The following is a 57671-nucleotide window of genomic DNA, read 5'->3' as shown; positions in this document are numbered from 1 at the left end:
GTTCACTTTGGATATACGGGTCACACCTATGAGTCATTTCGGTTCTTACATGGCAGTCACATACCAAGAGAGCCAAACCCCTGAGAAAAATGGGCTTTATATAAATTCAGTAAGGGGAAAGTCCAAACATCATCAAAATGCTCTTAAAGTCATCCCAACAATTAATGGGACTCCTGTTGAATACACCTATGAAGCTGATGAATGTAAGATTGTCCTGACATTTGATGGAGGAAACATCTATTTATGCTTTGAAGATGCTGAAAGGATTTTTATACAAGGTCGTGGGGAAAATGTTGGTCTAACACTAGACACTCAACCAATTTTCAACTTTGAATATAACTATCTCCTAGGGAATGCTGGTGAAGAGTATTGCATTGTTAACAGCTACAAAAATCTGACTAAATACATGATCTTTGCACCACAAGGATCCGTTTTCCTTCAACAAAACGTATTTATGGATACGACAGGAAGCACAAACAAAGCCGATAACATATCAAGCATTCAAATCACATCAACCAAAGAGTCAAATGAATTCTTATGTGTCATTGAAGACATTGCTACGAACGGAGCAGTTCCTGAAATAAGAGAGTATAAATTTGAAGATGCACTAAACAAGAGTACAAATCATTTTTTGAGATTCTTATCTAAGCACCCTATTGTTCCAGAGAGATATCAACAAACACTAAGAGAAGCTGCTTATTTAAACTGGACATGTATCGTGAATGAACAAGGGTTGTTGAAAAGAAAAGCCATGTATATGTCAAATGCAAATTTCCCAGGTGTTTGGAGTTGGGATAATGCCTTCAATGCATTAGCACTCGCTGGTGTCGATGATGGACTTGCATGGGATCAAATTCAAGTCTTATTCGATTATCAGGACGACAAAGGCCAAATTCCAGGTTCTATAAGCGACTCGACCATCCGCTGGAATTTCTCCAAGCCTCCTGTACAAGGATTATTTGTGCTAAAGATGATGGAAAAAATGACGTTGACTACTGAACAATTAGAAACGATATTTACTCAAATCCAAAGACATGTGGAATTTTATCTACAATACAAAGATTTCAATGGCGACGGAATTTGTGAATACCATCACGGTAATGATTCTGGACAGGACAACAGTACAGTGTTCAGAAATGCAAACATCATTGACTCACCAGACCTAACTGCTTTTTTGATTAAATCAATGGATATGCTAGCTGTTGTAGCTGAAAAACTTGATAGAGACCAAGATAAGAAATATTGGGAAGAACAATCCGCACAATATACACAGAAGTTTTGTGACTATTTCCTTGTTGAGGACCTGCCAATAGCTCGATTTACAAGAGACGGTAAAATAATTGACAGTCAAGGAATCTTGCCTTTAATTTCAATCATCTTGGCAAACAAACTTCCTGAAGCGGCTAAAAAGAACATCATCAATGTTCTAAAGAGTGAAAGGTATTTAACAAAGTGGGGAATCGCGTCAGAAGCCATAGACAGTCCTTTTTATGAGGAAGATGCCTACTGGAGAGGACCGATTTGGGCTCCTACCACTCTCCTCTTTGTAGAGGCATTTGAAGAGTGTGGGGAACAAGAATTAGCAAATGAAATAACAGAGAAGTTTCTTGAACTATGTAAAAATGGGGGATTTGCAGAGAACTTCCATGCTGAAACAGGAAGAGGTTTACGAGACCTTGCTCATACGTGGACGTCTAGCGTATTTATTCACTTAGCATCAAAACTGGCTAAATAACAAAAAGTGTGCGAGAGCTTCATCTCGTACACTTTTTTTACTTTCGTTGTGTTTGGTCAAAGAATACAAAGTTACTTGGAGTATGCCTTGATAAAGTAAATTCAAACATCACACCATCTGCATTAAAAATATGACTAGTAACAACGACGACACTATTAAATCCATCTAATTTTAAATATTTCTCATCCATGTCGTTTGTTCTTTCTACCACCATTTTTCGCTGGGCAGTGACCGCTCGTTGGTCCAGCTCTTTATCTAGGAATTCGTAAATTGAATCCTCTGCTATCTCCAACGTTAATCCTTTTGCAATATCTTTCCTAAAATAATTGTAGTCCATAATGACCGGATTTCCTTCTAAATAACGGACACGCTTTAGGTGAAACACTTCAACCCCAATTGGAAACCTCGTATGCTCGTGAAGGTTTTGATCTACCACCAATTCCTCAAAGACGATGACCTCGGTCCGATGCTTCTTATTGTTTCGAGTCGCAAACTCCTTAAATGTTTCCGTCTCACCAAACATATATTCATTCTTTCTAAAGTCCTGATAAATAACGCGCACACCTTTCCCATGTTTGGTTTGCACATACCCATCGTCCACAAGATTTCCGATTGCTCTTCGTAAGGTATTCCTTGAACAGTCATATATTTTAACTAATGTATTCTCTGAAGGAATGAATTGTTGATACTGGTAAACATTCTGCTCAATTTTCTTTTTTAAATCTTCATATATTTTTTCGTACTTTGTATTTGACATGCCAGCCTCCTATGCCCAACATAGTTTCTATAGAAAATAAAAACATAGGTTTTAAGTCACTTTTCTTTATGGTCCCCTTCAATACTTACATTGCCTGAGCATTCAACTTCAACTATCATACTATCTTCTCATTTATCCGCATTTCAAGTATATCATTAAAACTTATACATCCGTTTTCTTTCCCCAAAAATTTCATTATTTCATTTTTTGGCAAACAAAAACAGGCTATCTCATCATGGATGAAATAGCCTGTAATTTTATTACTAAGATTAACGTTTTGAGAACTGAGGTGCACGACGAGCGCCTTTAAGACCGTATTTTTTACGTTCTTTCATACGAGGATCACGAGTTAATAGTCCAGCTGATTTTAAAGTTGGACGGAACTCAGGATCAGCTTGTAGTAAAGCACGAGCGATACCATGACGGATAGCGCCAGCTTGACCAGTGTATCCTCCGCCATTAACGTTAACAAGAACGTCATAATTACCTAAAGTTTCAGTCGCATTTAGAGGTTGTTTTACAACTTCTCTTAATGCTTCGAATGGAATATAGTCTGCAATGTCACGACCGTTGATTACAATGCGTCCGTCGCCAGGAACTAAACGTACACGTGCAACAGAGCTTTTACGACGACCAGTGCCATAATATTGTACCTGTGCCAAATTAATACCCTCCTTAATAATTAACCGCGAAGTTCGTAAACTTCAGGTTGTTGTGCTTGATGTGGATGTTCGCTTCCAGCGTAAACGTGCAATTTCTTGATCATTTGACGACCAAGTGAACCTTTTGGAAGCATTCCTTTAACTGCAAGTTCAAGCATTTTTGTTGGATAGTTTGTGCGCATTTCTAATGCAGTTCTAGACTTTAATCCGCCTGGGAATTGACTATGACGGTAGTAAATCTTATCGTTTAATTTATTACCTGTTAATTCGATTTTTTCAGCGTTGATAATGATAACATTGTCACCAGTGTCAACATGTGGTGTAAAAGTTGGTTTGTGTTTTCCACGAAGTAATGTTGCAACTTCAGTTGATAAACGACCTAAAGTTTTGCCCGCAGCATCTACAACATACCATTTGCGTTCTATATTACTAGCATTAGCCATAAATGTTGTACGCATGAGTTTCCCTCCTAATTTCACTAACGTTTCATATTGTATTTAATCACGATTAAAGTTCCGGGGCTTTAACGTGGGGTTTAAATATCATACCTAAAATATAATATAACTTTCAGGGTGTAATGTCAAGGAAATGTTACACCAGGATTAGTTGTTATAATAATTTTTATCCTTCCATTCCTCATAAAACACCTGCCATAGGCACAAACCCTGGCCTGGCGCGGTCTTTCCTGCTAATGATCTATCCTTCCCAGACAGGATATTCTCAATCATCCTAGCCTCTCTTTGGCCGCTTCCAACTTCTAGTAAAGTCCCTACTAAAATTCGCACCATATTATATAAAAATCCATTTCCAACAAACGAAAAAATCAGCTCATCTTCATGTTTTTCAATTTTTATTTGGTAAATAGTACGAACCTTATCTTGCACTTCGGTCTTTGAAGCACAAAAACTTGTAAAATCATAGGTACCTATCAGATAGTCTGAAGCTTCCCTCATTGCAGCAAGATTAAGTGGATATGGATAATAATACGTATAATGACGCTTAAAAACGCAAGGTTCTTTGCTGACTAATAACCGATATCGGTACTCTTTCGCCTTTACATCGAAACGCGCGTGAAAGTCTAGAGCAACCATTTCTACCGAACGAACGGAAATGTCATTCGGGAGCAGTGAATTTAAGGCCCGTTTCCAACCCTCAACAGGAATAGATATTCGGGAATCAAAATGGATGACCTGTCCGAGTGCATGAACTTTTGCATCCGTTCGACCTGATGCAACAATACTCACTGGTTCCCCTTTATGCATTTTCTGTAAAGCAGTCTCAAATTCCGATTGTACTGTTCGTTTATTCGGTTGTACCTGATACCCTGAAAAATGAGTACCATCATACGAAATAATGCATTTATAGCGATTCATTTTTTACCTCATTATCCACGTAATAAAAATAATACAGCTGCGGTTACAAAGAGTAGTACAAGCATAAGTGTATCAATGGCACGCCACTGTAAAACACGAAGCTTGGTCCGCCCTTCTCCACCTCGGTATCCTCTTGCTTCCATAGCAATTGCAAGCTCCTCAGCACGTTTAAACGAGCTTATAAACAAAGGAATTAATAAAGGAACGACCGCTTTCATACGGTCCTTAATCGGGCCACTCGTAAATTCGACCCCCCGGGCAGCCTGTGCCTTCATGATTTTCTCTGTTTCTTGCATCAATGTCGGGATAAATCGAAGTGAAATTGACATCATTAGTGCAAGCTCATGTGTAGGTAGACCCATTTTTTTAAATGGTGCTAATAAACTCTCCATGCCATCTGTAATTTCAATTGGTGTACTTGTTAATGTTAATATTGTCGTCATAATTATTAAATATAATAGCCGCAATGATATAAAAATCCCTTGTGTTACGCCACCCTCATAAATTTGAAGCCAACCAAAGTCAACTAATAGGTTACCTTCTTTCGTCAGAAAGATATGAAGGATAAATGTGAAAAGTATGACCCATAGAATGGGTTTTAGTCCCGAAAGAATGTAGCGTAATTGAACCTTTGTTAGGAATACAATCACTAAAGTGTAGATTCCTAATAATGCATAGGTTAGAACAGAGTTTGCTAAAAAAACAATAAAAACATAACAGAAAATTAAAAGCAATTTTGCTCTTGGGTCCATTTTATGAATCGGAGAGTTCCCTGGGATATAACGTCCGATAATGATGTTCATAACCCGACCCCCTCACCTTTAAGGGCATTTCCTACATACTTCACAATTTCATCTACTGATAAACTAGCAGAACGAGGAATCTTAATTCCTAACTTTCTTTCGAGCAACCCTTTTAATCTAACAGCCTCAGGAACATCTAGCCCTAAATGGAGAACCTGTTCAGGGTTAGAAAAAATCTCAACTGGATCACCTTGAAATTTAATTGTCCCTTTTTCCATAACGAGAATTTGATCTGCATATCGGGAGGCATCCTCCATACTATGAGTTACAAGAATTGTTGTAAGTCCTCGTTCTTTATGAAGTTTATAGAACATCTCCATAATTTCAAAACGTCCCCTTGGATCCAAACCTGCAGTAGGCTCGTCCAAAACTAATACGTTTGGATTCATTGCCAAGATTCCAGCAATCGCAACCCGTCTCATTTGACCTCCACTTAAATCAAAAGGAGATTTCGATAAATATTCTTCTGAAAGGCCAACCATGCTAATAGCCTGTCTGGCTCTTTCCTTTGCTTCTTCCAATGAAACACCAAAATTCAATGGTCCAAAACATATATCTTTCTCAACTGTCTCTTCAAACAATTGGTGCTCTGGAAATTGAAAGACAACCCCTACATTCTTTCGGAGTGGCTTTAGATTTTTTTGCTTTTGTTTTGAGCTAATTGTACGATCTCCAATGGTAATGGAACCTGAGGTTGGCTGTAGGAGACCATTTAAATGCTGTAGAATTGTTGATTTTCCAGAACCGGTATGTCCAATAATAGCAGTGTAAGAACCAGATTTTATTTTTGCATTGACGTCAAATAAGGCAAGCCTTTCAAATGGAGAACGAATTTGGTAGCGGTGCTCTAGTTTTTCGATTGTAATGTCCATAACTCATCCACCAAACCTTCTTCTGTTATATGATTCTTTGAAAGAGGAACCCCGATTGCTCGTAGTTTTTTAGATACTTTTACAGAAAAAGGTAAATCCAAACCAATTTCTACAAGCTTTTCATCTAAAGCAAAGATTTCTTCAGGTTTTCCTTCCGCAAATAATTGTCCCTGATTCATCACAATGATTCGATCTGCCCTTGCTGCTTCCTCTAAATCATGTGTAATTGACATCACCGTGATTTGACTCTCATTCTTGATTTCCCTTATCGTTTCTAAGACCTCTGTGCGCCCTATAGGGTCCAACATCGAGGTTGCCTCATCTAGTATGATTAAATCAGGCTGTACGGCTAAAACACCTGCAATTGCAACTCTCTGCTTTTGCCCACCAGAAAGTTGATGTGGTTCATACTCAAGAAAGTCCTTCATTTTTACCATATCGATGACTCTATCAATCCTAGATACCATCGTTTCCCGAGGAATGCCGTTGTTTTCCATTCCAAAGGCAATATCGTCCTTAACAGTCGTACCTACAAATTGATTATCTGGATTCTGAAACACCATACCAATTTTCCTACGAATGTCCCATATCGAATTTTCATTTAGTTGGATACCTTCAATGGTTACGGTTCCTGTTTGAGGCAATAGTAAACCGTTTAGTATTTTAGCTAACGTAGATTTTCCTGAGCCATTATGTCCTACAATTGCTAGCCATTCTCCTTTTTGAACAGAGAATGAAAGATTTTCTAAAGCAAACCTTGTATTTTCCGTGTATTTATAACTTATCTGATCAACGACTAAAAGGGCTTCACTCATTCTCATTCCCCCCACTAATTACGTTATTTCCATAGAAATAATACTATTCTCGTCTCAACTTAATCAAATACGTACTGACGTATTTGCCGCCTAGATTTTTTTCGAGTTCGCTCGAAAAGTTTCATTTTAAAATCCACGACGCTCTCCGAAGGTATTAACCTTATACAGCAGGTTAATACCAAATTATTCGTTCCTTCCTCATCTGTCAAGGGAATAAGAACGGCTCATTCAACAATCAGGAGTGGTGTTATTACAATGTGTGTTTTCTAATAGGAGAGTAAAAAATTATTTATCGATAATTCTATCTTTTTTGAAAGATAATAAATGTAAAATAAAAAGGGCTTAGACCAGTTTATAAAACTGTCCCGCCCTTATTAATGAAAAATTATACTAATTCAATGATAACCATTGGTGCACCGTCACCACGACGAGGTCCAAGTTTCATGATACGAGTGTATCCACCTTGACGCTCTTCATAACGAGTAGCGATGTCACTGAATAATTTTTGAAGCGCATCTTGACCAGACTCTTCGTTTGCTACTTCATTACGGATGTATGCAGCAGCTTGACGACGAGCATGTAAGTCACCACGCTTACCTAATGTAATCATTTTTTCTACAACTGATTTTAATTCCTTCGCACGAGCTTCAGTTGTTTCAATACGCTCGTTGATGATTAAGTCAGTAGTAAGGTCACGTAATAACGCCTTACGTTGCGCGCTTGTACGTCCTAATTTTTGGTATGACATGAGGTATTCCCTCCTTTGTTGAATTATTATGAAAGACAAAGCATTAGATAACTAGGCTCTTGTAACAAGTATGACTGTACGTGTTGTGAAAGATGCCTCTAATTCGCATAATTCAAAATGAGTCAGTCATCTTTACGTAAGCCTAAACCAAGCTCTTCTAGTTTAGCCTTAACTTCTTCTAAAGATTTACGACCAAGGTTTCGTACCTTCATCATATCTTCTTCAGTCTTATGAGCAAGCTCTTGAACCGTATTGATTCCTGCTCTCTTTAAGCAGTTATATGAACGAACAGAGAGATCCAATTCTTCAATTGTCATCTCGAGGACTTTCTCTTTTTGATCCTCTTCTTTTTCAACCATAATTTCTGCATTTTGAGCTTCATCTGTTAATCCCACAAAAATATTTAAATGTTCTGTTAGGATTTTCGCACCCAGTGCAATCGCTTCTTTTGGACCAGTACTGCCGTCTGTCCAAACATCCAAAGTCAGTTTGTCAAAGTTCGCGACCTGTCCAACACGTGTTTTTTCCACTTGGTAATTAACACGTGAAACTGGTGTATAGATGGAGTCAATCGGAATTACACCGATTGGTCGATCTTCACGCTTGTTTGCATCAGCTGGAGTATATCCTCGTCCGCGCTTTGCAGTTAATCTCACACGAAAATGTGCATCCTTAGCAAGTGTTGCAATGTGTAAATCTGGATTTAAGATTTCAACATCACTGTCATGTGTAATGTCGGAAGCTTTTACCGGACCTTCACCTTGAACATCAATCTCAAGCGTCTTCTCTTCATCAGAGTAGATTTTGAGAGCTAGTTTCTTCACATTTAAGATAATAGATGTTACATCTTCGACGACGCCTTCGATTGTTGAGAACTCATGCAGTACCCCATCTATTTGAATAGACGTAACAGCGGCACCAGGGAGAGAAGATAATAGGATACGACGTAAGGAGTTACCCAAAGTAGTTCCATATCCACGCTCAAGTGGCTCGACGACGAATTTACCATATTTGGCATCTTCGCTGATTTCAACCGTTTCGATTTTTGGTTTTTCAATTTCGATCATTTATAAACCCTCCTTCAAAACGTCGAAACCTCGGCTAGACCATGATCAACTACGTCTAACCGAAATTCCCAATAGTTAAGTTCCCTATCTGTGCACAACAACTCGATTCATTCTGTAAAGAACTTATAAAGAAAACATGGCATTTTGTAAGTATTACCTCACTCACGCCTTTGTTACACTTATAAGATAAGAAAGCAAACTTTCTTACACAGTAAAAAAGTTTAACAAAACCCATTAATCCATTATAGCCATGGATAAAAAATCTTATACAGAAAAAGATCAAATACGTCTTGTCGTATTTAAACGTATGTTACACACGACGACGTTTTGGTGGGCGACAACCGTTATGTGGTACTGGAGTAACATCTTTAATAGCTGTAACTTCAAGACCAGCAGCTTGAAGAGCACGAATTGCAGCTTCACGTCCTGCACCAGGGCCTTTTACAGTTACTTCAAGAGTTCTCATACCATGTTCCATTGATGCCTTAGCAGCTGTTTCTGCAGCCATTTGTGCAGCAAATGGAGTAGATTTACGTGAACCTCTGAATCCAAGCGCACCAGCACTTGACCAAGAAATAGCATTTCCGTGTGCATCTGTAATTGTTACGATCGTATTGTTGAATGTTGAACGGATGTGTGCAACACCAGATTCAATATTCTTTTTTACACGACGTTTACGAGTATTCGTTTTACGTGCCATTTATCCATTACCTCCCTTACTATTTCTTTTTGTTTGCTACAGTACGACGAGGTCCTTTACGTGTACGAGCATTATTTTTAGTATTTTGACCTCTTACAGGTAATCCACGACGATGACGTAGACCACGGTAAGAACCAATTTCGATTAAACGTTTGATGTTAAGTGAAACTTCACGACGAAGGTCACCTTCTACTTTATAACGGTCAACGATATCACGAATTTTATTTAGTTCGTCTTCAGTAAGATCACGAACTCGTGTATCTTCAGAAACACCAGCTTCTGCTAAGATTTTTTGTGCAGTTGGACGTCCGATTCCAAAAATATATGTTAATGATATCACTACACGTTTTTCACGCGGAATATCAACACCAGCAATACGTGCCATTTAGACGTACACCTCCTTATTAATTAGCCTTGTTTTTGTTTATGTTTTGGGTTTTCACAAATTACCATTACTTTACCTTTTCTACGAATTACTTTGCACTTTTCGCAGATAGGTTTTACTGATGGTCTCACTTTCATTTTTCAAACCTCCTTGATAGTTCGGAGCGCATTTATTTAAAACGGTACGTAATCCTACCGCGAGTCAAGTCATAAGGTGATAATTCAACCGTAACCTTGTCTCCAGGTAAAATACGAATAAAGTGCATGCGAATTTTACCAGAAACATGGGCCAAAACAGTATGACCATTCTCTAATTCAACTTTAAACATTGCATTAGGTAATGTTTCAGCAACAGTACCTTCAACTTCAATTACATCGTCTTTCGCCATTGGAATGTTCTCCCTTCTTCAAATCAGTAACTTGCTCATTGACAAACTTCGATACAAATTCAGGACTAAGTCTCGTTTGCCATGGACCAGTTTCTTAATACTGCTCTGAACTTCCGGAGATACGTAATCAAAAATTAGATGAATGTTATTCTAATGAATAGGGTTTGTGCCTTACAATTTTGTTAAGATCTCATACCCTGTTTCTGTAATAGCAATCGTATGTTCAAAATGCGCACACGTTTTGCCATCGACTGTTACAACAGTCCAGTTATCTGCTAACGTCTTCACGTATCGACTACCTGCATTTACCATCGGTTCAACGGCAAGTACCATTCCTGGTTTTAAACGTGGTCCTTTATCAGGCGGACCAAAATGTGGAATTTGCGGATCCTCATGTAATTCTTTGCCTACACCGTGACCAACATATTCCCGAACGATCGAGAAACCATTTGTCTCGACATAAACTTGGATTGCATGAGAGATATTTGAAAGACGCACACCAGGCTTTGCTTCTTTTAATCCTTCATAAAGGGATTTTTCAGTCACTTCAAGAAGGCTTTGATTTTCTTCATGCATTGTACCTACCGGATAAGTCCATGCTGAATCACCATGATAGCCATTATACTTAGCACCAATATCAATGCTTATAATATCTCCATCTTGTAAGACACGATTACCTGGCATACCATGTACCAGCTCTTCATTAACAGAAGTACAGATACTACCGCGAAAACCATTATACCCTTTAAAAGAAGGAATTGCATCATATCCACGAATAAACTTTTCAGCAATTGTATCCAGTTCTTTCGTTGAAATCCCTGGATTAATATATTTTTGTAATTCTTGGTGTGTCAACGCAACGATTTTGCCAGCCTCGCGCATAACTTCAATCTCTCTTGGTGTCTTGCAAATGATCATTTACTTTAATCCCCCAAGGAGCTCCTCTACATCACCAAAAACTTTGTTAATTTCTTGTTGTCCATCAATATTGCGAAGATAGCCCTTTTCTTGATAAAAGTCAAGAAGAGGTTTAGATTGCTCGATATTAACCTGAAGACGAGTTCCAACAGTTTCCGCATTATCATCCGCACGTTGATATAATTCTCCACCACACTTATCGCATGTCCCTTCCTGACTAGGTGGGTTAAATACTAAGTGGTAAGTAGAACCACAGTCCTTACAAATTCGACGACCTGTTAATCTTTCGAGTAAGATTTCAGAATCAACTTCAATGTTAATTACATAGTCGATTTTTTTACCGAGATCAGTAAGGATTGCTTCAAGTGCTTCTGCTTGTGGAACGGTACGTGGAAATCCATCAAGTAAAAATCCTTTGTTGCAATCATTCTTGCTTAATCGTTCACGGACAATTCCGATCGTAACTTCATCAGGAACAAGCTCACCTTTATCCATAAAAGATTTCGCCTGAAGTCCTAGTTCTGTTCCATCTTTAATTGCAGCACGGAACATATCTCCTGTAGAGATATGAGGGATATTGTACTTTTCTACGATTTTTTCAGCTTGAGTACCTTTACCAGCACCCGGAAGCCCCATTAATACTAAGTTCAAGTGATTTGCCCCCTCAGCCTCTTATCTAGAGGTACTGGGAAATCAAATTCCCAGACCTATTTGATAAATCCTTTATAATGACGTTTTACAAGCTGACTTTCAAGTTGCTTCATTGTCTCAAGTGCAACACCGACAACGATAAGCAAACTAGTTCCACCAATTTGTGCAGACTGCGGTAAATTCGCAAACTTTATAAAGAATACAGGAAGAACTGAAATAGCTGCTAAGAAAAGAGAACCAACAAAAGTTAATCGATACAGAATTTTTGTTACATATTCTTGCGTATTTCTTCCTGGGCGAATCCCTGGAATGTAGCCGCCTTGCTTCTTCAAATTATCTGCCATTTGCTCAGGATTAACTTGAACAAATGTATAGAAATATGTGAACGCAATGATTAGCGCGATATAAATGATCATCCCAACCGGTTGAGTATAATCAAAATATTTTTGTATCCATTCAGTTACCGCATTAGGACCAAAAAACGATGCAATCGTTGGTGGTGTGATAATGAAGGAAACCGCAAAAATTACAGGAATAACACCAGCCGCATTTACTTTTAATGGTAAATGAGTGGAGTGACCTCCAACCGGGCTATTAGCAGCTAACCGCTTTGCATATTGAATTGGAATTTTACGTAAAGCTTGTTGTATAAAAATTACACCTACGACAACAGCTATTACAGCAACTAGCAGTAAAACAACAGTAATGATGCGTAAGAATAATTGTTCTCCCACATCTTCAAATTGTTGAATATAGATTTGATTTACAGCTGTAGGAATACCGGCAACAATACCAGCGAAAATGATAATTGATATTCCATTTCCAACGCCTTTCGCTGTAATCTGTTCACCTAACCACATTAGGAATGCAGTACCAGCAGTTAACACAACAGCGATTAATAAATACGTTCCGATGCTTGGATTCTCAATCAACATTCCGTTTGACATATTGTTAAAACCGTATGACATACCTAATGCCTGGATAAAGCCAAGTACAATCGTTCCATAGCGAGTAAATTGTGCTAACTTACGACGTCCAACTTCTCCTTGCTTGGACCATTCCGTAAATTTAGGAACAACGTCCATTTGCAACAATTGAATGATAATTGAAGCAGTAATATAAGGCATGATTCCCATCGCAAGTATGGAGAAGTTAAACAAAGCCCCACCACCAAATGTATTTAAAAGGCCGAACGCGGTATTGCTATCTGTCGCTTTTAAAACGTCGGCATTTACATTTGGTACTGGAATAAAGGTGCCGATTCGAAATACTACTAACATAAGTAAGGTGAATATAATTTTGTTTCTTATATCACCAACGCGCATAAAATTGGAGATTGTTTGAAACATTAAATCACCTCAGTTTTTCCGCCAGCAGCTTCAATCGCTTGTTGTGCAGTAGAGGAGAATTTGTGAGCTTTAACTGTTAGCTTTTTGTCAAGAGTACCTTTACCAAGGATCTTAACTCCAGCATTAAGTTTACTTACAACACCAGTTTCAATTAAAAGTTCTGGTGTTACTTCTGTTCCGTCTTCAAAACGATTCAATGTCTCAAGGTTAACAATTGCAAAATCTTTGCGATTGATGTTTGTGAAACCACGTTTTGGTAAACGTTGGAATAAAGGCATTTGACCACCTTCAAATCCAGGACGAACACCGCCACCAGAACGTGAATTTTGACCTTTATGACCTCTACCAGCAGTTTTACCATTACCTGAACCAGTTCCACGTCCTACACGATTACGAGTTTTACGTGATCCTTCAGTCGCTTGTAATTCATGAAGTTTCATTTGGGCACCTCCTTATTTCAAAAAAAAGTTCAATTATTGTTCTTTAACCGTAACTAGGTGAGCAACTTTATTAATCATACCGCGAATCGCAGCATTATCATCATGAACAACAGTTTGATGTAATTTTTTCAATCCAAGAGTACGAACAGTTACACGTTGGTCTTCAGGACGTCCAATGACACTGCGAGTGAGGGTGATTTCTAATTTCTTTGACATATTGTTTTCCCTCCTATCCTAACAGTTCTTCTACTGATTTACCACGTAACTTAGCTACTTCTTCAGCACGCTTTAATTGACTTAAACCTTCGATTGTAGCACGTATCATATTTACTGGAGTGTTCGTTCCTAATGATTTAGAAAGGATATCACCGATACCAGCAAGTTCTAATACCGCACGAACAGGTCCACCAGCGATAACTCCAGTACCTTCAGATGCAGGTTTTAGTAAAACTTCACCTGCTCCAAATTGACCAATTACTTGGTGTGGAATGGATGTTCCAACCATCGGTACAGAAATAAGGTTCTTTTTAGCATCTTCAATTGCTTTACGAATTGCATCTGGAACTTCTTGTGCTTTACCAGTTCCAAATCCAACATGTCCGTTCTTATCACCAACTACTACTAATGCTGCAAAGCGGAAACGACGTCCACCTTTTACAACCTTAGCAACACGGTTAACGGTAACTACGCGTTCTTCAAGTTCTAATTTATTTGGATCAATGCGACGCATCTATAATGTCCCTCCTTTTTTATTAAAATTGTAATCCAGCTTCACGAGCAGCCTCTGCTAGTGCTTTAACACGTCCGTGATATAAGTAACCTCCGCGGTCAAATACAACCTCTTTGATTCCTTTTTCGATTCCACGTTTTGCAACTAGTTCGCCAACTTTTGTTGCTGCATCTACGTTACCAGAACCTTCAACAGAAAGCTCTTTATCTAATGTAGAAGCACTTGCGATTGTTACAGAGTTTACATCATCGATTAATTGAGCGTAAATGTGTTTGTTTGAACGGAACACATTTAGGCGAGGACGAGTAGCAGTTCCTGAAACACGAGAACGAACACGAGCATGTCTTTTTCTACGAACTGCATTTTTATCCTGTTTCGTAATCATTTACGTCTCTCCTTTCTTTTACCTAAAAAGGCTTACTTCGCAGTTTTACCTTCCTTACGACGAACAAATTCACCTTCGTAGCGAATACCTTTTCCTTTATAAGGCTCAGGCGGACGTACACCACGAATATTAGCAGCTAATGCCCCAACACGTTCTTTGTCGATGCCTTTTACAACAATCTTAGTGTTAGATGGTACATCGATTTCAACGCCAGTTTCTGGAACGATTTCTACTGGATGAGAATATCCAACGTTTAATACAAGTTTGTTTCCAGCTTTTTGAGCACGGTAACCGACCCCGATTAGCTCTAAGCCTCTTTCAAAACCTTTGGATACACCTTCAACCATGTTTCCAAGTAAACTACGAGTTGTACCGTGAAGAGCACGGTGATCTTTATTATCAGTTGGACGAGCAACGTTAATCACGTTCTCTTCAACATTGATTTGCATATCAGGATGGAAAGTACGAGTTAATTCGCCTTTTGGTCCTTTTACAGTAACAGTATTACCGTTAAAAGTTACAGTAACACCAGATGGTATTTCGATTGGTTTTTTACCAATACGTGACATGTACTACACCTCCATTCTTATCAAGCTATTACCAAACGTAAGCTAATACTTCTCCGCCGGCTTGCTTTTGACGAGCTTCTTTATCAGTTAATACACCTTGTGAAGTTGAAACGATCGCGATTCCTAGACCGTTTAATACACGAGGTACTTCATTAGATTTTGCATATACGCGTAGACCAGGCTTACTAATACGCTTAAGACCTGTAATAACACGTTCATTGTTTGCACCGTATTTTAAGAAGATACGGATAATACCTTGTTTGTCATCCTCAATAAATTCTACGTCACGAACGAAACCTTCACGCTTTAAAATTTCAGCGATTTCCCTTTTGATATTAGATGCAGGGATTTCAAGTTTTTCATGACGTACCATGTTCGCATTACGGATGCGAGTAAGCATATCTGCAATTGGATCTGTCATCACCATAGTATTTTTACCTCCTTCCCAATTCGGGGTTTACCAACTTGCTTTTTTTACACCAGGAATTTGACCCTTATAAGCTAGTTCACGGAAACAAATACGGCATAATTTGAATTTACGTAATACAGAGTGTGGACGGCCACAACGTTCGCAACGTGTGTACTCTTGTACTTTAAATTTTTGTGTGCGTTTTTGTTTCGCAATCATTGATTTTTTAGCCACGATTTCGCCTCCTTTACTTTTGGAACGGCATACCGAACGCTGTTAATAACTCACGAGCTTCTTCGTCAGTATTTGCAGTAGTTACGATAACGATATCCATACCACGAACTTTACTTACTTTATCGTAATCAATTTCAGGGAAAATTAATTGTTCTTTTACACCTAAAGTGTAGTTACCACGGCCATCAAATGATTTCTTTGATACCCCACGGAAGTCACGTACACGTGGTAGTGAAATAGAAACAAGCTTATCTAAGAATTGATACATACGCTCGCCGCGTAAAGTAACTTTCGCCCCAATAGGCATTCCTTCACGAAGACGGAATCCAGCGATTGATTTCTTAGCTCTAGTTACAACTGGCTTTTGACCACTAAGAGCAGCTAATTCCTCTACTGCGTTGTCTAATACTTTAGAGTTTTGAACTGCGTCACCAACACCCATGTTGATCACGATTTTTTCTACTTGTGGAACCTGCATAACAGACTTATAGTTAAACTTGCTCATTAGAGCAGGTGTAATTTCGTTTTGAAATTTTTCTTTTAGGCGGTTCATGTAAGTACCTCCTTTCTTTATTTACTATTTATCTAAAACTTCACCAGATTTTTTTGCTACACGTACCTTTTTGCCATTTTCTTCTTTGTAACCAACACGTGTTGGAGTACCAGATTTAGGATCTAATGGCATTACATTTGATACATGAATAGGTGCCTCTTGGCTAATGATTCCACCTTGTGGATTCGCTTGAGACGGTTTTGAGTGTTTCTTAACGATATTAACGCCTTCGACAAGAACACGGTCTTTCTTAGGATAGCTCTCAAGGATTACACCTTGTTTACCTTTATCTTTACCTGAAATAACCTGTACCTTGTCACCTTTTTTTACATGCATCTATTTCGCACCTCCTTAAAGGCCAATCGATTTCGAATTATAATACTTCTGGAGCTAATGAAACAATTTTCATAAAGTTATTATCACGTAATTCACGTGCTACAGGTCCGAAGATACGAGTTCCACGTGGACTCTTGTCATCACGGATAATAACGCAGGCATTTTCATCAAAGCGGATGTAAGTTCCGTCATTACGACGAACACCACGCTTCGTACGTACTACAACAGCTTTAACAACATCACCTTTTTTAACAACGCCACCAGGTGTTGCGTTTTTCACTGTACATACGATAACATCACCGATATTTGCTGTTTTACGACCAGAGCCACCTAAAACTTTAATAGTTAGCACTTCACGTGCTCCAGAGTTGTCAGCAACTTTCAAACGAGTTTCTTGTTGAATCATTCATGAAACCTCCCTTCGGATTATTGATTGATCCGAACAAAATATAATTAGATAATAACCGCTTTTTCTACTACTTCAACAAGACGGAAGCGTTTTGTAGCAGATAATGGGCGAGTCTCCATAATTTTAACGATGTCGCCAGTTTTTGCAACATTGTTTTCGTCATGCGCTTTAAATTTCTTTGAATACTTTACGCGTTTCCCGTAAAGAGAATGTTTCTTATAGGTTTCTACAAGAACAGTGACTGTTTTATCCATTTTGTCAGATACAACACGTCCAGTGTAGACTTTGCGTTGGTTGCGTTCACTCACTATCGTAGACCTCCTTCCTGGTTATCGATTATTTACGACCGATTTCTCTTTCGCGGACTACTGTTTTCATACGAGCGATTGATTTACGAACTTCACGAATACGTGCAGTATTCTCAAGTTGACCAGTAGCTAATTGAAAGCGAAGGTTAAATAATTCTTCTTTTAATGATTTTACTTTTTGTTCAATTTCGGCAGTGGTAAGGTCACGGATTTCATTAGCTTTCATTTGATTCACCACCAATTTCTTCACGTTTTACGAACTTAGTTTTAACTGGTAGTTTATGTGATGCTAGGCGTAGAGCTTCACGAGCGATCTCTTCTGATACACCAGCGATTTCAAACATAACTTTTCCAGGTTTAACAACAGCTACCCATCCTTCAGGAGCACCTTTACCGGAACCCATACGTACCTCTAAAGGTTTTGCTGTATATGGCTTAGATGGGAAAATTTTAATCCAAACTTTACCGCCACGTTTCATATAACGTGTCATAGCAATACGAGCAGCCTCGATTTGACGGTTAGTAATCCATGAAGCTTCTTGAGCTTGTAAACCGTACTCACCGAAGTGTACTTCAGTACCACCTTTTGCTTGACCACGCATTTTTCCACGGTGTTCTCTGCGGTATTTCACACGTTTTGGTAATAACATATTATTTTCCTCCTTCCTCAGTTTTCTTCTTCGTAGGAAGGACCTCTCCACGATAGATCCAAACTTTTACACCAATTTTTCCGTAAGTTGTGTCAGCTTCAGCAGTACCGTAATCGATATCTGCACGAAGTGTGTGAAGTGGAACTGTTCCTTCACTATAGTGTTCTGCACGAGCAATATCAGCTCCGCCTAAACGACCAGAAGTTTGTGTTTTAATACCTTGAGCACCTGCACGCATTGCACGTTGGATAGCTTGCTTTTGTGCACGACGGAATGAAACACGGTTTTCTAATTGACGAGCAATATTTTCGGCTACTAGAGTTGCATCGATATCAGCTCTTTTGATTTCAAGGATATTGATGTGTACTCTCTTACCTGTTAATTGGTTTAAAGCTTTACGAAGTGCTTCAACTTCTGTACCACCTTTACCAATTACCATACCTGGTTTAGCAGTATGGACAGTAACGTTAATACGGTTAGCCGCACGTTCAATCTCAACTTTAGATACAGAAGCATCACTTAAACGTTTTGCGATGTATTCGCGAACTTTAAGGTCTTCGTGTAATAAATCTGCATAGTCTTTACCTGCGTACCATTTTGATTCCCAATCACGGATAATCCCAACTCGCAGTCCGACTGGATTAACTTTTTGACCCACTACTTATCCCTCCTTCTTTTCTGATACCACGATTGTAATGTGGCTAGTGCGCTTGTTAATTTGGCTTGCACGTCCCATAGCTCTTGGACGGAATCTCTTTAATGTTGGACCTTCATTTACATATGCTTCAGTAATAACTAGGTTATTTGCGTCCATTTCGTAGTTATGCTCTGCATTCGCAATCGCAGAATTTAATACTTTTTCTACAACTGGAGAAGCAGCTTTAGGTGTATGACGTAGGATTGCGATTGCTTCACCTACTTGCTTGCCTCGAATTAAATCTGCTACTAATCGAACTTTACGAGGAGCAATACGAACTGTTCTCGCAACAGCTTTAGCTTGCATAGATAATCCTCCTCTCATTAACGTCTTGTTTTCTTATCGTCACTTGCGTGGCCTTTGTAAGTACGTGTTGGTGCAAATTCACCAAGTTTGTGACCTACCATATCTTCAGTAACATAGACTGGTACATGTTTACGACCATCATATACCGCAATTGTATGACCGATGAACTGAGGGAAAATCGTAGAACGACGAGACCAAGTTTTGATTACTTGTTTCTTCTCTGATCCATTTTGATTTTCAACCTTTTTCAATAAGTGGTCATCTACAAAAGGTCCTTTTTTTAAGCTACGTCCCATGAGTGAACCTCCCTTCGTGATTGACCTACGGTTCCGATGAACCGTAGCACAATCCCGTTATTTTTTACGACGACGTACGATAAATTTATCTGATTTATTTTTCTTCTTACGTGTTTTAGCACCAAGAGTTGGTTTGCCCCATGGAGTCATTGGAGACTTACGTCCGATAGGAGCTTTACCTTCACCACCACCATGTGGGTGATCATTAGGGTTCATTACAGATCCACGAACTGTTGGGCGCTTGCCTAACCAACGTGAACGACCTGCTTTACCGATGTTAACTAGTTCATGTTGCTCATTACCTACTTGACCAACAGTAGCACGGCAAGTAGCAAGAATCATACGAACCTCACCAGAGTTTAAACGAACTAGAACATATTTTCCTTCTTTACCAAGTACTTGAGCAGAAGTACCAGCTGAACGAATTAATTGTCCACCTTTACCAGGCTTTAATTCAATGTTGTGTACTACTGTACCTACTGGAATATTTACTAATGGAAGTGCGTTACCTACTTTAATATCGGCTTCAGGTCCTGAAAATACCTCCATACCTACTTTAAGGTTTTTCGGAGCAAGAATGTAACGTTTCTCTCCATCTGCATAGTTAATTAATGCAATGTTTGCTGAACGGTTTGGATCATACTCGATTGTAGCAACGCGTCCTGGTATACCATCTTTATCACGTTTAAAGTCGATTACACGGTATTGACGCTTGTGACCGCCACCTTGATGACGTACAGTTAATTTACCTTGGTTATTACGACCACCTTTTTTGTGTATAGGCGCTAGTAATGATTTTTCTGGTCTGTCAGTAGTGATTTCAGCGAAATCTAAAGTTGTCATACCACGACGACCATTAGAGGTTGGTTTGTAATGTTTAATCGCCATCTCTATTTCCCTCCTTCTCTATAAAATTAAACTTCAAAGAATTCGATTTCTTTGCTATCTGCAGTTAGTTTTACGATTGCTTTTCTGCGACGATTTGTATATCCACTGTAACGTCCTACACGCTTGAACTTACCTTTGTAGTTCATGATGTTAACTTTTTCAACCTTCACACCGAAAATCTGCTCAATAGCATCCTTAACTTCAGTTTTATTAGATTTCACGTCAACTTCAAATGTGTATTTTTTTTCAGCCATTAGGTCTGATGAACGTTCAGTAATAACAGGGCTCTTAATAATATCACGAGGATCTTTCATTATGCGAGCACCTCCTCTACTTTTTCCACCGCAGCTTTAGTAATCACAAGCTTATCATGGTTAAGAACATCAAGAACACTTACTCCATTAGCAGCAACGACTGTTACTCCAGGAATATTACGAGCTGAAAGTTCAACTGCTTCATTTATGTCGGCAGTTACGATTAACGCTTTGCGATCTACGTTTAATCCTTTCAGTACCGCAACCATATCTTTTGTTTTAGGAGTTTCTAATACTAGATTGTCTAATACTAGAATGTTTTCTTCTAATACCTTAGTAGATAATGCTGATTTGATTGCTAAACGGCGTACTTTTTTAGGTAATTTATAGCTATAGCTTCTTGGAGTTGGACCAAATACTGTTCCACCGCCACGCCATTGTGGTGAACGAATAGAACCTTGACGAGCACGACCAGTACCCTTTTGACGCCATGGTTTACGTCCTCCGCCTGCTACTTCAGAACGAATTTTTGTTTTGTGAGTTCCTTGACGTAAGGAAGCTCTTTGCATGATTACTGCATCGAATAATACTTGTTGGTTTGGTTCAATACCGAAAACAGAATCGTTTAATTCGATTTCTCCAACAGATGAACCTGTTTGGTTATACAATGATACTTTAGGCATTCAAATGTCCTCCTTTCCTAGTAAATTATTTCGCTTTAACAGCACTTTTTACTGTAACAACAGATTTTCTCGCACCAGGTACATTACCTTTTACTAGAAGAAGATTACGTTCTGTATCTACTTTTACGATTTCTAAGTTTTGTACTGTGATACGCTCTCCACCCATACGACCAGGTAGAAGTTTGTTTTTAAATACGCGGTTTGGAGCTACAGGTCCCATAGAACCAGGACGTCGGTGATAACGAGAACCGTGAGCCATAGGTCCGCGAGATTGTCCGTGGCGCTTAATTGCACCTTGGAATCCTTTACCTTTTGAAATTCCTGTTACATCTACAATATCTCCCTCAGCGAAGATATCAACTTTGACTTCCTGACCAACTTCAAACTCATCTAAGTTAACTTCGCGTAATTCGCGAACGAAGCGCTTAGGTGCAGTGTTTGCTTTTGCAGCATGACCCTTTTCAGGTTTGTTTGATAGCTTTTCTCTCTTGTCTTCAAAACCAATTTGAACAGCTTCATATCCATCAGTTTCAACTGATTTCTTCTGAAGAACTACGTTCGCACCAGCTTCAATTACAGTTACAGGAATAAGCTCACCGTTACCTACGAATACTTGAGTCATACCAATTTTTCTTCCTAAGATTCCTTTGGTCATTAGTCACACCTCCTATTATATTTACAATTTATTTCATTTTAAAATTAAAGTTTGATTTCAATGTCAACACCAGATGGTAAGTCTAAACGCATTAAAGAATCAACGGTTTGTGGTGTTGGATTAATGATGTCGATTAAGCGTTTATGCGTACGCATTTCGAATTGTTCACGAGAGTCTTTATACTTGTGAACAGCACGAAGAATCGTATAAACAGACTTCTCAGTTGGAAGTGGAATTGGACCAGATACTGCTGCCCCAGATCTTTTAGCTGTCTCAACGATTTTCTCTGCAGATTGATCAAGAATTCTGTGATCATATGCTTTTAAACGAATACGAATTTTTTGTTTTGCCATTATTTTCCCTCCTTTTTCGCCTACTTTTAAAATAGACTCTCTCCGTGGAAATTTCCTTACACTCGCCATGGCAAAGCGGCCGGGTGTATCAGCAACCTTCCACATCATCGCAGTCAAAGACCAACATTGTCTATTATATAGAAAACAAATACGAAATGCAACATAATTCTTCGTATTATGCATGTCTTTCGCACTTTTTTCATTATACACACCATTAATAGACATTTCAACAAAAGACCCAAACTATTTTTACGTTAGATTTTGGAAATCGGTGAATGCAAACATTCTTTCAGTTGCTTCTATTATCGATTGAAAGTATTTGTAAAAAAAACAGGCGGGAATACCCCACCTGTTTTTAAAACATATTGTTGTAATTACTCAGTAATTGTAGCAACAACGCCAGCGCCTACTGTACGTCCACCTTCACGAATTGAGAACTTAGTTCCGTCTTCGATCGCAACTGGAGCGATTAGTTCAACAGTCATTTCGATGTTGTCACCAGGCATAACCATTTCAACACCTTCAGGAAGTTGAATGATTCCAGTTACATCAGTTGTACGGAAGTAGAACTGTGGGCGGTAGTTTGAGAAGAATGGAGTGTGACGTCCACCTTCTTCTTTTGATAATACGTAAACTTCAGCTTTGAACTTTGTGTGTGGCTTGATTGTACCTGGCTTAGCAAGTACTTGTCCACGTTGTACTTCTTCACGAGAAACCCCACGAAGAAGTGCACCGATGTTGTCACCAGCTTCAGCATAGTCAAGAAGCTTACGGAACATTTCAACACCTGTTACAGTTGTTGATTTTGGCTCTTCAGTTAAACCGATGATTTCAATTACGTCACCAACTTTAACTTGTCCACGCTCAACACGACCTGTAGCAACTGTACCACGACCAGTGATTGAGAATACATCCTCAACTGGCATCATGAATGGCTTTTCAGTGTCACGTTCTGGAGTTGGAACGTACTCATCAACAGCAGCCATTAATTCAAGAATTTTTTCTTCCCACTCAGCTTCACCTTCTAAAGCTTTAAGAGCAGAACCTTTGATTACAGGAATATCGTCACCAGGGAAATCATATTCAGATAGAAGGTCACGTACTTCCATTTCTACTAATTCAAGTAATTCTTCATCGTCTACCATGTCACATTTGTTCATGAATACAACTAGGTAAGGTACACCTACTTGACGAGAAAGAAGAATGTGCTCACGAGTTTGTGGCATTGGGCCATCAGCAGCGGATACCACTAGGATACCACCATCCATTTGAGCAGCACCAGTGATCATGTTCTTAACGTAGTCAGCGTGTCCTGGGCAGTCAACGTGTGCATAGTGACGGTTGTCTGTTTCATATTCAACGTGTGCAGTTGAAATTGTAATTCCACGCTCACGCTCTTCTGGAGCACCATCGATTTGGTCATAAGCCATTGCAGTACCTTTTCCGCTTCTTTTAGCAAGAACAGAAGTGATAGCAGCTGTTAAAGTAGTTTTACCATGGTCAACGTGTCCAATTGTACCAATATTAGCATGTGGTTTCGAACGGTCAAATTTCTCTTTTCCCATTTGAAAAGCCTCCTTAAGTATTTGTTATTTTTATAGTAAGTATGATATCCCAAAAGTGGAGATGTCCCCACTTTCAAGGCCTACATAAGTAGTTATACTTGATGTAAAGGTGAAAATCAATTATTCACCTTTATTTTTTTTGATAATTTCTTCAGAAATTGATTTTGGTACTTCTTCGTAGTGATCAAAGTGCATTGTGAATACTCCACGACCTTGAGTGTTAGAACGTAATGAAGTAGCATAACCAAACATTTCTGATAGTGGAACCATCGCACGTACTACTTGCGCATTACCACGAGCTTCCATACCTTCAACTCGTCCACGACGAGAAGTAATACCACCCATAATGTCACCCATGTATTCTTCAGGAATAACAACTTCAACCTTCATTACAGGCTCAAGGATAACTGGTTGACATTTTGATGCAGCGTTCTTAAGTGCCATAGAAGCAGCAATTTTAAACGCCATTTCACTTGAGTCAACATCATGGTAAGAACCATCATAAAGCTTAGCTTTAATGTCAACTAACGGGAATCCAGCTAGAACCCCTCTATCAAGAGCATCTTCTAGACCACTTTGTACTGCAGGGATATATTCACGTGGAACTACCCCACCAACAATTGCGTTTTCAAATTCGAAACCTTTACCTTCTTCGTTTGGTGAGAATTCAATCCAAACGTGTCCGTATTGTCCGCGTCCACCAGATTGTCGAGCAAACTTACCTTCAACCTGTGCAGATTGACGGAATGTTTCACGGTAAGCAACTTGTGGAGCACCAACATTTGCTTCTACTTTGAATTCACGCTTCATGCGGTCTACTAGAATGTCTAAGTGTAACTCACCCATACCAGCAATGATAACTTGACCTGTTTCTTGGTCAGTATGCGCTCTGAATGTTGGGTCTTCTTCTTGTAGCTTTTGTAAAGCTGTAGTCATTTTATCTTGGTCAGCTTTTGACTTCGGCTCAACTGAAAGTTGAATAACCGGCTCTGGGAATGTCATGGATTCAAGAATTACTAGGTCTTTTTCATCACATAATGTATCACCAGTTGTTGTATCTTTTAATCCTACAGCAGCTGCGATGTCACCTGCATAAACCGTTGAGATTTCTTCACGGTGGTTCGCGTGCATTTGAAGGATACGTCCGATACGTTCGCGCTTTCCTTTAGTTGAGTTCTGTACGTAAGAACCAGAATTTAAAGTACCTGAATATACACGGAAGAATGTTAATTTACCAACATAAGGATCAGTCATTACTTTAAACGCAAGAGCTGAGAATGGCTCGCTATCGTCGGAATGACGTTCAACTTCTTCTCCTGTATCAGGAAGATGACCTTGAATTGACGCAACGTCTGTTGGCGCTGGAAGATAATCGATTACAGCATCTAGCATCTTTTGAACACCTTTGTTCTTAAATGCTGTACCACACATTACTGGGTAGAATTCTACATTAAGTGTTGCAGTACGAATTGCCTTTTTCAATTCCTCGTTGGAGATTTCTTCTCCACCAAGGTATCTTTCCATCAAATCTTCGTCTAATTCCGCTACAGCTTCAACAAGCTTTTCACGGTATTCATTTGCTTGGTCTTGAAATTCTTCAGGAATTTCTCCAACTTCGATTTCAGTACCTAAGTCATTACCATAGAATGTAGCGTTCATTTCAACAAGGTCAATAATACCTCTGAACTGATCTTCTGCACCGATTGGTAATTGAATTGGGTGTGCATTCGCTTGTAGACGATCGTGAAGTGTCTTAACAGAATATAAGAAGTCCGCACCGATCTTGTCCATTTTGTTTACGAATACAGCACGTGGTACACCGTAAGTTGTAGCTTGTCGCCAAACTGTTTCAGTTTGTGGCTCAACACCTGATTGTGCGTCAAGAACTGTTACAGCACCATCAAGTACACGGAGTGAACGCTCAACCTCTACTGTGAAGTCTACGTGTCCTGGAGTGTCGATGATGTTAACGCGGTGACCCTTCCATTGCGCAGTAGTTGCAGCAGATGTAATTGTGATACCACGCTCTTGTTCTTGCTCCATCCAGTCCATTTGAGATGCACCTTCGTGAGTTTCACCGATTTTATGAATTTTACCAGTGTAATAAAGGATACGCTCGGTAGTTGTTGTTTTACCAGCATCGATGTGGGCCATGATACCAATATTACGAGTCTTTTCTAAGGAGAACTCTCTTGCCATTTGGGTCTTTCTCCTTCCTATGTTAAGTATAATTTTTATTGTAGTAAATGCTCTGTTAATCTACTTAACAGAGCTGTTTAATTTTATAGCAATACCGTAAACCATAACTTAATTCAGCAAAAAGCTGAATCAAGTTATTACCAACGATAGTGAGCAAACGCTTTGTTTGCTTCTGCCATTTTGTGTGTATCTTCACGTTTCTTAACTGATGCACCAGAGTTGTTAGCTGCATCAAGGATTTCGTTAGCTAAACGCTCTTCCATTGTTTTTTCACCACGAAGACGAGCGTAATTTACTAACCAACGTAAACCTAGAGTAGTACGACGGTCAGGGCGAACTTCTACAGGAACTTGATAGTTTGCACCACCTACACGACGTGCTCTTACTTCTAGGACAGGCATGATGTTTTTAAGTGCTTGTTCGAACACTTCCATTGCATCCTTACCTGAACGTTGTTGAACTAAATCAAACGCATTATATAGAATTGCTTGTGACTTACCTCTTTTTCCATCAACCATCATTTTGTTGATTAAACGAGTTACAAGCTTTGAATTATAAATTGGATCTGGTAATACATCTCTTTTAGCAACAGGTCCTTTACGAGGCATTGATATTTCCTCCTTTCAGTCTTAAATATGTTAGTCTATTATTTCTTAGCTGCTTTTGGTCTCTTAGTACCATATTTAGAACGACCTTGCATACGATTATTAACACCGGCAGTATCTAATGCACCGCGCACGATGTGATAACGTACCCCTGGTAAGTCCTTAACACGTCCACCACGAATTAGTACAACACTGTGCTCTTGTAAGTTGTGACCAATTCCTGGGATGTAAGCAGTAACCTCAATTCCGTTTGTTAAACGTACACGAGCATACTTACGTAGTGCTGAGTTCGGCTTCTTCGGAGTCATTGTACCAACACGAGTACAAACACCACGCTTTTGAGGTGAAGTAGTGTTAGTTTGTGACTTTTTGAAGCTGTTATAACCTTTATTTAACGCAGGAGAGTCTGATTTTTGAACTTTAGTTTCGCGACCCTTACGAATTAATTGGTTAATTGTAGGCATTATTTGTTTCCTCCCTTCTACTTTCGTCAAGACCACATATCCAGGTGGTTCATTTTTTTACAAAAAACAAAGTCTTTGTAGAATCTTTTCTCCACAAAAACAGTTTTCAATTAATTATCGCTACAGTAGAAGCTCCTACTTCAATTCCGCAAGCTTTGCCAAGCTTCTTCATTGAGTCCACCTTTGATATTGGAATTTTGCGTTCTTCAGCTAAATGTAACACTTTGTTGATTACACGCCGATCGGCATCTGATGCCACAACTACTTCCAATACTATATCGGTTTGTATAGCCTTTACCGTTTGCTTTGTACCTATAATAATCTTCTTTGCCTGTGATACTTTTTCATAAGACATATAAAATATCCTCCAAAGTAACAGGTTTAAGGAGCACCTTAGATATATTAACACCCTAAGAGAAGGATGTCAACTACGCTAAATAAAATTATTTGCTCGTAGTAGACATCCAATATCTTAGATTTGCTCTTCTAACCTTTATTCAACACCAACTGTATCTTCTTGTTGCTCTACAACTACCGGTTCTGCTCGACGGTAACGAGTCATACCTGTACCAGCAGGAACAAGCTTACCAATAATTACATTTTCTTTTAATCCTAGTAACTCATCACGTTTTCCTTTAATTGCAGCATCTGTAAGGACACGTGTAGTTTCCTGGAATGATGCAGCAGATAGGAATGAATCAGTTTCAAGTGATGCTTTCGTAATTCCTAGAAGAACTGGTCTACCAGTAGCAGGTGCTTTACCTTCTAGTAAAACCTTCGTGTTTGCGTCAGTGAACTGATGTATATCAAGTAGTGAACCTGGTAATACATCTGTTTCACCTGCATCGGTTACTCTCACTTTACGAAGCATTTGTCTAACCATTACTTCAACGTGTTTATCACCGATTTCAACACCCTGCATACGATATACTTTTTGTACTTCTTTCAAGAGGTATTCTTGAACAGCAGTAGTATTTGTTACCTTTAATAATTCTTTTGGATCAACAGAACCTTCTGTTAATACCTGACCACTTTCAACCTGTTGGCCCTCAGCAACCTTCAAACGAGCACCGTATGGCGCGGTATAAGAACGAGATTCTACTTCGCCCTGGATCACAATTTCTTGCTGTCTATCTTTTACCTCATTGATTGATGTTACAACACCATTGATTTCAGTAATGACGGCTTGACCTTTTGGATTTCTCGCTTCAAATAGCTCTTGAATACGAGGTAAACCTTGCGTGATGTCGTCTCCTGCAACCCCACCAGTATGGAACGTACGCATTGTAAGCTGTGTTCCCGGTTCACCGATTGATTGAGCAGCAATGATACCAACCGCTTCTCCAACTTCAACCTCTGATCCTGTTGCAAGGTTTCGGCCATAACATTTTTTACATACGCCATGGCGTGTATTACATGTAAACGCAGAACGAATTGTAACCTCTTCTACACCTGCGTTGACAATAGTGTTTGCGATATCTTCAGTAATTAATTCGTTTTCCCCTACTAACACTTCGTTTGTTTCAGGGTGTACAACTTTCTTTCTTGCGTAACGGCCATTTAAACGCTCTTCAAGAGGTTCAATAATTTCAGTTCCCTCTCTCAATGAGCTTACAAGCAAGCCGCGATCTGTACCACAGTCATCTTCACGTACAATTACGTCTTGGGCAACATCAACTAGACGTCTTGTTAAGTAACCAGAGTCAGCTGTCTTAAGCGCCGTATCCGCAAGACCTTTACGTGCACCGTGAGTTGAAATAAAGTACTCTAATACTGTTAAACCTTCACGGAAACTTGATTTAATCGGAAGTTCAATAATACGACCTGCCGGGTTCGCCATAAGTCCACGCATACCAGCTAACTGTGTAAAGTTAGATGCGTTACCACGGGCACCAGAGTCACTCATCATGAAGATTGGGTTACGCTTATCAAGTGAAGCCATTAGCTTACCTTGAATTGTGTCCTTCGCAGCACTCCAAATGGAGATAACACGGTCATAACGCTCATCTTCCGTAATTAAACCACGTCTAAATTGTTTTAAAACATTGTCAACCTTTGCTTGTGCTTGCGCTAAAATCTCTTCTTTTTCGGCTAATACCACAATGTCAGCTACACCAACAGTAATACCAGCTTTTGTTGAATGTTTAAATCCAAGATCTTTCATGCGGTCAAGCATTTTTGAGGTTTCTGTAATTTTAAAACGTTTGAAAACCTCAGCAATAATGTTACCGAGTATTTTCTTCTTGAACGGATCTATTTGTTCTTGACTTTGAATAATTTCTTTTACGTTCGCACCCTTAGGTATGAAATACTTTTCAGGTGTTTTCTCTTCTAGGTTTGTTTTTGTAGGTTCATTAATAAATGGGAATGATTTAGGAAGAATCTCATTAAAAATTAACTTACCTACTGTTGTCATTAGCAACATATTGTTTTGTTCTTCTGTAAATGTTGGGTTCTTTAATGAACCAGCATCCACAGCAACCCTTGTATGAAGGTGTACATATCCATTTTGATAAGCAAGAACCGCTTCGTTTGTATCCTTAAATACCATTCCTTCACCGACTGCTCCAGGACGTTCCATAGTTAGGTAATAGTTACCTAATACCATATCCTGAGATGGTGTAACAACTGGTTTACCATCTTTCGGGTTAAGAATGTTTTGTGCCGCCAACATCAATAGTCTTGCTTCAGCTTGTGCTTCTGAAGAAAGTGGTACGTGGACCGCCATTTGGTCACCGTCGAAGTCTGCGTTATACGCAGTACAAACAAGTGGGTGTAAGCGGATTGCACGACCTTCAACCAATGTTGGTTCAAACGCTTGGATTCCTAAACGGTGCAATGTAGGGGCACGGTTTAAGAGAACCGGATGCTCTTTAATAACAGACTCGAGCACATCCCAAACCTCTGGTTGTACACGTTCAATTTTACGTTTAGCACTCTTTATGTTATGAGCAAGTCCTTTTTCTACTAGCTCCTTCATAACAAAAGGCTTGAATAATTCCAATGCCATTTCCTTTGGTAAACCACATTGGTACATCTTAAGGTTTGGACCTACTACGATAACGGAACGACCGGAGTAGTCAACACGTTTACCTAATAGGTTTTGACGGAAACGACCTTGTTTACCTTTTAGCATATGTGAAAGTGATTTTAATGGACGGTTACCAGGACCTGTTACCGGTCTTCCACGGCGACCATTATCAATCAACGCATCAACTGCTTCTTGGAGCATACGTTTTTCGTTTTGTACGATAATACTTGGAGCTCCTAAGTCTAAAAGTCGTTTTAAACGATTGTTACGGTTGATTACACGACGATATAAATCGTTTAAATCGGAAGTTGCAAAACGACCACCATCAAGCTGCACCATTGGACGTAGTTCAGGAGGAATGACTGGAAGTACGTCAAGAATCATCCATGAAGGCTCGTTGCCTGAATTACGGAACGCTTCCAGTACCTCAAGTCGCTTAATTGCACGAGTTCTTCTTTGTCCTTGAGAAGTTTTTAATTCTTCTTTAAGGCCATCCACTTCTTTTTCAAGATCAATGTCAAGCAGAAGCTTTTTAATTGCTTCAGCCCCCATTGCTGCATGGAATGTATTGCCGTATTTTTCACGGTATGCACGATATTCTTTTTCAGAAAGCAATTGTTTTTTATCTAAAGGAGTATCTCCAGTTTCTGTTACAACATAAGAAGCAAAATAAATAACTTCTTCAAGTGCCCTAGGTGACATGTCTAAAACAAGTCCCATTCGGCTTGGAATTCCTTTAAAGTACCAAATATGTGATACAGGTGCTGCAAGTTCGATGTGTCCCATACGCTCACGACGAACTTTTGCACGAGTAACCTCAACGCCGCATCGGTCACAAACGACACCTTTGTAGCGAACACGTTTGTATTTTCCACAGTGACATTCCCAGTCCTTCTGAGGACCGAAGATTCGTTCACAGAATAACCCATCTTTTTCTGGTTTTAATGTACGATAGTTGATTGTTTCTGGCTTTTTTACTTCACCGAAAGACCATGAACGAATCTTGTCGGGTGAAGCGAGACCAATGCTCATGTATTCAAAATTATTAACATCTAGCAAGGGGCCTACCTCCCTTTTGATCTACAGGATTACCCTAATTGACCTTTGCTTTTTATGACTGTTAATTGATCAAATGCGCCATGGCGTATTTGTGCCCGTTTTTTTCGAGCAAGTTCAAAAAATTTCCTTTGAAAAATCGTGGCATCCGCCGGAGCTTAACCTTATTCAGTAAGAATACTCTTTTTGCATTCACCTCCACTTATAAAAGTTGGAGGTGAATGCTGAATAAAGTTATTCCTTTACAACTGCGTTCTTTTCTAGTTCTGAATCTAATGGTTGGTCAGCATCAAGAGATATTCCCTCTGATTGACTTGCTTCTTCCTCATCTTCTAGATCACGCATTTCAATCTCTTCTTCATCACCAGAAAGAATTTTCACATCTAACCCTAATGATTGAAGCTCTTTTATCAATACTTTAAATGATTCAGGGACACCTGGTTCAGGTACATTTTCACCCTTCACAATTGCCTCATATGTCTTCACACGACCAACAACATCGTCTGATTTAACCGTAAGGATTTCTTGTAGCGTATATGCAGCACCATAAGCTTCAAGCGCCCAAACTTCCATCTCACCAAAGCGTTGCCCACCAAACTGAGCTTTACCACCAAGTGGTTGCTGAGTAACAAGAGAGTAAGGACCAGTTGAACGAGCATGAAGTTTATCGTCAACCATATGAGCTAACTTAATCATATACATGACACCAACAGATACGCGATTATCAAACGGCTCACCCGTTCTTCCATCGTATAATACTGTTTTTGCGTCACGAGCCATACCGGCTTCTTCTATCGTATCCCAAACATCATTTTCTGTTGCTCCATCGAATACTGGTGTTGCAACATGAATGCCAAGTTGTCTAGCAGCCATACCTAAGTGTAGCTCTAACACCTGACCGATGTTCATACGAGAAGGCACCCCAAGTGGGTTTAACATAATATCAATTGGTGTTCCATCTGGAAGGAATGGCATATCTTCTTCCGGAAGAATTCTTGAAATTACCCCTTTGTTTCCGTGACGACCCGCCATCTTATCGCCTTCGTGAATTTTACGTTTTTGAACGAGATAAACACGAACTAGCTGATTTACACCCGGTGGTAATTCATCTCCGTCTTCGCGGTTAAATACCTTCACATCAAGAACAATTCCTTCTCCACCATGTGGTACACGAAGAGAAGTATCACGAACTTCACGTGCCTTTTCACCAAAGATTGCATGTAAAAGACGTTCTTCTGCCGTTAGCTCGGTTACCCCTTTAGGTGTTACCTTACCAACTAGTAGATCACCATCTTTTACCTCTGCACCGATACGGATAATTCCACGTTCGTCAAGATTACGTAACGCATCTTCCCCGACGTTTGGAATATCACGCGTGATTTCTTCAGGTCCTAATTTTGTATCACGAGATTCTGATTCATATTCTTCAATATGAATTGAAGTGTACACATCATCTTTTACAAGTCTTTCACTCATGATAATGGCATCTTCATAGTTGTACCCATCCCAAGTCATGAAACCAACAAGGACGTTACGTCCTAATGCTAGTTCACCCTTTTCCATAGATGGACCGTCTGCAAGAATTTCTCCTTTTACAACTTCGTCGCCTTCTGTAACAATCGGGCGTTGGTTATAGCATGTTCCTTGGTTAGAACGAACAAATTTAAGAAGACGGTATTTGTCAAGGTCACCTTTCACCTTTTGACCATCTACTTCTGCGTATCGTCGTACCCAGATTTGTTTTGCTTCAACACGCTCAACAATACCAGGGTGCTTACAGATTACAGCAGCACCTGAGTCCTTACCAGAGACATATTCCATACCTGTACCAACGAGCGGCGCTTCCGGTTGCATTAGCGGAACAGCTTGACGTTGCATGTTCGCACCCATTAACGCGCGGTTTGAGTCGTCATTTTCTAAGAACGGAATACATGCTGTTGCTGCAGATACAACTTGTTTTGGCGATACGTCCATGTAGTCAATTCGATCACGGTGAACAACTGTGTTTTCACCCTTGAAACGAGCAACTACATCTTCATCTATAAATGCACCTTCATCACTTAAACGAGAATTCGCCTGAGCGGTAACATAGTTATCCTCTTCGTCCGCTGTTAAATAATCGATACGGTCTGTTACTTTACCGGTCTCAGGATCAACTCTTCGATATGGAGTTTCAATAAACCCAAATCGATTCACTTTTGCATAGGATGATAACGAGTTGATTAGTCCGATATTTGGACCTTCCGGAGTTTCAATCGGACACATACGACCATAGTGAGAATAGTGAACGTCACGCACTTCAAATCCAGCACGTTCCCGTGTTAGTCCACCAGGCCCTAATGCTGATAGTCTTCGTTTATGTGTTAATTCTGCTAATGGATTTGTTTGGTCCATGAACTGTGAAAGCTGTGAGCTACCAAAGAACTCTTTAATAGACGCAATCACTGGACGAATATTGATAAGTTGCTGTGGAGTAATGGTATTCGTATCTTGAATTGACATTCTCTCACGAACAACACGTTCCATTCTAGACAATCCTATACGGAATTGGTTTTGCAAAAGCTCACCAACAGAACGTAAACGACGGTTACCTAAATGGTCAATATCATCTGTATCTCCAACCTGATGTAATAAGTTAAAGAAATAGCTAATTGAAGAAAGAATATCTGCTTGAGTAATATTCTTAACACCTTCTTCAATATAAGCATTACCTATGACATTGATAATTTGTTCACCATCTGGATCATTTGGAGCGTAAATTTTAATAGATTGAAGTGTAATTTCTTCATCTATTACACCGCTTGTTGGTTGAAGCGTTTTAAAACCGATACCATTCTCTAAATATGGAATGATACGATCTAGCGTTCTACGGTCAAGAAGAGTATCTTTTTCAACGATAATCTCACCTGTTTCAGGATCAACAAGCGTCTCCGCTAAACGCTGATTAAACAAACGGTTTTTAATATGAAGTTTTTTGTTAATCTTGTAGCGACCTACACTAGCTAGGTCGTAACGCTTTGGATCAAAAAAGCGTGATTCTAATAAACTTTTTGCATTTTCTACTGTCGGTGGTTCACCCGGACGTAGACGCTCATATATTTCTAGTAATGCTTTTTCAGTGCTTTCTGTATTGTCCTTCTCAAGAGTGTTACGTAAATATTCGTTTTCACCAAATAAATCGATGATTTCTTGATCAGAGCCAAACCCAAGCGCGCGCAAAAGAACCGTTACCGGTAATTTACGCGTACGATCGATACGAACGTACACAACATCCTTCGCATCTGTTTCATACTCTAACCATGCACCACGGTTTGGTATTACCGTTGCAGTAAAGCCGCGTTTTCCATTCTTATCAACTTTACCACTGAAATAGACACTTGGCGAACGAACCAACTGAGAAACAATAACACGTTCTGCACCATTAATTACGAACGTACCTGTTTCTGTCATGAGCGGGAAGTCACCCATGAATACATCTTGATCTTTTACTTCACCAGTTTCTTTATTGATCAAACGCACTTTTACTCGAAGTGGCGCTGAATAAGTAACGTCTCTCTCTTTTGATTCCTCAACAGAATACTTTGGCTCACCTAAACTGTAATCAATGAACTCTAGAGATAGGTTACCTGTAAAATCTTCGATCGGGGAAATATCTTGGAACATCTCCCTTAGACCCTCATCAAGAAACCACTGATAAGAAGAGGTTTGAATCTCAATAAGATTTGGTAATTCTAAAACTTCACTAATACGAGCATAACTTCTTCGTTGGCGGTGTCGTCCATACTGAACTAGTTGACCTATCAACTCATTCACCCCTCATATCCAGCGTTATTAATCTTGCTAATTTATAAAGACTTACTAATTATTAAAGTATACTCTTACAACTTCAATAACAAGTAAGGATGTAAACCGCAAATCAAAATGATAGGACACATAATGCAGCCTATCAATTTCTCAATTCTACGACTTATTTAGCCTACCATTCACCCGTTTACGTTGTCTTTTGATGTGCTTTTTGAGCTTTTCGCAAAAGCTATAAACCATCATTTTTATAGACAAAAAGAAAAAGGGTTTCTACTAAGAAAACCACAATTTCCAATAAACGAACTATTGATTTTATTAGTTTTTCCATACATACTATATTTATACATATATTTAATTTTTTAGTTATACATGGAAAAATTACATATCGGCATTATATAATGCTACCACACAGAAAAAGGCCAGTCAAGATATTTTTCATTTTGTCAAGTCATATTTTATGTGAACTACAAACTCCGGATAGCTCTAATGATATGGTATCCTTTTTTTCTTTCGACGATTTCGACTTCTTCAAATACTTTTTCAAGCTTCTCGATTGCAGATGGAGCTCCCTGTTTCTTTTGGATCACAACCCAAAGCTCTCCACCAGGTAACAAATAACGATAACTTTCTTCTAAAATATGATGAACAACTTTTTTTCCAGCACGAATTGGTGGATTAGAAAGAATTGCAGCAAATCCTTGTTTCTTTACATTTGTAAACAAATCACTTTGATGAATTTCTACATTTGTAATTTTATTTGTTTCTGCGTTTTTTTTCGCGAGTTCAACCGCTCGCTCATTCACATCAATCATTTCCACAAAACGTTCATTATGTATTTTTGCTAGCGCAAGTCCAATCGGCCCATAACCACAGCCAACATCTAAAAACGGGCCAGCCACTTCTGGAGCCTTAAACTCCTCCACCAGTAAGCGCGTTCCAAAATCAACTTCGTTTTTTGAAAAAACTCCACTATCACTTGTAAAGGAAAATGAATTCCCTTTTAATACAAACGACCATATTTTTTGATTACTTGCCACAGTGGGTTTACTAGTATAATAATGTTCGGCCATTTATATATCTCCCAACATAAGAGTATATGAACAGTATACCCGTTTCATTCCATATTGATAAAAAAAAGCTCGCTATTAAGCGAGCTTTTTTTACGTTAATCAATTATTACTTAACTTCTACGCCAGCTCCAACTTCTTCAAGTTTAGCTTTAACTTCTTCAGCTTCCTCTTTAGAAACGCCTTCTTTGATTGCTTTTGGAGTGTTGTCAACAAGTTCTTTAGCTTCTTTTAAGCCAAGACCAGTGATTTCACGTACAACTTTGATAACTTTGATTTTTTGTGCACCAGCGTCTGCTAATACAACATCAAATTCAGTTTGCTCAGCAGCAGCTTCAGCAGCGCCACCAGCAGCTACAGCTACAGGAGCAGCAGCAGTTACACCAAATTCTTCTTCAATTGCTTTTACTAGGTCATTTAGTTCTAAAACAGTCATATTTTTAACTGCTTCAATGATTTGTTCTTTAGTCATTAGAAAATCCTCCTTAAATAATTATCCTATTTGTAATTCGAATTGTAACATTGTCTTACGATTAAGCGCCTTGCTCTTCTTTTTGCTCTGCAACTGCTTTAGTAGCAAGTGCAAGATTACGAATTGGAGCTTGAAGTACGCTAAGCAACATAGAAAGTAAACCTTCGCGTGATGGTAGATCAGCAAGAGCTTTAACTTCCTCAAGAGTTGCGATGTTTCCTTCGATAACGCCTGCTTTGATTTCTAATGCTTCATGCTTTTTCGCAAAGTCATTAAGAATTTTAGCAGGAGCAACTACATCTTCATTACTGAAAGCAATTGCGTTTGGTCCTGTTAATGCATCATTTAAACCAGCAAGCTCAGCTTGTTCTGCAGCACGGCGAGTTAATGTGTTTTTATACACTTTAAAATCAATGCCTGCCTCACGAAGCTGCTTACGTAGTTCTGTTACTTCTGCAACAGATAGACCGCGATAGTCTACAACTACAGTTGATTTACTTGCACGGAATTTGTCTGCAATTTCAGTTACGATTTGTTTCTTTTGTTCTACTGCATGACTCATTCTTCTACACCTCCTGTGAGTAATTTCAGACACTTGAAACCGTTCGGTGTTAGAGTGCGTTCGAAATGAACACTGTCTAGATTAAAAAACCTCTATGTCTTGTAGACATAGAGGTAGTATGATCAAGTTTATATACTACACCTCGGTAGGAAATTAAGCTAATAATAGCACCTACTGTCTACGGTACAAATGCTATTCATTTGTTAACAACAAAACTTATTATATGAAATGCTTTCGCAAAAGTCAATATCCACTATTTTCTAATTAGAAGCTAGAAGCGTCAACTTTTACGCCAGGTCCCATTGTAGATGAAACAGCAACGTTCTTCATGTAAGTACCTTTTGCTGCAGATGGCTTAACCTTTAGCATAGTTTCATAAATTGTAGTAAAGTTCTCAATTAGTTTTTCATCATCAAATGAAATTTTACCAATTGGAACATGGATGTTTGAAGACTTATCAATGCGGTATTCAACTTTACCAGCTTTGATTTCGTTGATTGCTTTCGTTACATCAAAAGTAACAGTTCCTGTTTTAGGGTTTGGCATTAAACCTTTAGGCCCTAACACACGACCAAGTTTACCAACTTCACCCATCATGTCAGGAGTAGCTACGATTACATCAAAATCAAACCAACCTTGGTTGATTTTGTTGATATATTCGCTATCACCAACAAAGTCAGCTCCAGCAGCTTCTGCTTCTTTTGCTTTTTCGCCTTTAGCGAAAACTAATACACGTTGAGTTTTACCAGTACCATTTGGTAGAACAACTGCACCACGGATTTGTTGGTCAGCTTTCTTAGGGTCAACTCCTAAACGGAATGCAACTTCAACAGTAGCATCAAATTTAGCTGTGTTTGTTTTCTTTACTAGTTCAATTGCTTCTGCAACTGAGTAAGCTTTTGTACGATCTACTAACTTAGCAGCTTCAACGTACTTTTTACCTCTTTTTGCCATTATAATTTCCTCCTCAATTGTGGTTTTAACGGAATAACCTCCCACGCCAAGCGAAACAGCACGTTTTTTACGTGCTGACGCTAGACAGAACAAAGGTTGCGAACGAAAGAAATGAGATGTTCCATCCGCAACCCCTTGAAACTTGTAACATAAGATTAGTCTTCGATAACAATTCCCATGCTACGAGCAGTACCTTCAACCATACGCATTGCAGATTCAACATTTGCTGCATTTAAATCAGGCATTTTTGTTTCTGCAATCTCGCGTACTTTATCACGCTTAACTGTTGCAACTTTATTACGGTTTGGTTCACCAGAACCAGACTCAATACCAGCTGCTTTCTTTAAAAGAACTGCAGCAGGAGGAGTTTTTGTAATAAATGTAAATGAACGATCTTCATAAACTGTGATTACAACAGGAATAATTAAACCAGCTTGTTCTGCTGTACGAGCATTGAACTCCTTACAGAATCCCATGATATTAACACCTGCTTGACCTAATGCCGGTCCAACTGGTGGTGCTGGGTTTGCTTTACCCGCTGGAATTTGTAATTTAACCTCTTTAATTACTTTTTTAGCCACGAGACACACCTCCTTAAAGTCCGTGATGTGGTAATAGGGGTTCACCCTCCCACTCATCTATTCTTTATAAATCAATAAAGAACGTTTTAGCATAGCTAGTCTCTAATTATAGAGACATACTGACCTATGCAATATTACCACTTTTCAATTGCAATATCAAGTTTTTCTTAAACTTTTTTGTCTGGCCCTAGCTCCTAGCCTTTCGAGGTCATAAGACAACCCACTCCAGAAATCAAGATTTCCTGCGCGATTCGTCTTATGCTTGTTAGGGCTGTGCAGGAGCTTTTAGCATTTCACTCTAGATTTTTTCAATTTGTGTAAAGTCTAACTCCACTGGGGTTTCACGACCAAACATATTGACAAGAACTTTGACCTTTTGCTTATCCACATCAAGATCTTCAATGGCACCTGTAAAGTTTGTAAACGGACCTTCTTTCACACGAACTGTTTCTTTTAATTCAAAGTCAACTTCCATTGGTCTTTGATCCATTCCCATTCTCTTAAGGATGAATGTTACTTCTTCTGGTAATAGAGGCGTTGGTTTTGAACCCGAGCCAGATGAGCCAACAAAACCTGTTACTCCAGGTGTGTTGCGTACTACATACCAAGAATCGTCAGTCATAATTAATTCAACCAAAACATAACCAGGGAATACTTTCTTCTTAATAATTTTCTTTTTCCCGTTCTTAATATCTGTTTCTTCATCTTCTGGTACGACCACGCGGAAGATTTTATCTTGCATGCCCATTGTTTCAACACGCTTTTCTAAATTTGTTTTTACTTTATTTTCATACCCTGAATACGTATGAACAACATACCAATTCTTTTCCATAAGTTAGGACTACTTGTCCTTCCCTCCCTTTGCGAGATCATTTACCTTACTACTAGTTTGTAGAGGCTGCCAATTATTTATGTTGGTTAACTCGGCTTGACGTTATTTTTTTGCAATTAAAAAAACCCGTACCCGGGCTTTTTCGTAAACTTCATTTATTCTCTATCCATCATTATACCATGAGAGTACAGTGTTTATTCAAGTACCAAACGAATTAATTCCGAAATTCCTAAGTCAACAACTGCAAAAAATACGGATACAAAGATTACTGTTGTTAATGTAACAATTGTATAGCGAGTTAGTTCCTTTTTCTTCGGCCAGCTTGTTTTCTTCATTTCTCGAGCTACTTCACGAAAAAACTTGGTTATGCGTTTCATCCATGTAACCTCCAACTTTATCAAAGACAATCTGCGATCTATTTCGTTTCACGATGGTTCGTGTGGGAATTGCAAGTTTTACAAAACTTCTTCATTTCAAGTCGTTCAGCTGAAGTACTATTCTTCATGGTGGAATAATTTCGACTACCACATTCCACACAGGCTAAAATTACCTTTTTTCGCATTTTGTCACCTACCAGGTAAAATGCTGCTTGCATCTTTATTTATAAAAAGTCTCAATTTCCTTAAAAATGTAACACAAGCTTGATTTATATGTCAATACTAGCTACCAACTGTAAATAATGGGTTAAAGTGGTTTCGTTATAATTTAATCTCCTGAATTTCAAGATACCGTTCCAATTTTCGCTTCACTCGCTGGAGGGCATTATCAATTGATTTCACATGTCGGTTTAAATCCTCAGAAATCTCTTGATAGGACCTTCCGTCTAAATATAAGGATAATACCTTTCGTTCCAAATCACTCAGGAGTTCTGCCATCTTTAATTCAATGTCATCAAACTTTTCCCGATTGATGATTAATTCTTCAGGATCCAATATCTTCGCTCCTGAAATAACATCCATTAATGTACGGTCAGATTCCTCATCATATATCGGCTTGTCCAACGAAACATAAGAGTTTAAAGGAATGTGTTTTTGTCGCGTTGCCGTTTTAATCGCAGTAATAATTTGACGTGTAATACAAAGTTCTGCAAACGCTTTAAAAGAGGAAAGCTTGTCCTCTTTAAAATCACGAATTGCCTTGTATAGTCCAATCATACCTTCTTGAACAATATCTTCACGGTCTGCACCGATTAGAAAATAAGATCTGGCTTTTGCACGCACAAAATTTCTATACTTATTGATTAAATAGTCCAATGCCTCACTTTCGCCAGCATGGACCAATTCCACGACTTCCTCATCCTCTAGTCGGTCATAATATAACCTGTTGCCATAATCATCGAAGCTTGAACTCACACCGATCCCTCCGACCTACCTTAGAAGTTGTTTATCACCAAAACTTGCCATCACAAATAAATAGATAATGTTCATAAAATTCTTTATCTAGAAATATTATACAGGAGTACTTTTCCAAGCGTCAACCGCTCATCGCTGTCCCCTGCGCCATTTTTCAAATATTTCTGCAATTTCGTCAGAAAGTGGAATTCTTGATACACTCTTTTCTTGATAAGTTGACTTGACATCTTTTTGAATTCCCGACTCAACCACTTCCATCTCAGTTAATAATTCTCTGGCAGATTTTCGTAAGGCTCCTTGTCCGAAAATCTGCCACTGCTCGGTAAAATCTGATGTTGCAACATGGATTTGTGTTTTAATATTATTTAACTGTTGTGCTAGCTTTTCAATTCGTTCATCAGCCGTTTCATTTTCACGTGTAAAAATGACTTCGACCTTTCGATTCTTCGTTTTAGATTCAATTCCCGGTACGAGGTGCGCATCAAATACGACAATTACTTTATATCCTGTATACGCCTGATATTCAGCCATCTTTTCGATCAATAAATCACGCGCTGCCGAAAAGTCATTTGTCTTTAGATGACGTAGTTCTGGCCAAGCACCTATAATGTTGTAGCCATCTACCAGCAGGATATCCATTTGTTTTACTCTCCTAACGGATTCCGCTTACGGTAAACCTCATACATAAGTAGACTAGCGGCAACAGAAGCATTCAAGGAGGTTACTTTCCCTTTCATTGGTAGACGTAGAAGAAAATCGCATTTTTCCTTGACAAGGCGCCCCATACCTTTTCCCTCACTACCAATTACTAAACCTATTGGCATTTTACCATCGATGTTTCGATAATCCTCTTTTCCCTTCGCGTCTGTTCCAACAATCCAAACGCCACGGTCCTTTAATTCATCAATTGTTCTCGCCAGGTTTGTTACCCGTGCAACTGGTATATATTCAATCGCTCCTGTAGAAGCCTTTGCTACAGTTGCTGTTAAACCAACTGCTCTTCGCTTTGGAATAATAACCCCATGTGCCCCAACTGCATCAGCTGTACGAAGAATCGAACCAAGATTGTGTGGGTCCTCTAATTCATCTAATAGGATGATAAACGGCGCTTCCTCTCGCTTTTGTGCTACCGCAAAAATATCATCAACCTCTGCATACTCATAGGCTGCTACTTGAGCTACTACTCCTTGGTGGTTCCCTTCAACCATTTGGTCAATTTTCTTTTTCGGAACAAATTGGACCAATACATTGCCTTCTTTTGCAAGAGACGTTATCTGGTTCATCTGTCCTTTGTTAGAACCTTCTGCAATCCAAATTTTATTTACATCCCGCTCTGATTTTAATGCTTCAATAACGGGGTTCTTTCCAATAATATAATCACTAGCCATTTACTTTTCCTCCTTTCTTAGGATTCGATAATTCGAAATACCTCTTCAATAATTGAATGGATTCTGTCTGTATTATTTTGTAAAAAATGAAAGCCAAGTAAAGCTTCAAACGCAGTACTATATCGGTATGTCTGGACATCTGTATTTTTAGGAACTGTTCCACTTTTTGCATTACGTCCCCGTCTAATTACCGCTTGTTCTTCTTCTGTAAAAAACTCTTCATCTAGCATCTGATGAATGACAGCGGACTGTGCTTTCGCAGAAACATAGTGTTTGGCTTGATTATGGAGTTGATTTGGTCTAACACTCCCCTTTTGCAACAGGTAATGCCGTACATACATTTCGTACACGGCATCACCCATATAGGCAAGTGCAAGACTATTTAATTGATGGCTATCAATTTGTTTGTCAGTTAAAAACTTCATCGATTATCCTCTTTTCCATCTAGTACCTTGAGGAGTATCTTCAAGAATAATATTCATTGCTTTTAATTGGTCACGAATTTGATCAGATAAAGCAAAGTCACGATTTTTTCGAGCCTGGTTACGTTTTGCAATTAGATCTTCGATTTCCTCATCTAGTAATTGTTCATCCTCAAGTCTAAGTCCAAGCGTACTAAATAACACTTCAAATTCTTGTAAAAAGGCTTCAATCACTTTTTCTGACGTATTTTTTTCCTGAAGATAATAGTTCGCTTGTTTAGATAACTCGAACAAGACAGAAATAGCATTTGCTGTATTAAAATCATCGTCCATTGCTTCAATAAAATCATTTCGAAAAGCTGTTATTTTTTCTAGCCAAGCACTGTCGTCGTTTGTTAAATTCGTACTGCTTTGAAGACGATGCTTCAAGTTCGAATAGGAAGTACGTAATCGTTCTAAAGCATTTTTTGTACTTTCAAGTAGCTCAAGGCTATAGTTAATTGGATGACGATAATGAACAGATAGCATGAAAAAGCGTAATACCTGTGGATCAACGTCTTTCATGATATCGTGGACTAATACAAAGTTTCCAAGAGATTTCGACATTTTTTCATTGTCGATATTAATATAGCCATTGTGCATCCAGTAGTTTGCGAATGTCTTACCATTTACAGCCTCTGATTGAGCAATTTCATTTTCATGGTGTGGGAATGCTAAGTCTTGACCACCTGCATGAATATCAATTGTATCGCCCAAGTATCTTTTCGCCATCGCGGAGCACTCAATATGCCAACCAGGGCGACCTTCGCCCCATGGACTTTCCCAATAAATCTCACCGGGCTTTGCACTCTTCCATAGTACGAAGTCTAGAGCATCCTGTTTCTTATCCCCTACTTCAATTCTCGCACCCACACGAAGTTCATCTATGGATTGGTGTGATAGCTTTCCATATTCCTTGAATTCTCTTGTTCGATAATAAACATCACCTTCAGATTCATAAGCAAACCCTTTATCAATAAGAGCTTGAATAAAATCAATGATTATCTCCATGTTTTCTGTAACCCTTGGGTGAACATCTGCTTTTTTGCAGCCTAATGCAGATACGTCCTCAAAATAGGCATTAATAAAACGATCTGCAATAGTTGGTACATCTTCTCCAAGTTCATTTGCTGCTTTAATTAATTTATCATCTACATCTGTAAAGTTAGAAACATAATTGACGTCATAGCCTCTAAATTCAAAGTAGCGACGGACTGTGTCAAACACAATCGCAGGTCGTGCATTTCCAATATGGATATAGTTATACACGGTCGGACCGCACACATACATTTTTACTTTATTTTCTTCAAGTGGTATAAACTCTTCCTTCTTACGAGTCAATGTATTATAAATGTGAATGGGCATTTTCCTTTGCTCCTTCCTTTAGTTGAATTTCCTCTTTTAAGCTCTTGATTTCTTCCTCTAATTCTTTAATTTTATCTAAAATCGGATCCGGCAAATCCCGGTGATTTAAATCTTTACTATTTCTAATTTTAACACCATCTTGAATGACGACTCTACCAGGAATCCCAACAACGGTTGAATTTGGAGGAACATCTTGCAAAACAACTGAACCCGCTCCTACCTTTGAATTTTCTCCAATTGTTATTGATCCTAAAACTTTTGCTCCCGTTGCAATAAGGGCATTGTCCTTAATTGTAGGATGTCGCTTTCCTTTTTCCTTTCCTGTTCCACCGAGTGTAACGCCTTGGAACACTGTCACATTATCTCCTATTTCACACGTCTCGCCGATTACAACACCCATTCCATGATCTATAAAAAAACGACGGCCAATCTGAGCCCCTGGGTGTATTTCAATCCCCGTAAAAAAACGACTTAGTTGGGAAATGACTCTAGCTAAGAAAAATAGCTTTCGTCTATATAGAAAATGTGCAAAACGGTGAGCCCAAATTGCATGTAATCCTGAAGAGGTAATCATCACCTCAAAATGGTTTCGGGCTGCAGGGTCCTGTTCAAACACAACTTCGATATCCTCTTTCATTCGCTTAAACATCAACAACCCTCCTTGTAAAAAGCGACATAAAAAAAGCGCCCCTGTGTATTAAACACAGAGACGCTTTACTGGCGCGGTTCCACTCTGTTTAGGTAATATAGCTTCCATTACCCCAACTTGACCTCGTAACGGTGAGACGCCGCATCTATCTACTACAGAATTAAGAACTGGTTCGATAAAAGACTCAAAGGTGCATTTCAATAAGCATTTCCCATAAACCACTTTCAGCCGGTGATGGTTCTCTCTGTTTGGATTTGCTTTAAAAGCAAATCCGTTAATGTAAATTACTTATTTACTCTCCTTATCAACACTTTTTCATATATATTTTATTATCATTACTATATTACATTTTCAGCAAGATGTTAACTAATTAAACTGTTTAAGCGAGAAATAATTTTTTCTTTCCCTAATAAATGAATCGCCTGTGGCAAATCAGGACCATGAAGTTGACCTGTTGCGGCCGCACGAATTGGCATGAAAAGATTTTTCCCTTTTTGGCCAGTTCCTTTTTGAACAGCTTTAATGGCAGCTTTAATTTCATCTGCTTCAAATGTTTCAAGGTTTTCAACTTCTTGTAAAAATGCCTTTAATACCTCTGGCACCGTTTCACCAGCAAGTACTTCCTTCGCATCCTCTTCAAGTTCTAATTCATCCTTAAAGAATAACCCTGTAAGTTCCACAATCTCTGCACCATAGCTCATCTTTTCCTGATGAAGTGCAATCAGGTCCTGTGCCCATTGCTTGTCAGACTCACTTAATGGCTCACTCAATTTACCTGCTTTCACTAAGTGTGGCAATGAGAGTTGAACTAAGCGATCAATATCAACATTTTTCATATATTGATTGTTCATCCACGTAAGTTTTTGAGTATCAAATACAGCCGGTGATTTTGAAAGACGTGCCGGGTCAAAAATCTCAATAAACTCTTCTTTCGTATGGAGTTCCTTTTCTCCTCCTGGAGACCAACCTAAAAGAGTTATGAAATTAAATAAGGCTTCAGGAAGATAACCGAGCTCTTCATATTGCTCGATAAATTGAATGATAGACTCATCACGCTTACTTAGCTTCTTATGATTTTCATTCACGATTAGCGTCATATGTCCAAAAGTCGGAATAGCCCAATTTAGTGCCTCATATACCACCATCTGCTTTGGTGTATTGGAAATATGGTCTTCCCCACGTAACACGTGTGAAATTTCCATTAGATGATCATCGATAACTACTGCGAAATTATAAGTTGGTGTACCATCTTTTTTCACAATAACAAAATCACCCATGCCTTCAGATTCAAAGGAGATTTCACCTTTTACCATATCTTGAAACGTGTATACCTTTCCTTCAGGAATCACAATTCGAATACTAGGCTGTTTTCCTTCTTTTTCTAAAGACTCTTGTTGGTCTTTTGTTAAGTGACGACATTTCCCTGAATAGTGAGGCGTCTCGCCTCTTGCAATTTGCTCTTCACGTTCTTTTTCAAGTTCTTCTTCCGTACAATAGCATTTATAAGCGTGTCCTTTTTCAAGAAGCTCAATATAATATTTTTCATAAATCTCATTACGTTCCGATTGGCGGTATGGCCCGAACCCACCACCAACATCTGGCCCTTCATCCCAATCAATGCCGAGCCATTTTAAATACTTCAGCTGGCTTTCCTCGCCACCCTCAATATTCCGCTTTTTATCTGTATCTTCAATACGGATAATGAATTTTCCATTTTGGTTTCTTGCATATAGATAATTAAATAAAGCCGTTCTTGCGTTTCCAATATGTAAATGTCCTGTTGGACTTGGTGCATAGCGCACACGTACGTTATCTGACATGTATGTACCCTCCGTTACGACCTAAGTATCATTGATATTTTAACACACTTTGATCACTGTCAATGAATTAATGTTCTGCCTTCAGCAATAATACCGTTGCTTGTGCAGCAATTCCCTCGCCACGACCAGCAAAACCCAATTTTTCTGTTGTAGTTGCTTTGACGTTAATTTGGGAAGTATCTGCTTCTAGTAGCTCAGCAATACGTTCTTTGATTTGATTAATATATGGAGCCATTTTAGGTTTTTGAGCAATAATCGTGCAGTCAATATTTCCTAATTTATAGCCTTTTTTCTTTACCAATTCCCATACATGCTGTTGGAGTTTTGCAGAGTCTGCATCCTTAAAATTAGGATCTGTATCTGGGAAGTGTTTACCTATATCTCCTTCACCGATTGCTCCAAGACACGCATCTGATACTGTATGAAGAAGTACATCTGCATCAGAATGCCCTAATAATCCTTTTTCATATGGAATGGTAATTCCACCTATAATTAACGGACGTCCTTCAACTAATTGATGAACATCAAAACCTTGTCCAATACGAAACACAGCTTTTCCCCCTTTTAAAATCGTCTAGTTCTAGCGCCTAGCCCCTCTCTGATCTAGCCATTCCGACTAGAAGGATAAAAGGCATCCTACTGTTCGAATTTTCTAATGCTTGTCAGACTTGCGTAGGAAGTGCTGACATCGACGTTTGCCACAGGAAGTGGCGGTAGTTAGTCGATGTTCCTCTTTAAAGGCGCTTGCACTTTTGTTATTAGCTTGTCCAGTTTTGTAGAATCGCTTCAGCAAAAACTAAGTCATCAGGTGTGGTTAATTTCAAATTCAAGTAATCGCCTTTAACAATATAAACTTGTTTTGGGATTCTTTCAACGAGACTCGCTTCATCAGTCCCGAGAAAACCTTCTTTTCTAGCCAATTCATGCGCTTCTTGCAAGATAGAAACATGAAAAGCTTGTGGGGTTTGAATGGCCCACAAGCTAGAACGTTCAACTGTTTCTTCCACATATAAATCACTGGAGGCGCGTTTGATTGTATCCTTTACAGGGACTGCTAGTACAGCCGCTCCCTTTTCTGCTGCCACATTAACTAACTCATGCACATGCTCTTTTTTTAGAAAAGGTCTGGCGCCATCATGAACTAACACAATATCTGTTTTCTTCACTTCTTGTAAACCATTGTAAACACTGTATTGGCGCTCACTTCCACCTTGTACTAAAGAAATAACCTTTTGAATGTTATATGTATGCAGCAATTCTTCAAAGATAAGCTGTTCATCCTTGTTTATCACTAAAATAATTCCTGAACACATCGGATCCTGCTCAAAAACACGTAATGTATGGATAATTACCGGTTTTTGATGTAACTCGATGAATTGTTTATTTTTTCCTGCGTTCATTCTTTTTCCTTGTCCTGCTGCAGGAATTACAACCTGATAATTCACCCCGTAACGCCCCTATCAATCATAAAATCAAATACGCCTTGACGTATTTGCGCCCAGATTTTTTCGAGCAAGCTCAAAAAGTTTCCTTTGAAAATCTGTGGCATCCACCGGAGGCAATAACTTTATTCAATTAGGTTTGAACCACAACTATATTATATACCCAATTAAATTTACCTCACATTTGAAGACTTGGTACTTTCGTTGAATAAAGTTATAGTGCCTTTTCAAGTAATTTTGGTTTCGCAAAAATCATTCGTCCCGCTGAAGTTTGTAGTACACTCGTCACTAATACATCAATGCGTTTTCCGATATAATCGCGACCTTCCTCAACTACAATCATTGTGCCATCATCTAAATAAGCAACACCTTGATTATGTTCTTTGCCATCTTTAATGACTTGAACACTCAATTCTTCACCTGGCAACACAACCGGTTTCACGGCATTTGCAAGGTCATTTATATTTAGCACTGCCACATTTTGTAGCTCACAAACCTTGTTTAAGTTAAAATCATTTGTTACAACTACACCCGTTGTCAATTTCGCGAGTTTTACTAACTTACTATCAACCTCTTGAATATCATCAAAGTCACCCTCATAAATATCTACCTTGATTGATAATTCCTTTTGAATTCGATTTAAAATGTCTAATCCTCGTCTACCACGATTACGCTTTAAAACATCAGAAGAATCCGCAATATGCTGAAGCTCCTCTAGCACAAATCGAGGAATCACAATGGTTCCCTCTAAGAATCCTGTTTGGCATATATCAGCGATACGTCCATCAATAATTACACTCGTATCTAAAATTTTTAATTTTTTTGCTTGTTGGTCAGCTTCTTCTTCCTCTATGCCCTTTTTCTTACCTGCACGGTTAATAGAGAATAAGTTCACAAGTTCGTCCCGCTTTTTAAAACCTACTTGAAATCCTAAATATCCTAAAAGCAGGGTAATGAAAATAGGAAGCACTGTATTTACTACAGAAAACGAAATACGGTCTAATGGAATTACGATTAAAAATGCAACGATTAAACCCGAGATCAACCCTAAGCTTCCAAATAAAACATCTGTAACAGGAGCTTTGATTAATGACTCTTCAAGCCATTTGATAAGACCTACGATATAATCTACTAACCAAAAAGTAACAATAAATAATATAATAGCACCTAAAATCGCAAGCGTATATGAGTTATTTAGATATGGAATATTGTCGACATTTAACAGCTTTAATAAATCCGGTAGATATACAATTCCAAGCATACCTCCGACAATTAGAAAAAATAGCTGTACAATACGTTTTAACATTCCTTCACCTCCTCCTATTCATTATAATCACTTTATTACAATTGAAACCTACAATAAATAGCTTTTTTTAAAATGTAAACAGAATGACATAGACGTGTAAAACGTTACTCATATATTATTTTTTAATCCTGTTAAAATTATAACTGCTACATTAAAATATTTATTTTATTTGCGTAATCCTTGTATCGGAATGTCCAAGGTAACCTTTATACTATACGAATAAAGGAACAAGAATGTTTCACTTTATTTTACTATTTTCCTAGTGTATGTTGAATAGCTTGGCTAATATCACTTACACCAATTACTTCGATTCCCTTTGGAGTTGTCCAGCCACCAATATTTCGCTCAGGAAGAATTACCCGCTTAAATCCTAGTTTTGCTGCTTCCTGAACTCTCTGCTCAATTCTGGAAACTCGTCTTATCTCACCCGTTAAACCAACTTCTCCAATAATGATATCTGCTGGATTTGTCGGCTGATCCCTAAAACTTGAAGCGATACTTAATGCTACCGCTAAATCAATCGCTGGTTCATCTAGTTTTACTCCTCCAGCAACCTTTAAATAAGCATCTTGATTTTGCAATAGAAACCCTGCTCTTTTTTCTAATACTGCCATTAGAAGTGATACACGATTGTGGTCAATTCCCGTGGCCATTCGACGCGGATTTCCGAAGCTTGAAGGCGATATCAATGCCTGGATTTCAACAAGGACTGGTCGTGTCCCCTCCATTGAGGCAACAACCGTAGAGCCTGCTGCACCTGCAGAACGTTCCTCAAGGAAAATCTCAGAAGGATTCGCGACCTCTTCAAGACCTGTTTCTTTCATTTCAAAAATACCCATTTCATTTGTTGAACCAAATCGGTTTTTCACCGCACGTAAAATACGATACGTATGATGACGTTCCCCTTCAAAGTAAAGAACAGTATCCACCATATGTTCTAATAAACGAGGCCCTGCAATATTTCCCTCTTTCGTAACATGACCGACGATAAAAATAGCAATCCCATTTGTTTTAGCAATTCGCATTAACTCTGCGGTACATTCACGCACCTGCGAAACACTACCAGGAGCAGAAGCAATCTCTGAGTGATAAATTGTCTGAATGGAATCAATAACAACAAAGGATGGATTAAGCTCGGTAATTGTCTGGGAAATAAATTCAAGGTCAGTCTCAGCTAACACAAATAATTGATCTGATGAAACACCGAGACGGTCGGAACGTAGTTTTGTTTGTTTAACCGATTCTTCTCCGGAAATATATAACACTTTGTTTTGTTTAGCTAATTGAGAGGATACTTGTAGCAATAAGGTAGATTTCCCTATACCTGGGTCACCACCAATAAGGACCAGTGAACCCTTTACAATACCGCCGCCAAGTACGCGATTAAATTCCTTGTTTGTTGTATACATTCTAGGTTCATTTACTGATTCGATTGAAGTGATTGGTGAAGGCTTGCGTTGGACTGTGGGACTCGAATGAGCAAAAGCACCTTTTCTTCCTGGTTTTTGTAAAATTTCCTCGACTAACGTATTCCACGCATTACATCCAGGACATTTTCCCATCCACTTTGGTGATTCATACCCACAGGATTGACAGGTGAATTTTGTCTTTGTTTTTGCCATTGTCGTTTAATCCTTTCTTTATTAGAAAAGCAAAAGGCACGCGCGGCTTTAGGTCGACAAGCACAAGATAAGCGTTGCCTGAAGGCACTTTTTACCTTCCGAAGCAATTGCTTATGAACTCGAGCCGATGGTGCCTAGAGCTAGTCATTGTCTAAAAAAAGAGGTATACACGAATTACTTGTAATGTATACCTCTTTTTACATACTTTTATTTCACTGTTTCTTCAACTTCATTCGTTTGAATCACGAATTCACCGTTTTTAAAGTCCATTACAATTTTCTTTCCTTTTTCTATATTACCTCGTAATAGTTCTTCGGACAAACGGTCTTCAATTTGTTTTTGGATGGCACGGCGTAAAGGACGCGCTCCATAATCTGGGTCATACCCTTCTTCAGCAATTTGATCTTTTGCCGCTTCTGTTAGTTCGAGTTCGAAGTCTTGCTCCTTCAAACGTTTTGTTAATTGGTCTGCCATAAGAGTGACGATTTCTTTCAAATGCTTCTTCTCTAGTGAGTGGAAGACTATGATTTCATCAATACGGTTTAGGAACTCAGGACGGAATGCCTTCTTCAGCTCTTCCATTACTTTATCCTTCATATTTCGATAGTCTTGCTTCTCATCCTCCATTGCAAAGCCAACATATTTATTTCGCTTCAATGTGCTAGCTCCAACGTTTGAAGTCATAATTAAAATTGTATTTCTGAAATCAACCGTACGACCCTTAGAGTCTGTCAAACGTCCATCCTCAAGAACTTGAAGTAAAATATTGAACACATCTGGATGTGCTTTTTCAATTTCATCTAGCAGGATAACTGAATAAGGCTTCCGGCGAACCTTTTCTGTTAATTGGCCACCTTCTTCATAGCCTACATACCCTGGGGGTGAACCTACTAATCTTGATGTAGAGTGTTTCTCCATGTATTCTGACATATCAACACGAATCATCGCATCTTCATCACCAAAAATAGATTCAGCTAAGGCACGGGCTAACTCTGTTTTCCCAACCCCTGTTGGTCCTAGGAAAATAAATGAACCTGTTGGGCGCTTTGGATCCTTTAAGCCAGCACGAGAACGTCTTACCGCCTTGGATACAGCCTTCACTGCCTCTTCCTGGCCGATTACACGTGAATGAAGGATTTCTTCCATATTTAGTAATTTATCAGCTTCCGTCTGTGCTAGTTTGGATACAGGGACTCCCGTCCAGCTTGATACGACCATTGCGATATCATCTACTGTAACCTCGGAATTTTCCTGACCTTGTTTTTCCTTCCAATTTTTCTTTGTTTCTTCTAATTGCTCGCGAAGGCGTTGTTCTGAATCCCGTAGTGATGCCGCTTTTTCAAATTCTTGGCTTTGAACTGCTGCATCCTTTTCCTTGCGAACCTCTTCAAGTTTTTGCTCAAGCTCCTTTAAATTCGGTGGAGCTGTATATGATCGAAGACGAACCTTTGAACCAGCCTCATCAATCAAGTCAATTGCCTTATCTGGTAAAAAGCGGTCTGAAATATAACGGTCTGAAAGTTTAACAGCTTGAATGATAGACTCGTCAGAGATTGATACTCTATGGTGTGCTTCATAGCGATCACGCAATCCTTTTAAGATTAAAATAGATTCCTCAACAGTCGGTTCATCCACTTGGATTGGTTGGAAACGACGCTCTAAGGCAGCATCCTTTTCAATATATTTTCTATATTCATCTAATGTTGTTGCACCAATACATTGTAATTCGCCACGAGCGAGTGATGGTTTTAAGATATTGGATGCATCAATTGCTCCTTCTGCCCCACCAGCACCAATTAACGTATGAAGTTCATCAATGAATAAAATAATATTACCCGCTTGGCGAATTTCATCCATTACCTTTTTCAAACGGTCCTCAAATTCTCCACGGTATTTTGTACCAGCAACAACAGTACCCATATCAAGTGTCATTACACGCTTATCCCGTAGTGTTTCCGGAACCTCATTGTTTACAATTTGTTGAGCTAAACCTTCCGCAATTGCCGTTTTACCCACCCCGGGCTCTCCGATTAAAACTGGGTTATTCTTCGTACGACGACTAAGCACTTCAATTACACGTTGAATTTCTTTACTACGTCCAATCACTGGATCTAGGCTTCCTTCTCTGGCAATAGCAGTTAAATCACGTGCTAAACTATCAAGTGTTGGTGTATTGGCATTAGCAGAACCTCCACCATGATGCCCTGATGATGACTCATTGCTTCCCAAAAGTTGCAGAACCTGCTGACGAGCTTTATTTAGGCTTACTCCAAGATTGTTTAGTACTCTTGCAGCGACACCTTCACCCTCACGAATTAGTCCAAGTAGGATATGTTCTGTTCCGACATAGGAATGACCAAGCTTACGAGCTTCATCCATTGATAACTCGATTACCTTTTTAGCGCGTGGTGTATAATGAATTGTTTGTGAACCTTCTTGACCTCGGCCAATTAAAGCCTCGACCTCTTTTTGAATTTTTTCAGGTCCTAATCCTAACGCAAGCAAAGCCTTTGCAGCTATTCCTTCGCCCTCTCGTATAAGACCTAATAATACATGTTCAGTTCCAATATTGTTATGTCCCAATCGTACAGCTTCCTCTTGAGCCAAGGCTAACACCTTTTGTGCACGCTCAGTAAATCTGCCAAACATCATAACCCATCACCCTCCATGTCAGTAGTCTTATTATTTTCTAGCTTCAATCTTTCACGTATAATAGACGCCCTTCTAACGTCCCTTTCATTTGGCCTTAATCCCCCACCAGCATAAACTTGCAAAAATCCAGGTTGTGTTAAAGTCATGAGTTCATTAAGGATACTTCTTGATATATTTTTAATATAGCCAAGATCAATACCTAATCGGACATCTGATAAACACTTAGCTGCTTCCTTCGATTCAATGATCCTACTATTAGCTAAAACTCCATAGGAACGGAACACGCGATCCTCCAACTGAATCTTCGAGGTTTTCACAAGTGCTTCTCGTGCAGAACGTTCTTGTGAAATTAGCTGCGCAACTACACTCTTTAAATCTTCGACAATGTCTTCTTCTGTCTTTCCTAGTGTTATTTGATTTGAAATTTGAAAAATATTACCTAACGCCTCGCTGCCTTCACCGTAAATCCCTCTGACAACCAGGCCAAGTTGATTGATTGCTGGGATGATGCGGCTCATTTGGTGTGTGAGGATAAGCGCAGGTAGGTGCATCATCACTGAAGCACGTAATCCAGTCCCTACATTCGTTGGGCAACTTGTTAAATACCCTCGTGTTTCATCGAATGCGTAATCTACATGATCTTCAATCCAATCATCTAAATTATTTGCAACTTGCAAAGCCTCGGATAATTGTAACCCCGGGAATAAACATTGTATTCGGATATGATCTTCTTCATTAATCATAATGCTAACTTCTTCATTTTCAGATAAGAGACAGGCCCCAAACGGAGAATCTTCCGCTAAATGTGGGCTTATTAAATGTTTTTCAACAAGCACCCTTTTTTCAACTGGCTGAAGCTCCATCATTTTGAGTAACTCAAGTTCCCCGATTGAAGGGAAACTCTTTTCTGAAAACCCATTTTGGAAAACATCCACAATTCGCTGGGCTTCTTCATTTGAATAGACCGTAGAAAAGGGGACATTTTTCAAGTTACGAGCAAGTCTGACTCTTGAACTTAAGACAATGTCGGAATCCGGACCTTCTTGACTCATCCAAGCACTTAAAGCTTGATTGATAAAACGTTCAAGTGACATCGCTTAAACCTCCCCTCCTTTGTAACCACTCAGCTTTTTCTCTAAAGCTCTTACGTGGTCACGAACATCTGCAGCCTTTTCAAATTCTTCTAATGAAATATATTCCTGCATCTTTTGCTTTAGTTGCTCAATCTCTTTCCGGATATGGAATGACCCACCAATTCGCTTTGGAATTTTCCCTTTATGATGTGTATTACCACTATGCAGACGTTTTAAGATTGGGGTAAGCTGTTTTTCAAAGGTTGGATAGCAATTAGAGCAGCCAAATCGCCCCACCTTTGCAAATTGTTGAAAAGTCATTTTACAGTTTGGACATTGTAAAACTTCATTTTGTTGAAATGCGTTTGGCTTCGAACCTGCAATTGGCTCAAATTGAAGAAGTCCTGCTAATAAGTTATCAATTGAAAAGCCAGATGTGCCTGGAAACATAAACATCTCACCTTTTTCTTGAGCACAATGTTCACAAATATGAAACTCTGTTTTTTCACCATTTACGATTTTTGTAAAATGTAATGTCGCAGGACGTTGATTGCATTCTTGGCATATCATAGTAACACCTTCCTACTTAATCAAATGCGCCTTAGCATACTAGCGCCGTTTTCTTTCAGCTAACTCTTGAGAGAAATCGTGACCTCCGCCAGAGACTTAACTTTAAGTAGCATGGATACACTCTACTAAATAAAGTTAACCTATTATCTATACATTAGGGATGCAAGCATTGCCTTTAACATTCGCGCCCTTAATTCATCCCGATGCGGAAGTTCAATAAACAAGACAGAACGGTCGATTACACTCATCATAATCTTCGCCTCTCTATTCGAGATAACGTCCTCCTCAACCAAACGCAAAATAACGTCCTCTGCACTTGTTTGAGAAATTCGTTTATCAATAAGGCGAACAAGTTGATTAATCAGCTGAGAATCATCATTTGATTTCACCCTCATAATCCGAATGTAGCCTCCACCACCTCGTTTACTTTCAACCAGATAACCTCTCTCTAACGTAAACCTTGTATTTATCACATAGTTAATTTGAGACGGGACACATTCAAATTTATCGGCAATCTCACTTCTTTTTATTTCAACAATAGCTCGATCACTTGTATCAAGAACACTTTTTAGATAATGTTCAATGATATCAGATATATTCCTCATTATGACCACACCTCACCTTGACTTTGACTATATTTGACTATAACTATAATATAAAATGACCGCTCTAATTTTTCAACTATTTCACATTGTTAAATTGAAAATAGGCAATCATTTACAAGGTCATTTACTATCCTATACTTTCCAAATTAGTTACTCCTCTAAACACCAATTTAAAAAATTTTTTGTACCATCTCTTGTTTTGACATCTCTTCATATAGTCGCAAGCGTTCCTTTTTACTAGCCACTTCAACATCAATCGTATACTGACAATTATTATTCATTTTATCCTTGGAATACTTAATATTAAAATCCCTTACTCGAAATCCATTATCTTTGAATAACTCTAAGATTGAAGAAAATGATGAAAGATCATCATTAATTATGATATGCACAATTCTTCGTTTTCTAGATTTAAAAAAGAATTCTTCAAATCGATTAAGAAAAATCAGGCTAAGTAAAACTACAATTGTTGTTAAAATGGCGGGAGCATACATACCTAAACCAATAATTAAACCCAGTCCTGCAACTACCCAAATGGAAGCTGCCGTTGTTAACCCCCGTACTGTTGCGTCCCTTACGAGAATGGTTCCAGCACCTAAAAACCCAATCCCACTAATCACATATGAAGGAATCCGCGCAGGATCAAAACGGACATTTGTACTCATCTCTAGATAAGGTTGAAACCCATATATAGACATCAGCATCATTAAACAAGAACCGACACCGACCAGTAAATGTGTACGGAATCCAGCAGGGTGTTTATGTACCTCTCTCTCCAAACCAACTAGCCCACATAATAATGCCGCCAAAAAAATTCGAACGGACATTGTTAGAAATTCTTGAGTTTGGAACGATGCAAAAAATTGCGTCAACTCACATCCCCCCCTGTTCTTATATCTAAATCCCTTTTTATAAATATTCGATAGGTCATTTAAAATCCCCTTTAATATAAAAGAAAAATTACAAGTGTTTTATCATTATACGGTTTGCCCCAAAATTTATGATGTATCAGGCCCCACTTTTTTAAAATAGTATTTCAGTCTTAGTAACCTAAGACATTTTTATCATGAACATTCTGCTATAAAATATAAATCCCTTTAATTGGGTAAAATTTAACAGCTGTATATGTATGTAGAGAATGGTAGGGATTATACATTGAAATGCATTGTGGTAACAAAAAAGACCTACCAGATTGAGATTGGGTGGGTCTTTGAGTTGCCTAGCAAATTTGTTGAGGTTTTAGGCTGTGGTGGTGGTGGGACTGGGTATATTGTGTTATACGATTACGGATCGTAATTTGGCCTTTATTGGTTTGTTGTATCCTAGTTTTTAATTTTTGAGTTTATTTTGGTGTTTGCGTGTCTGCGTTTTCGGACCTCTTTCTGACATTTGCTTGTCCGCATTTACCTAATATTTTACATTTACAGACCTCTTTCTGGCGTTTGCGGTATACCATTTATTGTTTATCGGCTGCGCGATATATCGATTAAGCTGTTTTCAGTATATCATTTATCGTTTCTCGGCTGCGCGATATATCGATTAAGCTGTTTTCAGTATATCATTTATCGTTTCTGGGCTTGGCGGTATACCGATTAAGCTGTTTTCGAGATATCATTTAATGTTTCTCGGCTTGGCGATATACCGTTTATGTCATTTGCTGTATATCATTTATCGTTTTTCGGTTTACCGATATATCAATAAATGTACTAATAGAATCCTTTTTATTAAACAAATCACATAATAGCCAGGGTTACTGAATGATTCATTTAAACACAAAAAAAGACCAACCATATCTG

Annotated in this window: 69 protein-coding genes and 2 other annotated features; of the genes, 1 reads left to right on the top strand and 68 read right to left on the bottom strand. The window is 38.8% G+C overall.

Going from position 1 to position 57671, the window contains the following annotated elements; genetic code table 11:
* The first annotated feature begins 7 nt into the window (after positions 1 to 7).
* Complete coding sequence (locus BTHG_RS23060) at positions 8 to 1735, top strand: amylo-alpha-1,6-glucosidase (RefSeq protein WP_010285123.1); 1728 nt, start codon at positions 8 to 10, stop codon at positions 1733 to 1735.
* Positions 1736 to 1772: 37 nt separating this feature from the next.
* On the opposite strand, the gene BTHG_RS23055 is transcribed toward BTHG_RS23060, so the two are convergent.
* The 68 genes from BTHG_RS23055 to BTHG_RS22725 all read right to left on the bottom strand — a co-directional run bounded on the left by BTHG_RS23055 (position 1773) and on the right by BTHG_RS22725 (position 56747).
* Complete coding sequence (locus BTHG_RS23055) at positions 1773 to 2492, bottom strand: UTRA domain-containing protein (RefSeq protein ID WP_010285121.1); 720 nt, start codon at positions 2490 to 2492, stop codon at positions 1773 to 1775.
* A 269-nt stretch (positions 2493 to 2761) separates the two neighbouring features.
* Complete coding sequence (rpsI, locus tag BTHG_RS23050; protein WP_010285119.1) at positions 2762 to 3154, bottom strand: 30S ribosomal protein S9; 393 nt, start codon at positions 3152 to 3154, stop codon at positions 2762 to 2764.
* Between the two features lie 20 nt (positions 3155 to 3174).
* Complete coding sequence (gene rplM, locus BTHG_RS23045; protein WP_010285117.1) at positions 3175 to 3612, bottom strand: 50S ribosomal protein L13; 438 nt, start codon at positions 3610 to 3612, stop codon at positions 3175 to 3177.
* 144 nt (positions 3613 to 3756) lie between these two features.
* Positions 3757 to 4527, bottom strand: a complete 771-nt coding sequence (truA, locus tag BTHG_RS23040; protein ID WP_010285116.1) for a tRNA pseudouridine(38-40) synthase TruA — start codon at positions 4525 to 4527, stop codon at positions 3757 to 3759.
* 11 nt (positions 4528 to 4538) lie between these two features.
* Positions 4539 to 5330, bottom strand: a complete 792-nt coding sequence (locus tag BTHG_RS23035; RefSeq protein ID WP_010285115.1) for an energy-coupling factor transporter transmembrane component T family protein — start codon at positions 5328 to 5330, stop codon at positions 4539 to 4541.
* Positions 5327 to 6202 carry an energy-coupling factor ABC transporter ATP-binding protein gene (locus BTHG_RS23030; RefSeq protein ID WP_010285112.1) on the bottom strand — a complete coding sequence of 292 codons (876 nt, stop codon included), beginning with the start codon at positions 6200 to 6202 and terminating at the stop codon, positions 5327 to 5329. Before BTHG_RS23030 ends, BTHG_RS23035 begins: the two co-directional genes overlap by 4 nt.
* Positions 6178 to 7017: an energy-coupling factor ABC transporter ATP-binding protein gene (locus BTHG_RS23025; protein ID WP_010285111.1), complete on the bottom strand. Its 840-nt coding sequence runs from the start codon at positions 7015 to 7017 to the stop codon at positions 6178 to 6180. Before BTHG_RS23025 ends, BTHG_RS23030 begins: the two co-directional genes overlap by 25 nt.
* Positions 7018 to 7402: 385 nt before the next feature.
* Positions 7403 to 7765, bottom strand: a complete 363-nt coding sequence (gene rplQ / locus BTHG_RS23020) for a 50S ribosomal protein L17 (RefSeq protein ID WP_010285110.1) — start codon at positions 7763 to 7765, stop codon at positions 7403 to 7405.
* 122 nt (positions 7766 to 7887) lie between these two features.
* Entirely contained in the window at positions 7888 to 8832 is a 945-nt protein-coding gene (locus BTHG_RS23015; protein WP_010285109.1) for a DNA-directed RNA polymerase subunit alpha, read from the bottom strand.
* 310 nt (positions 8833 to 9142) lie between these two features.
* The gene (rpsK, locus tag BTHG_RS23010) at positions 9143 to 9532 is read right to left on the bottom strand and encodes a 30S ribosomal protein S11 (protein WP_010285108.1); all 390 of its coding nucleotides are present in this window, start codon (positions 9530 to 9532) and stop codon (positions 9143 to 9145) included.
* Positions 9533 to 9551: 19 nt separating this feature from the next.
* Positions 9552 to 9917 carry a 30S ribosomal protein S13 gene (gene rpsM, locus BTHG_RS23005; RefSeq protein WP_010285107.1) on the bottom strand — a complete coding sequence of 122 codons (366 nt, stop codon included), beginning with the start codon at positions 9915 to 9917 and terminating at the stop codon, positions 9552 to 9554.
* 23 nt (positions 9918 to 9940) lie between these two features.
* On the bottom strand, positions 9941 to 10054 hold the full coding sequence (rpmJ, locus tag BTHG_RS23000; RefSeq protein ID WP_003156543.1) for a 50S ribosomal protein L36: 114 nt from the start codon (positions 10052 to 10054) through the stop codon (positions 9941 to 9943).
* Between the two features lie 32 nt (positions 10055 to 10086).
* Positions 10087 to 10305 (bottom strand): translation initiation factor IF-1, encoded by a 219-nt coding sequence (gene infA / locus BTHG_RS22995; RefSeq protein WP_010285101.1) that lies wholly within the window; start codon positions 10303 to 10305, stop codon positions 10087 to 10089.
* A gap of 171 nt (positions 10306 to 10476) precedes the next feature.
* Entirely contained in the window at positions 10477 to 11223 is a 747-nt protein-coding gene (map, locus tag BTHG_RS22990) for a type I methionyl aminopeptidase (protein WP_010285097.1), read from the bottom strand.
* On the bottom strand, positions 11224 to 11874 hold the full coding sequence (locus BTHG_RS22985; protein ID WP_010285094.1) for an adenylate kinase: 651 nt from the start codon (positions 11872 to 11874) through the stop codon (positions 11224 to 11226).
* A gap of 56 nt (positions 11875 to 11930) precedes the next feature.
* Entirely contained in the window at positions 11931 to 13223 is a 1293-nt protein-coding gene (secY, locus tag BTHG_RS22980; protein WP_010285091.1) for a preprotein translocase subunit SecY, read from the bottom strand.
* Positions 13223 to 13663: a 50S ribosomal protein L15 gene (rplO, locus tag BTHG_RS22975; protein WP_010285089.1), complete on the bottom strand. Its 441-nt coding sequence runs from the start codon at positions 13661 to 13663 to the stop codon at positions 13223 to 13225. Before rplO ends, secY begins: the two co-directional genes overlap by 1 nt.
* Positions 13664 to 13696: 33 nt before the next feature.
* On the bottom strand, positions 13697 to 13879 hold the full coding sequence (gene rpmD, locus BTHG_RS22970; RefSeq protein WP_010285086.1) for a 50S ribosomal protein L30: 183 nt from the start codon (positions 13877 to 13879) through the stop codon (positions 13697 to 13699).
* A 13-nt stretch (positions 13880 to 13892) separates the two neighbouring features.
* Entirely contained in the window at positions 13893 to 14393 is a 501-nt protein-coding gene (gene rpsE / locus BTHG_RS22965) for a 30S ribosomal protein S5 (RefSeq protein WP_010285082.1), read from the bottom strand.
* Positions 14394 to 14415: 22 nt separating this feature from the next.
* Positions 14416 to 14778, bottom strand: coding sequence for a 50S ribosomal protein L18 (rplR, locus tag BTHG_RS22960; RefSeq protein ID WP_010285081.1), 363 nt, complete (start codon positions 14776 to 14778; stop codon positions 14416 to 14418).
* A 32-nt stretch (positions 14779 to 14810) separates the two neighbouring features.
* Positions 14811 to 15347: a 50S ribosomal protein L6 gene (rplF, locus tag BTHG_RS22955; RefSeq protein WP_010285080.1), complete on the bottom strand. Its 537-nt coding sequence runs from the start codon at positions 15345 to 15347 to the stop codon at positions 14811 to 14813.
* Positions 15348 to 15375: 28 nt separating this feature from the next.
* Positions 15376 to 15774, bottom strand: a complete 399-nt coding sequence (gene rpsH, locus BTHG_RS22950; protein WP_010285079.1) for a 30S ribosomal protein S8 — start codon at positions 15772 to 15774, stop codon at positions 15376 to 15378.
* 30 nt (positions 15775 to 15804) lie between these two features.
* A complete protein-coding gene (gene rpsN / locus BTHG_RS22945) occupies positions 15805 to 15990 on the bottom strand; it encodes a 30S ribosomal protein S14 (protein WP_010285078.1) in 186 nt (61 codons plus the stop codon).
* Positions 15991 to 16003: 13 nt separating this feature from the next.
* Positions 16004 to 16543 (bottom strand): 50S ribosomal protein L5, encoded by a 540-nt coding sequence (gene rplE, locus BTHG_RS22940; protein WP_010285077.1) that lies wholly within the window; start codon positions 16541 to 16543, stop codon positions 16004 to 16006.
* Between the two features lie 24 nt (positions 16544 to 16567).
* Complete coding sequence (rplX, locus tag BTHG_RS22935) at positions 16568 to 16879, bottom strand: 50S ribosomal protein L24 (protein ID WP_010285072.1); 312 nt, start codon at positions 16877 to 16879, stop codon at positions 16568 to 16570.
* Positions 16880 to 16916: 37 nt separating this feature from the next.
* Positions 16917 to 17285, bottom strand: a complete 369-nt coding sequence (gene rplN / locus BTHG_RS22930) for a 50S ribosomal protein L14 (RefSeq protein WP_010285070.1) — start codon at positions 17283 to 17285, stop codon at positions 16917 to 16919.
* A 47-nt stretch (positions 17286 to 17332) separates the two neighbouring features.
* The gene (gene rpsQ, locus BTHG_RS22925) at positions 17333 to 17596 is read right to left on the bottom strand and encodes a 30S ribosomal protein S17 (protein WP_010285067.1); all 264 of its coding nucleotides are present in this window, start codon (positions 17594 to 17596) and stop codon (positions 17333 to 17335) included.
* A 28-nt stretch (positions 17597 to 17624) separates the two neighbouring features.
* Positions 17625 to 17822, bottom strand: a complete 198-nt coding sequence (gene rpmC / locus BTHG_RS22920; RefSeq protein ID WP_010285065.1) for a 50S ribosomal protein L29 — start codon at positions 17820 to 17822, stop codon at positions 17625 to 17627.
* Positions 17812 to 18246, bottom strand: a complete 435-nt coding sequence (gene rplP / locus BTHG_RS22915; protein ID WP_010285062.1) for a 50S ribosomal protein L16 — start codon at positions 18244 to 18246, stop codon at positions 17812 to 17814. The genes rpmC and rplP overlap by 11 nt, the downstream gene beginning before the upstream one ends.
* Position 18247: 1 nt before the next feature.
* Positions 18248 to 18904 (bottom strand): 30S ribosomal protein S3, encoded by a 657-nt coding sequence (gene rpsC / locus BTHG_RS22910; protein ID WP_010285060.1) that lies wholly within the window; start codon positions 18902 to 18904, stop codon positions 18248 to 18250.
* A gap of 3 nt (positions 18905 to 18907) precedes the next feature.
* Positions 18908 to 19249 (bottom strand): 50S ribosomal protein L22, encoded by a 342-nt coding sequence (gene rplV / locus BTHG_RS22905; protein WP_010285059.1) that lies wholly within the window; start codon positions 19247 to 19249, stop codon positions 18908 to 18910.
* Between the two features lie 17 nt (positions 19250 to 19266).
* The gene (gene rpsS, locus BTHG_RS22900; RefSeq protein WP_010285056.1) at positions 19267 to 19545 is read right to left on the bottom strand and encodes a 30S ribosomal protein S19; all 279 of its coding nucleotides are present in this window, start codon (positions 19543 to 19545) and stop codon (positions 19267 to 19269) included.
* Between the two features lie 57 nt (positions 19546 to 19602).
* Positions 19603 to 20433 carry a 50S ribosomal protein L2 gene (gene rplB / locus BTHG_RS22895; protein ID WP_010285051.1) on the bottom strand — a complete coding sequence of 277 codons (831 nt, stop codon included), beginning with the start codon at positions 20431 to 20433 and terminating at the stop codon, positions 19603 to 19605.
* Between the two features lie 26 nt (positions 20434 to 20459).
* The gene (gene rplW / locus BTHG_RS22890; protein ID WP_010285048.1) at positions 20460 to 20747 is read right to left on the bottom strand and encodes a 50S ribosomal protein L23; all 288 of its coding nucleotides are present in this window, start codon (positions 20745 to 20747) and stop codon (positions 20460 to 20462) included.
* On the bottom strand, positions 20747 to 21370 hold the full coding sequence (gene rplD / locus BTHG_RS22885; RefSeq protein WP_010285046.1) for a 50S ribosomal protein L4: 624 nt from the start codon (positions 21368 to 21370) through the stop codon (positions 20747 to 20749). Before rplD ends, rplW begins: the two co-directional genes overlap by 1 nt.
* Before the next feature lie 25 nt (positions 21371 to 21395).
* Positions 21396 to 22025 carry a 50S ribosomal protein L3 gene (gene rplC / locus BTHG_RS22880; RefSeq protein WP_010285045.1) on the bottom strand — a complete coding sequence of 210 codons (630 nt, stop codon included), beginning with the start codon at positions 22023 to 22025 and terminating at the stop codon, positions 21396 to 21398.
* 44 nt (positions 22026 to 22069) lie between these two features.
* Positions 22070 to 22378, bottom strand: a complete 309-nt coding sequence (rpsJ, locus tag BTHG_RS22875; protein WP_003348621.1) for a 30S ribosomal protein S10 — start codon at positions 22376 to 22378, stop codon at positions 22070 to 22072.
* Positions 22379 to 22752: 374 nt separating this feature from the next.
* On the bottom strand, positions 22753 to 23943 hold the full coding sequence (gene tuf / locus BTHG_RS22870; protein ID WP_010285041.1) for an elongation factor Tu: 1191 nt from the start codon (positions 23941 to 23943) through the stop codon (positions 22753 to 22755).
* Between the two features lie 120 nt (positions 23944 to 24063).
* A complete protein-coding gene (gene fusA / locus BTHG_RS22865) occupies positions 24064 to 26142 on the bottom strand; it encodes an elongation factor G (RefSeq protein ID WP_010285039.1) in 2079 nt (692 codons plus the stop codon).
* A 137-nt stretch (positions 26143 to 26279) separates the two neighbouring features.
* On the bottom strand, positions 26280 to 26750 hold the full coding sequence (gene rpsG, locus BTHG_RS22860; protein ID WP_010285031.1) for a 30S ribosomal protein S7: 471 nt from the start codon (positions 26748 to 26750) through the stop codon (positions 26280 to 26282).
* 38 nt (positions 26751 to 26788) lie between these two features.
* Entirely contained in the window at positions 26789 to 27211 is a 423-nt protein-coding gene (gene rpsL, locus BTHG_RS22855) for a 30S ribosomal protein S12 (RefSeq protein WP_010285030.1), read from the bottom strand.
* Between the two features lie 106 nt (positions 27212 to 27317).
* Positions 27318 to 27566, bottom strand: coding sequence for a 50S ribosomal protein L7ae-like protein (locus BTHG_RS22850; protein ID WP_010285029.1), 249 nt, complete (start codon positions 27564 to 27566; stop codon positions 27318 to 27320).
* 138 nt (positions 27567 to 27704) lie between these two features.
* Positions 27705 to 31301: a DNA-directed RNA polymerase subunit beta' gene (rpoC, locus tag BTHG_RS22845; RefSeq protein WP_010285028.1), complete on the bottom strand. Its 3597-nt coding sequence runs from the start codon at positions 31299 to 31301 to the stop codon at positions 27705 to 27707.
* A gap of 231 nt (positions 31302 to 31532) precedes the next feature.
* The gene (gene rpoB / locus BTHG_RS22840) at positions 31533 to 35102 is read right to left on the bottom strand and encodes a DNA-directed RNA polymerase subunit beta (RefSeq protein WP_010285026.1); all 3570 of its coding nucleotides are present in this window, start codon (positions 35100 to 35102) and stop codon (positions 31533 to 31535) included.
* 464 nt (positions 35103 to 35566) lie between these two features.
* Positions 35567 to 36172 (bottom strand): class I SAM-dependent methyltransferase, encoded by a 606-nt coding sequence (locus tag BTHG_RS22835; RefSeq protein ID WP_010285023.1) that lies wholly within the window; start codon positions 36170 to 36172, stop codon positions 35567 to 35569.
* Between the two features lie 106 nt (positions 36173 to 36278).
* A complete protein-coding gene (rplL, locus tag BTHG_RS22830; RefSeq protein ID WP_010285021.1) occupies positions 36279 to 36641 on the bottom strand; it encodes a 50S ribosomal protein L7/L12 in 363 nt (120 codons plus the stop codon).
* Positions 36642 to 36702: 61 nt separating this feature from the next.
* Positions 36703 to 37203, bottom strand: a complete 501-nt coding sequence (gene rplJ, locus BTHG_RS22825; RefSeq protein ID WP_010285017.1) for a 50S ribosomal protein L10 — start codon at positions 37201 to 37203, stop codon at positions 36703 to 36705.
* Positions 37204 to 37277: 74 nt separating this feature from the next.
* Positions 37278 to 37405: a sequence feature (ribosomal protein L10 leader region), on the bottom strand.
* 62 nt (positions 37406 to 37467) lie between these two features.
* Positions 37468 to 38157 (bottom strand): 50S ribosomal protein L1, encoded by a 690-nt coding sequence (gene rplA / locus BTHG_RS22820; protein ID WP_010285016.1) that lies wholly within the window; start codon positions 38155 to 38157, stop codon positions 37468 to 37470.
* Positions 38158 to 38312: 155 nt separating this feature from the next.
* The gene (gene rplK, locus BTHG_RS22815) at positions 38313 to 38738 is read right to left on the bottom strand and encodes a 50S ribosomal protein L11 (RefSeq protein ID WP_010285014.1); all 426 of its coding nucleotides are present in this window, start codon (positions 38736 to 38738) and stop codon (positions 38313 to 38315) included.
* Positions 38739 to 39036: 298 nt separating this feature from the next.
* A complete protein-coding gene (nusG, locus tag BTHG_RS22810; protein WP_010285012.1) occupies positions 39037 to 39570 on the bottom strand; it encodes a transcription termination/antitermination protein NusG in 534 nt (177 codons plus the stop codon).
* Between the two features lie 194 nt (positions 39571 to 39764).
* Entirely contained in the window at positions 39765 to 39947 is a 183-nt protein-coding gene (gene secE, locus BTHG_RS22805) for a preprotein translocase subunit SecE (protein WP_010285009.1), read from the bottom strand.
* A gap of 38 nt (positions 39948 to 39985) precedes the next feature.
* Entirely contained in the window at positions 39986 to 40132 is a 147-nt protein-coding gene (gene rpmG, locus BTHG_RS26435; RefSeq protein ID WP_010284985.1) for a 50S ribosomal protein L33, read from the bottom strand.
* Between the two features lie 136 nt (positions 40133 to 40268).
* A complete protein-coding gene (sigH, locus tag BTHG_RS22800) occupies positions 40269 to 40922 on the bottom strand; it encodes an RNA polymerase sporulation sigma factor SigH (RefSeq protein ID WP_010284984.1) in 654 nt (217 codons plus the stop codon).
* Between the two features lie 129 nt (positions 40923 to 41051).
* Positions 41052 to 41561, bottom strand: a complete 510-nt coding sequence (locus BTHG_RS22795) for an NYN domain-containing protein (protein ID WP_010284982.1) — start codon at positions 41559 to 41561, stop codon at positions 41052 to 41054.
* A 5-nt stretch (positions 41562 to 41566) separates the two neighbouring features.
* Positions 41567 to 42310: a 23S rRNA (guanosine(2251)-2'-O)-methyltransferase RlmB gene (rlmB, locus tag BTHG_RS22790; RefSeq protein WP_010284980.1), complete on the bottom strand. Its 744-nt coding sequence runs from the start codon at positions 42308 to 42310 to the stop codon at positions 41567 to 41569.
* 17 nt (positions 42311 to 42327) lie between these two features.
* Positions 42328 to 42735 carry a Mini-ribonuclease 3 gene (locus BTHG_RS22785; RefSeq protein WP_010284977.1) on the bottom strand — a complete coding sequence of 136 codons (408 nt, stop codon included), beginning with the start codon at positions 42733 to 42735 and terminating at the stop codon, positions 42328 to 42330.
* Positions 42736 to 42738: 3 nt separating this feature from the next.
* The gene (gene cysS / locus BTHG_RS22780; protein WP_010284975.1) at positions 42739 to 44136 is read right to left on the bottom strand and encodes a cysteine--tRNA ligase; all 1398 of its coding nucleotides are present in this window, start codon (positions 44134 to 44136) and stop codon (positions 42739 to 42741) included.
* On the bottom strand, positions 44117 to 44785 hold the full coding sequence (epsC, locus tag BTHG_RS22775; RefSeq protein ID WP_010284973.1) for a serine O-acetyltransferase EpsC: 669 nt from the start codon (positions 44783 to 44785) through the stop codon (positions 44117 to 44119). Before epsC ends, cysS begins: the two co-directional genes overlap by 20 nt.
* A 53-nt stretch (positions 44786 to 44838) precedes the next feature.
* Positions 44839 to 45102 (bottom strand) — a binding site (T-box leader).
* A 45-nt stretch (positions 45103 to 45147) separates the two neighbouring features.
* Complete coding sequence (gltX, locus tag BTHG_RS22770; RefSeq protein WP_010284971.1) at positions 45148 to 46605, bottom strand: glutamate--tRNA ligase; 1458 nt, start codon at positions 46603 to 46605, stop codon at positions 45148 to 45150.
* Positions 46606 to 46672: 67 nt separating this feature from the next.
* Positions 46673 to 47155 carry a 2-C-methyl-D-erythritol 2,4-cyclodiphosphate synthase gene (gene ispF / locus BTHG_RS22765; protein ID WP_010284969.1) on the bottom strand — a complete coding sequence of 161 codons (483 nt, stop codon included), beginning with the start codon at positions 47153 to 47155 and terminating at the stop codon, positions 46673 to 46675.
* Between the two features lie 208 nt (positions 47156 to 47363).
* The gene (gene ispD, locus BTHG_RS22760) at positions 47364 to 48050 is read right to left on the bottom strand and encodes a 2-C-methyl-D-erythritol 4-phosphate cytidylyltransferase (protein WP_010284961.1); all 687 of its coding nucleotides are present in this window, start codon (positions 48048 to 48050) and stop codon (positions 47364 to 47366) included.
* A gap of 211 nt (positions 48051 to 48261) precedes the next feature.
* Positions 48262 to 49353 carry a PIN/TRAM domain-containing protein gene (locus BTHG_RS22755; RefSeq protein WP_010284959.1) on the bottom strand — a complete coding sequence of 364 codons (1092 nt, stop codon included), beginning with the start codon at positions 49351 to 49353 and terminating at the stop codon, positions 48262 to 48264.
* A 251-nt stretch (positions 49354 to 49604) separates the two neighbouring features.
* Entirely contained in the window at positions 49605 to 50975 is a 1371-nt protein-coding gene (radA, locus tag BTHG_RS22750) for a DNA repair protein RadA (protein ID WP_010284958.1), read from the bottom strand.
* Between the two features lie 207 nt (positions 50976 to 51182).
* Positions 51183 to 53627, bottom strand: coding sequence for an ATP-dependent protease ATP-binding subunit ClpC (gene clpC, locus BTHG_RS22745; protein ID WP_010284955.1), 2445 nt, complete (start codon positions 53625 to 53627; stop codon positions 51183 to 51185).
* Positions 53624 to 54721, bottom strand: coding sequence for a protein arginine kinase (locus tag BTHG_RS22740; protein WP_010284954.1), 1098 nt, complete (start codon positions 54719 to 54721; stop codon positions 53624 to 53626). Before BTHG_RS22740 ends, clpC begins: the two co-directional genes overlap by 4 nt.
* Positions 54722 to 54724: 3 nt before the next feature.
* On the bottom strand, positions 54725 to 55270 hold the full coding sequence (locus BTHG_RS22735) for a UvrB/UvrC motif-containing protein (protein ID WP_010284951.1): 546 nt from the start codon (positions 55268 to 55270) through the stop codon (positions 54725 to 54727).
* Positions 55271 to 55413: 143 nt separating this feature from the next.
* A complete protein-coding gene (locus BTHG_RS22730; RefSeq protein ID WP_010284949.1) occupies positions 55414 to 55875 on the bottom strand; it encodes a CtsR family transcriptional regulator in 462 nt (153 codons plus the stop codon).
* A 170-nt stretch (positions 55876 to 56045) separates the two neighbouring features.
* Positions 56046 to 56747: an MgtC/SapB family protein gene (locus tag BTHG_RS22725; RefSeq protein ID WP_010284947.1), complete on the bottom strand. Its 702-nt coding sequence runs from the start codon at positions 56745 to 56747 to the stop codon at positions 56046 to 56048.
* Between the last annotated feature and the right edge of the window lie 924 nt (positions 56748 to 57671).

Source organism: Bacillus timonensis (genome assembly GCF_000285535.1).
GTDB lineage: Bacteria > Bacillota > Bacilli > Bacillales > Bacillaceae_L > Ferdinandcohnia > Ferdinandcohnia timonensis.
This window is presented reverse-complemented; position numbering and strand designations above follow the sequence as displayed.

What these genes read in the sequence shown, in the direction of transcription:
- rpmJ (WP_003156543.1), bottom strand. Translation starts at nt 10,054, where the DNA reads ATGAAAGTGAGACCATCAGTAAAACCTATCTGCGAAAAGTGCAAAGTA.
- BTHG_RS22785 (WP_010284977.1), bottom strand. Translation starts at nt 42,735, where the DNA reads ATGAAGTTTTTAACTGACAAACAAATTGATAGCCATCAATTAAATAGT.
- rpsK (WP_010285108.1), bottom strand. Translation starts at nt 9,532, where the DNA reads ATGGCACGTAAAACGAATACTCGTAAACGTCGTGTAAAAAAGAATATT.
- rplV (WP_010285059.1), bottom strand. Translation starts at nt 19,249, where the DNA reads ATGCAAGCTAAAGCTGTTGCGAGAACAGTTCGTATTGCTCCTCGTAAA.
- rpsH (WP_010285079.1), bottom strand. Translation starts at nt 15,774, where the DNA reads ATGGTGATGACAGATCCAATTGCAGATATGCTTACTCGCATCCGTAAT.
- epsC (WP_010284973.1), bottom strand. Translation starts at nt 44,785, where the DNA reads ATGTTTAAGCGAATGAAAGAGGATATCGAAGTTGTGTTTGAACAGGAC.
- secY (WP_010285091.1), bottom strand. Translation starts at nt 13,223, where the DNA reads ATGTTTCAAACAATCTCCAATTTTATGCGCGTTGGTGATATAAGAAAC.
- rplL (WP_010285021.1), bottom strand. Translation starts at nt 36,641, where the DNA reads ATGACTAAAGAACAAATCATTGAAGCAGTTAAAAATATGACTGTTTTA.
- fusA (WP_010285039.1), bottom strand. Translation starts at nt 26,142, where the DNA reads ATGGCAAGAGAGTTCTCCTTAGAAAAGACTCGTAATATTGGTATCATG.
- rpmD (WP_010285086.1), bottom strand. Translation starts at nt 13,879, where the DNA reads ATGTCAAAGAAATTAGAAATCACCCTCACTCGCAGTGTCATTGGACGT.
- rplM (WP_010285117.1), bottom strand. Translation starts at nt 3,612, where the DNA reads ATGCGTACAACATTTATGGCTAATGCTAGTAATATAGAACGCAAATGG.
- infA (WP_010285101.1), bottom strand. Translation starts at nt 10,305, where the DNA reads ATGGCGAAAGACGATGTAATTGAAGTTGAAGGTACTGTTGCTGAAACA.
- clpC (WP_010284955.1), bottom strand. Translation starts at nt 53,627, where the DNA reads ATGATGTTTGGCAGATTTACTGAGCGTGCACAAAAGGTGTTAGCCTTG.
- rplD (WP_010285046.1), bottom strand. Translation starts at nt 21,370, where the DNA reads ATGCCTAAAGTATCATTGTATAACCAAACAGGTTCATCTGTTGGAGAA.
- rplR (WP_010285081.1), bottom strand. Translation starts at nt 14,778, where the DNA reads ATGATTACGAAACAGGATAAAAATGCAGTTCGTAGAAAAAGACATGCT.
- BTHG_RS23015 (WP_010285109.1), bottom strand. Translation starts at nt 8,832, where the DNA reads ATGATCGAAATTGAAAAACCAAAAATCGAAACGGTTGAAATCAGCGAA.
- BTHG_RS22755 (WP_010284959.1), bottom strand. Translation starts at nt 49,353, where the DNA reads ATGTTAAAACGTATTGTACAGCTATTTTTTCTAATTGTCGGAGGTATG.
- rpsL (WP_010285030.1), bottom strand. Translation starts at nt 27,211, where the DNA reads ATGCCTACAATTAACCAATTAATTCGTAAGGGTCGCGAAACTAAAGTT.
- radA (WP_010284958.1), bottom strand. Translation starts at nt 50,975, where the DNA reads ATGGCAAAAACAAAGACAAAATTCACCTGTCAATCCTGTGGGTATGAA.
- rplF (WP_010285080.1), bottom strand. Translation starts at nt 15,347, where the DNA reads ATGTCACGTATTGGTAAAAAACCAATCGAAATACCATCTGGTGTTACT.
- rplX (WP_010285072.1), bottom strand. Translation starts at nt 16,879, where the DNA reads ATGCATGTAAAAAAAGGTGACAAGGTACAGGTTATTTCAGGTAAAGAT.
- rplW (WP_010285048.1), bottom strand. Translation starts at nt 20,747, where the DNA reads ATGAAAGATCCTCGTGATATTATTAAGAGCCCTGTTATTACTGAACGT.
- rplQ (WP_010285110.1), bottom strand. Translation starts at nt 7,765, where the DNA reads ATGTCATACCAAAAATTAGGACGTACAAGCGCGCAACGTAAGGCGTTA.
- BTHG_RS22835 (WP_010285023.1), bottom strand. Translation starts at nt 36,172, where the DNA reads ATGGCCGAACATTATTATACTAGTAAACCCACTGTGGCAAGTAATCAA.
- secE (WP_010285009.1), bottom strand. Translation starts at nt 39,947, where the DNA reads ATGAAACGCATAACCAAGTTTTTTCGTGAAGTAGCTCGAGAAATGAAG.
- rplO (WP_010285089.1), bottom strand. Translation starts at nt 13,663, where the DNA reads ATGAAACTTCATGAATTACAAGCGACTGAAGGATCACGTAAAACTCGT.
- map (WP_010285097.1), bottom strand. Translation starts at nt 11,223, where the DNA reads ATGATCATTTGCAAGACACCAAGAGAGATTGAAGTTATGCGCGAGGCT.
- rplP (WP_010285062.1), bottom strand. Translation starts at nt 18,246, where the DNA reads ATGTTATTACCAAAACGTGTGAAATACCGCAGAGAACACCGTGGAAAA.
- rlmB (WP_010284980.1), bottom strand. Translation starts at nt 42,310, where the DNA reads ATGGCTAGTGATTATATTATTGGAAAGAACCCCGTTATTGAAGCATTA.
- rpsE (WP_010285082.1), bottom strand. Translation starts at nt 14,393, where the DNA reads ATGCGTCGCATTGATCCAAATAAATTAGAACTTGAAGAACGCGTAGTT.
- rpmC (WP_010285065.1), bottom strand. Translation starts at nt 17,822, where the DNA reads ATGAAAGCTAATGAAATCCGTGACCTTACCACTGCCGAAATTGAACAA.
- BTHG_RS22795 (WP_010284982.1), bottom strand. Translation starts at nt 41,561, where the DNA reads ATGGATATCCTGCTGGTAGATGGCTACAACATTATAGGTGCTTGGCCA.
- BTHG_RS22740 (WP_010284954.1), bottom strand. Translation starts at nt 54,721, where the DNA reads ATGTCACTTGAACGTTTTATCAATCAAGCTTTAAGTGCTTGGATGAGT.
- truA (WP_010285116.1), bottom strand. Translation starts at nt 4,527, where the DNA reads ATGAATCGCTATAAATGCATTATTTCGTATGATGGTACTCATTTTTCA.
- rplA (WP_010285016.1), bottom strand. Translation starts at nt 38,157, where the DNA reads ATGGCAAAAAGAGGTAAAAAGTACGTTGAAGCTGCTAAGTTAGTAGAT.
- rpmG (WP_010284985.1), bottom strand. Translation starts at nt 40,132, where the DNA reads ATGCGAAAAAAGGTAATTTTAGCCTGTGTGGAATGTGGTAGTCGAAAT.
- BTHG_RS23030 (WP_010285112.1), bottom strand. Translation starts at nt 6,202, where the DNA reads ATGGACATTACAATCGAAAAACTAGAGCACCGCTACCAAATTCGTTCT.
- BTHG_RS23055 (WP_010285121.1), bottom strand. Translation starts at nt 2,492, where the DNA reads ATGTCAAATACAAAGTACGAAAAAATATATGAAGATTTAAAAAAGAAA.
- rpsM (WP_010285107.1), bottom strand. Translation starts at nt 9,917, where the DNA reads ATGGCACGTATTGCTGGTGTTGATATTCCGCGTGAAAAACGTGTAGTG.
- BTHG_RS22730 (WP_010284949.1), bottom strand. Translation starts at nt 55,875, where the DNA reads ATGAGGAATATATCTGATATCATTGAACATTATCTAAAAAGTGTTCTT.
- cysS (WP_010284975.1), bottom strand. Translation starts at nt 44,136, where the DNA reads ATGCCCATTCACATTTATAATACATTGACTCGTAAGAAGGAAGAGTTT.
- rpsJ (WP_003348621.1), bottom strand. Translation starts at nt 22,378, where the DNA reads ATGGCAAAACAAAAAATTCGTATTCGTTTAAAAGCATATGATCACAGA.
- BTHG_RS22850 (WP_010285029.1), bottom strand. Translation starts at nt 27,566, where the DNA reads ATGTCTTATGAAAAAGTATCACAGGCAAAGAAGATTATTATAGGTACA.
- rpsG (WP_010285031.1), bottom strand. Translation starts at nt 26,750, where the DNA reads ATGCCTCGTAAAGGACCTGTTGCTAAAAGAGATGTATTACCAGATCCA.
- gltX (WP_010284971.1), bottom strand. Translation starts at nt 46,605, where the DNA reads ATGTCAGATAACGTACGTGTGCGCTATGCACCAAGTCCAACAGGACAT.
- rplE (WP_010285077.1), bottom strand. Translation starts at nt 16,543, where the DNA reads ATGAACCGCCTAAAAGAAAAATTTCAAAACGAAATTACACCTGCTCTA.
- rpsS (WP_010285056.1), bottom strand. Translation starts at nt 19,545, where the DNA reads ATGGGACGTAGCTTAAAAAAAGGACCTTTTGTAGATGACCACTTATTG.
- rplJ (WP_010285017.1), bottom strand. Translation starts at nt 37,203, where the DNA reads ATGAGTCATGCAGTAGAACAAAAGAAACAAATCGTAACTGAAATTGCA.
- rplB (WP_010285051.1), bottom strand. Translation starts at nt 20,433, where the DNA reads ATGGCGATTAAACATTACAAACCAACCTCTAATGGTCGTCGTGGTATG.
- BTHG_RS23025 (WP_010285111.1), bottom strand. Translation starts at nt 7,017, where the DNA reads ATGAGTGAAGCCCTTTTAGTCGTTGATCAGATAAGTTATAAATACACG.
- nusG (WP_010285012.1), bottom strand. Translation starts at nt 39,570, where the DNA reads ATGGAAAAGAATTGGTATGTTGTTCATACGTATTCAGGGTATGAAAAT.
- tuf (WP_010285041.1), bottom strand. Translation starts at nt 23,943, where the DNA reads ATGGGAAAAGAGAAATTTGACCGTTCGAAACCACATGCTAATATTGGT.
- BTHG_RS23035 (WP_010285115.1), bottom strand. Translation starts at nt 5,330, where the DNA reads ATGAACATCATTATCGGACGTTATATCCCAGGGAACTCTCCGATTCAT.
- rplN (WP_010285070.1), bottom strand. Translation starts at nt 17,285, where the DNA reads ATGATTCAACAAGAAACTCGTTTGAAAGTTGCTGACAACTCTGGAGCA.
- BTHG_RS22735 (WP_010284951.1), bottom strand. Translation starts at nt 55,270, where the DNA reads ATGATATGCCAAGAATGCAATCAACGTCCTGCGACATTACATTTTACA.
- rplC (WP_010285045.1), bottom strand. Translation starts at nt 22,025, where the DNA reads ATGACCAAAGGAATCTTAGGAAGAAAAATTGGTATGACTCAAGTATTC.